47 protein-coding genes, 1 tRNA gene, 1 rRNA gene and 2 other annotated features (1 of these 51 running past the window's edge) are annotated in these 57,671 nt (G+C 47.0%); of the genes, 2 read left to right on the plus strand and 47 right to left on the minus strand.

Going from position 1 to position 57,671, the window contains the following annotated elements:
• The 46 genes from J2Z28_RS23820 to J2Z28_RS24045 all read right to left on the minus strand — a co-directional run.
• A 16S ribosomal RNA gene (locus tag J2Z28_RS23820) occupies positions 1–76 on the minus strand; the annotation flags it as partial.
• A 545-nt stretch (positions 77–621) separates the two neighbouring features.
• Positions 622–2,250 (minus strand): LysM peptidoglycan-binding domain-containing protein, encoded by a 1,629-nt coding sequence (locus tag J2Z28_RS23825; RefSeq protein WP_211084553.1) that lies wholly within the window; start codon positions 2,248–2,250, stop codon positions 622–624.
• A gap of 196 nt (positions 2,251–2,446) precedes the next feature.
• A complete protein-coding gene (ilvE, locus tag J2Z28_RS23830) occupies positions 2,447–3,331 on the minus strand; it encodes a branched-chain-amino-acid transaminase (protein ID WP_017692630.1) in 885 nt (294 codons plus the stop codon).
• Positions 3,332–3,479: 148 nt separating this feature from the next.
• Positions 3,480–4,352 (minus strand): prephenate dehydratase, encoded by an 873-nt coding sequence (gene pheA / locus J2Z28_RS23835; RefSeq protein WP_211084554.1) that lies wholly within the window; start codon positions 4,350–4,352, stop codon positions 3,480–3,482.
• Entirely contained in the window at positions 4,349–5,317 is a 969-nt protein-coding gene (gene thrB / locus J2Z28_RS23840) for a homoserine kinase (RefSeq protein WP_211084555.1), read from the minus strand. The genes pheA and thrB overlap by 4 nt, the downstream gene beginning before the upstream one ends.
• A complete protein-coding gene (gene thrC / locus J2Z28_RS23845) occupies positions 5,314–6,384 on the minus strand; it encodes a threonine synthase (protein ID WP_211084556.1) in 1,071 nt (356 codons plus the stop codon). The genes thrB and thrC overlap by 4 nt, the downstream gene beginning before the upstream one ends.
• A 115-nt stretch (positions 6,385–6,499) precedes the next feature.
• Positions 6,500–7,786: a homoserine dehydrogenase gene (locus tag J2Z28_RS23850; RefSeq protein ID WP_133387123.1), complete on the minus strand. Its 1,287-nt coding sequence runs from the start codon at positions 7,784–7,786 to the stop codon at positions 6,500–6,502.
• Between the two features lie 58 nt (positions 7,787–7,844).
• On the minus strand, positions 7,845–8,282 hold the full coding sequence (locus J2Z28_RS23855; protein WP_211084557.1) for an ACT domain-containing protein: 438 nt from the start codon (positions 8,280–8,282) through the stop codon (positions 7,845–7,847).
• Positions 8,283–8,511: 229 nt separating this feature from the next.
• Positions 8,512–9,822 (minus strand): GTPase ObgE, encoded by a 1,311-nt coding sequence (obgE, locus tag J2Z28_RS23860; protein WP_211084558.1) that lies wholly within the window; start codon positions 9,820–9,822, stop codon positions 8,512–8,514.
• 17 nt (positions 9,823–9,839) lie between these two features.
• Positions 9,840–10,637, minus strand: coding sequence for a Spo0B domain-containing protein (locus J2Z28_RS23865; protein WP_244988493.1), 798 nt, complete (start codon positions 10,635–10,637; stop codon positions 9,840–9,842).
• Between the two features lie 90 nt (positions 10,638–10,727).
• Positions 10,728–11,039: a 50S ribosomal protein L27 gene (rpmA, locus tag J2Z28_RS23870; RefSeq protein ID WP_017692622.1), complete on the minus strand. Its 312-nt coding sequence runs from the start codon at positions 11,037–11,039 to the stop codon at positions 10,728–10,730.
• Between the two features lie 23 nt (positions 11,040–11,062).
• Positions 11,063–11,392 carry a ribosomal-processing cysteine protease Prp gene (locus tag J2Z28_RS23875; RefSeq protein WP_036605912.1) on the minus strand — a complete coding sequence of 110 codons (330 nt, stop codon included), beginning with the start codon at positions 11,390–11,392 and terminating at the stop codon, positions 11,063–11,065.
• A gap of 14 nt (positions 11,393–11,406) precedes the next feature.
• Positions 11,407–11,718: a 50S ribosomal protein L21 gene (gene rplU / locus J2Z28_RS23880; RefSeq protein WP_017692620.1), complete on the minus strand. Its 312-nt coding sequence runs from the start codon at positions 11,716–11,718 to the stop codon at positions 11,407–11,409.
• Between the two features lie 14 nt (positions 11,719–11,732).
• Positions 11,733–11,817 (minus strand) — a sequence feature (ribosomal protein L21 leader region).
• Positions 11,818–11,873: 56 nt separating this feature from the next.
• A complete protein-coding gene (locus J2Z28_RS23885) occupies positions 11,874–13,124 on the minus strand; it encodes an Rne/Rng family ribonuclease (RefSeq protein ID WP_211084559.1) in 1,251 nt (416 codons plus the stop codon).
• A gap of 106 nt (positions 13,125–13,230) precedes the next feature.
• Positions 13,231–14,091: a M50 family metallopeptidase gene (locus J2Z28_RS23890; protein WP_211084560.1), complete on the minus strand. Its 861-nt coding sequence runs from the start codon at positions 14,089–14,091 to the stop codon at positions 13,231–13,233.
• Positions 14,084–14,932 (minus strand): M23 family metallopeptidase, encoded by an 849-nt coding sequence (locus J2Z28_RS23895; RefSeq protein ID WP_211084561.1) that lies wholly within the window; start codon positions 14,930–14,932, stop codon positions 14,084–14,086. Before J2Z28_RS23895 ends, J2Z28_RS23890 begins: the two co-directional genes overlap by 8 nt.
• A gap of 149 nt (positions 14,933–15,081) precedes the next feature.
• Positions 15,082–15,876, minus strand: a complete 795-nt coding sequence (gene minD, locus J2Z28_RS23900; protein ID WP_036605908.1) for a septum site-determining protein MinD — start codon at positions 15,874–15,876, stop codon at positions 15,082–15,084.
• A gap of 3 nt (positions 15,877–15,879) precedes the next feature.
• Positions 15,880–16,542, minus strand: coding sequence for a septum site-determining protein MinC (gene minC, locus J2Z28_RS23905; RefSeq protein ID WP_211084562.1), 663 nt, complete (start codon positions 16,540–16,542; stop codon positions 15,880–15,882).
• A 74-nt stretch (positions 16,543–16,616) separates the two neighbouring features.
• Positions 16,617–17,150, minus strand: a complete 534-nt coding sequence (gene mreD / locus J2Z28_RS23910; RefSeq protein WP_036673543.1) for a rod shape-determining protein MreD — start codon at positions 17,148–17,150, stop codon at positions 16,617–16,619.
• Positions 17,150–18,022 (minus strand): rod shape-determining protein MreC, encoded by an 873-nt coding sequence (gene mreC / locus J2Z28_RS23915; RefSeq protein WP_036673542.1) that lies wholly within the window; start codon positions 18,020–18,022, stop codon positions 17,150–17,152. The genes mreD and mreC overlap by 1 nt, the downstream gene beginning before the upstream one ends.
• Before the next feature lie 185 nt (positions 18,023–18,207).
• Positions 18,208–19,242: a rod shape-determining protein gene (locus J2Z28_RS23920; protein ID WP_017692612.1), complete on the minus strand. Its 1,035-nt coding sequence runs from the start codon at positions 19,240–19,242 to the stop codon at positions 18,208–18,210.
• Positions 19,243–19,425: 183 nt separating this feature from the next.
• Positions 19,426–20,115 (minus strand): RadC family protein, encoded by a 690-nt coding sequence (gene radC, locus J2Z28_RS23925; protein ID WP_017692611.1) that lies wholly within the window; start codon positions 20,113–20,115, stop codon positions 19,426–19,428.
• A 37-nt stretch (positions 20,116–20,152) separates the two neighbouring features.
• Positions 20,153–20,764 carry a Maf family protein gene (locus J2Z28_RS23930; RefSeq protein WP_036673538.1) on the minus strand — a complete coding sequence of 204 codons (612 nt, stop codon included), beginning with the start codon at positions 20,762–20,764 and terminating at the stop codon, positions 20,153–20,155.
• 94 nt (positions 20,765–20,858) lie between these two features.
• Entirely contained in the window at positions 20,859–21,101 is a 243-nt protein-coding gene (locus J2Z28_RS23935; protein ID WP_047841183.1) for a DUF4321 domain-containing protein, read from the minus strand.
• Between the two features lie 145 nt (positions 21,102–21,246).
• Positions 21,247–22,476: an SPOR domain-containing protein gene (locus tag J2Z28_RS31715; protein WP_211084563.1), complete on the minus strand. Its 1,230-nt coding sequence runs from the start codon at positions 22,474–22,476 to the stop codon at positions 21,247–21,249.
• A gap of 117 nt (positions 22,477–22,593) precedes the next feature.
• Positions 22,594–23,913 carry a UDP-N-acetylmuramate--L-alanine ligase gene (murC, locus tag J2Z28_RS23945; protein ID WP_244988502.1) on the minus strand — a complete coding sequence of 440 codons (1,320 nt, stop codon included), beginning with the start codon at positions 23,911–23,913 and terminating at the stop codon, positions 22,594–22,596.
• 56 nt (positions 23,914–23,969) lie between these two features.
• Entirely contained in the window at positions 23,970–25,346 is a 1,377-nt protein-coding gene (locus tag J2Z28_RS23950; protein WP_211084564.1) for a bifunctional folylpolyglutamate synthase/dihydrofolate synthase, read from the minus strand.
• Positions 25,347–25,424: 78 nt separating this feature from the next.
• Entirely contained in the window at positions 25,425–28,091 is a 2,667-nt protein-coding gene (locus J2Z28_RS23955; protein WP_211084565.1) for a valine--tRNA ligase, read from the minus strand.
• A gap of 61 nt (positions 28,092–28,152) precedes the next feature.
• Positions 28,153–28,433: a binding site (T-box leader), on the minus strand.
• 155 nt (positions 28,434–28,588) lie between these two features.
• A complete protein-coding gene (locus J2Z28_RS23960) occupies positions 28,589–30,130 on the minus strand; it encodes a LysM peptidoglycan-binding domain-containing protein (RefSeq protein ID WP_211084566.1) in 1,542 nt (513 codons plus the stop codon).
• 245 nt (positions 30,131–30,375) lie between these two features.
• The gene (locus J2Z28_RS23965; RefSeq protein WP_211084567.1) at positions 30,376–31,281 is read right to left on the minus strand and encodes an RluA family pseudouridine synthase; all 906 of its coding nucleotides are present in this window, start codon (positions 31,279–31,281) and stop codon (positions 30,376–30,378) included.
• Entirely contained in the window at positions 31,278–32,582 is a 1,305-nt protein-coding gene (gene hemL, locus J2Z28_RS23970) for a glutamate-1-semialdehyde 2,1-aminomutase (RefSeq protein ID WP_211084568.1), read from the minus strand. Before hemL ends, J2Z28_RS23965 begins: the two co-directional genes overlap by 4 nt.
• A 26-nt stretch (positions 32,583–32,608) precedes the next feature.
• Positions 32,609–33,610, minus strand: coding sequence for a porphobilinogen synthase (hemB, locus tag J2Z28_RS23975; protein ID WP_211084569.1), 1,002 nt, complete (start codon positions 33,608–33,610; stop codon positions 32,609–32,611).
• Between the two features lie 226 nt (positions 33,611–33,836).
• Positions 33,837–35,399 (minus strand): uroporphyrinogen-III C-methyltransferase, encoded by a 1,563-nt coding sequence (gene cobA, locus J2Z28_RS23980; RefSeq protein WP_017692600.1) that lies wholly within the window; start codon positions 35,397–35,399, stop codon positions 33,837–33,839.
• Between the two features lie 4 nt (positions 35,400–35,403).
• On the minus strand, positions 35,404–36,360 hold the full coding sequence (gene hemC, locus J2Z28_RS23985; RefSeq protein WP_036605896.1) for a hydroxymethylbilane synthase: 957 nt from the start codon (positions 36,358–36,360) through the stop codon (positions 35,404–35,406).
• Positions 36,361–36,362: 2 nt separating this feature from the next.
• On the minus strand, positions 36,363–37,013 hold the full coding sequence (locus tag J2Z28_RS23990; protein ID WP_211084570.1) for a precorrin-2 dehydrogenase/sirohydrochlorin ferrochelatase family protein: 651 nt from the start codon (positions 37,011–37,013) through the stop codon (positions 36,363–36,365).
• A gap of 5 nt (positions 37,014–37,018) precedes the next feature.
• The gene (locus J2Z28_RS23995; protein ID WP_415841522.1) at positions 37,019–37,846 is read right to left on the minus strand and encodes an ABC transporter permease; all 828 of its coding nucleotides are present in this window, start codon (positions 37,844–37,846) and stop codon (positions 37,019–37,021) included.
• Positions 37,847–37,860: 14 nt separating this feature from the next.
• The gene (gene hemA, locus J2Z28_RS24000) at positions 37,861–39,246 is read right to left on the minus strand and encodes a glutamyl-tRNA reductase (protein WP_091011879.1); all 1,386 of its coding nucleotides are present in this window, start codon (positions 39,244–39,246) and stop codon (positions 37,861–37,863) included.
• Between the two features lie 619 nt (positions 39,247–39,865).
• Positions 39,866–40,453 (minus strand): non-ribosomal peptide synthetase module, encoded by a 588-nt coding sequence (locus J2Z28_RS24005; protein WP_211084571.1) that lies wholly within the window; start codon positions 40,451–40,453, stop codon positions 39,866–39,868.
• A 267-nt stretch (positions 40,454–40,720) separates the two neighbouring features.
• Positions 40,721–41,377, minus strand: a complete 657-nt coding sequence (yihA, locus tag J2Z28_RS24010) for a ribosome biogenesis GTP-binding protein YihA/YsxC (RefSeq protein ID WP_211084572.1) — start codon at positions 41,375–41,377, stop codon at positions 40,721–40,723.
• Positions 41,378–41,533: 156 nt separating this feature from the next.
• Positions 41,534–43,873 carry an endopeptidase La gene (lon, locus tag J2Z28_RS24015; RefSeq protein ID WP_211084573.1) on the minus strand — a complete coding sequence of 780 codons (2,340 nt, stop codon included), beginning with the start codon at positions 43,871–43,873 and terminating at the stop codon, positions 41,534–41,536.
• An 86-nt stretch (positions 43,874–43,959) separates the two neighbouring features.
• A complete protein-coding gene (gene lonB, locus J2Z28_RS24020; protein WP_211084574.1) occupies positions 43,960–45,714 on the minus strand; it encodes an ATP-dependent protease LonB in 1,755 nt (584 codons plus the stop codon).
• Positions 45,715–45,881: 167 nt separating this feature from the next.
• On the minus strand, positions 45,882–46,979 hold the full coding sequence (gene ispG, locus J2Z28_RS24025) for a flavodoxin-dependent (E)-4-hydroxy-3-methylbut-2-enyl-diphosphate synthase (protein ID WP_017692591.1): 1,098 nt from the start codon (positions 46,977–46,979) through the stop codon (positions 45,882–45,884).
• A 120-nt stretch (positions 46,980–47,099) separates the two neighbouring features.
• A complete protein-coding gene (gene clpX / locus J2Z28_RS24030; protein WP_036605887.1) occupies positions 47,100–48,353 on the minus strand; it encodes an ATP-dependent protease ATP-binding subunit ClpX in 1,254 nt (417 codons plus the stop codon).
• A 12-nt stretch (positions 48,354–48,365) separates the two neighbouring features.
• Positions 48,366–48,956: an ATP-dependent Clp endopeptidase proteolytic subunit ClpP gene (clpP, locus tag J2Z28_RS24035; RefSeq protein ID WP_211084575.1), complete on the minus strand. Its 591-nt coding sequence runs from the start codon at positions 48,954–48,956 to the stop codon at positions 48,366–48,368.
• A gap of 379 nt (positions 48,957–49,335) precedes the next feature.
• On the minus strand, positions 49,336–50,676 hold the full coding sequence (gene tig / locus J2Z28_RS24040; RefSeq protein WP_211084576.1) for a trigger factor: 1,341 nt from the start codon (positions 50,674–50,676) through the stop codon (positions 49,336–49,338).
• 138 nt (positions 50,677–50,814) lie between these two features.
• A complete protein-coding gene (locus tag J2Z28_RS24045) occupies positions 50,815–51,657 on the minus strand; it encodes a hypothetical protein (RefSeq protein ID WP_047841340.1) in 843 nt (280 codons plus the stop codon).
• Positions 51,658–51,984: 327 nt separating this feature from the next.
• Between J2Z28_RS24045 and J2Z28_RS24050 the strand changes: the two genes are divergently transcribed.
• Both J2Z28_RS24050 and J2Z28_RS24055 read left to right on the plus strand, forming a co-directional pair.
• Positions 51,985–52,058 (plus strand) — tRNA-Arg (locus J2Z28_RS24050).
• Positions 52,059–52,557: 499 nt separating this feature from the next.
• Complete coding sequence (locus J2Z28_RS24055; RefSeq protein ID WP_211084577.1) at positions 52,558–53,787, plus strand: CynX/NimT family MFS transporter; 1,230 nt, start codon at positions 52,558–52,560, stop codon at positions 53,785–53,787.
• A 120-nt stretch (positions 53,788–53,907) separates the two neighbouring features.
• Here the strand turns inward: J2Z28_RS24055 and J2Z28_RS24060 are convergent, their stop codons facing one another.
• Positions 53,908–57,671, minus strand: the 3' portion of a protein-coding gene (locus tag J2Z28_RS24060; protein ID WP_280530854.1) for a S8 family serine peptidase. The gene runs 184 nt beyond the window's last position; the window shows 3,764 of its 3,948 coding nt (coding positions 185–3,948); its start codon lies off the right edge, out of view — the gene reads right to left on this strand; its stop codon occupies positions 53,908–53,910.

Here is a 57,671-nt window from a genome sequence, read left to right on the forward strand (position 1 = left end):
ATCCACTCCGCTCGACTTGCATGTATTAGGCATGCCGCCAGCGTTCGTCCTGAGCCAGGATCAAACTCTCCAATAAAGTATTGAAAAGAGCGATATGCTCATTTTGAATCTGACGAGATTAAAAATCTCATTTGTGCTCCAGTCGATTCAAGCCAAGGCTTATCTCGAACTTTCGCGTTCATTCTGCAAGCAGAATGTTTACTCACTCGTTGTTCAGTTTTCAAAGATCAAACTCATTTCATTATTTCTTGTGTTTCCCGAGTCAGCCGTGTGTTTCAGCGGCGACTTAAATAATATATCATACGGCTGAATGTAATGCAACAGTTTTTTCATTTCTTTTCTTTAGTAGTTTTGCATTAGCTAAAGCTATCATATCCGTACCCTATCTTGTCCTATCATATTAGGTCATGCTAATAGGGTACAAATATTTTAACACATTTATGAAAGGGTTTACAATAACTTCTTAATAAAATGCTTTTTATTATTTCCTGAGCAACTATATCTCGGTTATGTGCAACTCAATGTTTACTCAGGTAAGCGGGAAGCCAGCTCTCTATTACAGAGTTGGCTTCCCGCTTATATAACAGGCACCTCACTTATTTATCAATCGCAATCCCCAAGTTAGTTTTGTATCCATGGATTACGACGCTTTTTATCGGATTTCCGTTGGTTAGAAGTAGCTGCACCCTCTCTGGATGTTTTCCCAGACACGGATACCTTGGATTTATTCTTCAGAGGAGCCTTGCTTGTTCTGCGTTTCCCAGCTGCCGGCTTACTCCCTGCTTGCTTGGACTTCCCTTCCGAATCTGATCCAACCTCTTCAATTGCTACCTGACTTAAGTTAGCGTCCTCACGCCCCCCTTTTTTACCACCCTTGCCTTGCCCTTGAGGAGGATACATTTCACCAAATGCTCCAAGCGGGGACGGCGGAACCATGTTCTGAGTAGGGTACGGATTCTGATAAGCATACTCAATAGGCTGGTTTGGCATCGTTGATGTAGACATTTCAGGCGGCATACCGTACGAAGGACCATACATATTCCAAGCCGGATCCTGATAACCATGAGAAGGATAAGTATACTGAGGCATATGTGTATGTGAGCCACATCCACATGGAGGGTACGGAAGCATTGAGTATGGAGATATGAAAGGCGGCTGATGATTCATATGACTAGGTGCTGCATACGTTGGGAATGGACTATTCACTTCGCCAACTGGCGCAATCGGAAATGAGTTATTTTGCATTTCTGCGGACAGATTCGGCATAACGTTATTGTGGTTATAACCCTGCTCCGCGCTAGTCCACGGACTGTTAGGCAGATCACTGTTATTATAAGGACTAACTTCCGGAATCCCTGGAAACGACGCATTGTTACTCATTCCAGCCGTGTACATGTCTTGCTGAGCACCATACACCTCTTGTACAGGAACCGGGATTTGAACATAAGGGTGCTCGGCTGGTGCATGATGCAACTTGTTACCACAACCACAAGGCTTTTTCGTTGCTGGTGCAACTTCAGTTGGAGACTTTGTATTAGGCATTACAGGCAAAGGCATAATTTCAGGCGAAAGATTCGGCATTGTGTATTTCTTGGATTCTACTACCGGTTTTACATAAACTTCGGGTTTAATCTCTTCCTTTTTGTTCGTTTCCATTTCAGGTTTCACTTCAGGAAGCTCTGGCAACTGCGGCAGTACCTCTAGTTCAGGCTTCACATTAGGCTTTTCCGTATTGGCTGGTGGTGGAGCAGGCACTGGGACCGGAACTGGAACCTCTGCTACCGGAGCAGGAGGAGTTGGTACAACTGGCGCCGATGGTTCCGGTTCTTTGACTCCGGTGTATTCCTTACCTTCAGGCGACAATTTTTCATGCGCAGCAATGTTGCTGGCACCCGAATTAGATGTGCTGTTTCCTTGTGCATGCATAGATGGAATATAAACTGTCTCCCCCACCAGCAGAGCATTCGGATTTTTCAACTGTGGATTGGCATTGATCATATCTTTTAAAGGAACTCCCCAGGCTTGTGCCAACTTCCATAACGAATCTCCTTGCTGCACCTTGTGGCTGTGGAGCACACCCTCCGGCTTCGGTGTTACTGGCTCTGCAGGGATTTTGACCTTCATGCCAATATCCAGCTTGTCGGGATTTGTGATTTGCGGATTAGCCGCGATCAATTTGTCCAGCGCTACATTGTATTTTTGGGACAGCAGATATAATGTGTCGCCTTTTTTCACCATGTGTATTTTCACAGGGAACTAACCTCCTAGACGTCATACTTGGGCAGTACATTCGCCCATACCGTTACTACATCCTATGCAGAAACCGGGCTAATGACATCAACTAAACAAAAAAAATCCTCCCTGCCTCTAAAATTCCCATACATAAGGTATGCAAAATTTTATCGGACAAGGAGGATTCCTGTTCCCTATGTTATGCAATTCTAACTTAAGATTCCCACACTTTATATCCATCTTTGTCAACAATCTGACGGAATGCTTCCAGCAGTCTCAGCGTTACCGGACCTGCTACTCCCGTGCCAATTGTTCTTCCATCGACTTCATATGCAGCGATAACTTCTGCAGCTGTCCCGGTGAAAAAGACTTCGTCTGCGATATACACATCATGCAGGGTGAATGGCACTTCTTTTAATTCAAGCTCCAGTTCGCCACATAGATCGATAATCGCTTGACGTGTAATGCCTTCAAGTGCTCCGAGATAACAAGGCGGCGTGTACACTACACCATTTTTGATGATGAAGATGTTATCACTTGAACCCTCAGTTACGTAACCTTGGGAGTTCAGCATAATTGCTTCACCAGCACCTGAATAGTTAGACTGGATTTTAACCAGGATGTTATTCAGATAGTTTAACGATTTAATTTTCGGATTCAATGCGTCCGGAATGTTCCGGCGTTGGGATACGGACACGGCTTTCAATCCAGTAAGATACGCTTCCTCCGGATAGATCGCTAATTGCTCCACGATGATGATTACTGATGCCTTAGGGCAACGTAACGGGTCCAACCCCAGATTACCAGGGCCACGCGATACAATAAGACGAATATAACCATTACGCATATCATTGCGGCGCACCGTTTCAGCCATGACTTCCAGCATCTCATCAATGGACAGCGGAATGTTCAAACTGATGGATTTCGCCGAATCATACAAACGATCCAAGTGGGCCTTACATCTGAAAATGTTTCCGTTATAGATCCGAATACCTTCGAAAATCCCGTCTCCATACAAAAATCCATGATCATATACCGAAACGGTTGCGTTCTCCTTGGTCACATACTGACCATCCAAATAGATCCATTGTTCTGCCACCGATGACTGCACCTCCATAAAATATCCATTTACTGTACTCCGAAACGTTATTAACCCGTCCATTGTACACCAAAAGACAAGCCATTACTCGCTCATTCTACCCCGACTTATGACAACCTTCTAACATTCCCAAATACCATCAGGTCAATTATCTCGAAGGATATGTATAACAAGGATAGCTACCCAGAACACGCACCTGACAATTCAATGCTTCAATCTCCGCCATGGCCGCGGTAAGCAATACGGAATCGACCGTTTCCACAACATCAATGTAAAAATAGTAACTGCCCAATCGTTTCTTCGTTGGACGAGATTCGAGACGGGTCAAGTTCAGCTTCCGCCATGCAAAAGCCGACAATACCTGATGCAACGCACCCGGTGCATCTTCTGGCAACGTCACCAGCAAGCTTGTTTTCACATGATCCGGTTCACGTGGAATGTTCACAGGTTCATGGCCGATGAGCACAAAACGGGTATAGTTATTGTCATGATCTGTAACCCGTTCAGCCATAATGTCCAGACCATGCTTCTGAGCAGCAAGCTTGGTACCGATTGCTACCCAGCCCTTACCCGGATTTTTTTTCACAATTTCTACAGCTTCGGCTGTACTGTTCACACCTTCAAGCTCCGCCCCAGGCGAATGCAGCCGAATAAAATTCTGACATTGCGGAATAGCCACAGGGTGAGACATGATCTTGGTGATTCTACCAAAGTCATACTCGCCACTCTCTGTCTTAAATTCCGAGCCATGTCCAATCACATTCTGAATGGATGGGTATACCCACTCCGCTTGCATCGGAATGTCCACTTCATTCACAAGCCAGTCCATATGAAGACTAACAGAACCTTCAATGGTATTTTCGATCGGAATGACACTGTATTGTGCATTTCCACTATCCGTTGCTCGAAAAACATCCGAAATGAGCTTGGAGTGAAGCAAATCTAATGGTTCACCGTTAAAAAGGAAATCAATTGCCTCATGAGAGACTGAGCCTTCAGGTAATACTGCAATTCGTTTCATGCATTAACTTCCCCTTTGATTCTGTCCAGAAAAGGACGTTCGTCTTGATCAGGCAGCACGGTTACACCGTCCAAATCCGGATCGAGCCATAGTGCAGAAGCAGATATACCCTCCCGCTCCATCGTGTCCAGCAAATATTGTTCCAATCCCGCTTTCCGGGTGTCATGACGATCTACCAAAGTCAATACAGTCGGTCCAGCTCCGCTCAGGGCAGCTCCCAACGCTCCATGATCGACGGCATGTTCCAATATCTCAGCCATGCCTGGCACCAATGATGCCCGATATGGTTGGTGAATTCGATCTGACATCGCCTTCTGAATCATATCCAGTCGTCCACTCGCCAAAGCGGCAACGAGTAGTGAGGATCTGCTAATATTATGCACCACATCAGACATGCCAAATTGCTCTGGAATTACATTCCTTGCTTTTGAAGTAGACAGCTGGAATTCAGGTACAATAACCAAAGCCTGCAGATCCTGGTGTGGTTCAATACGTATATGATCTACCTGTTGACCATTCCATGCAGCCGTAATAATACCGCCATACAGCGATGCTCCCACATTATCAGGATGCTTCTCGAGGGATGTGGCCATATCCAGAAGCTTGGCATCGGATAAAGGAGCGCCAATTAATGCATTCGCTGCTGCCAATGCACCAACGATGGCTGATGCACTACTCCCAAGTCCCCGCGTAAGCGGGATATCGGAATACATGGAAATCTCCAATTCAGGTATGAACACCCCGGCTTCATCGAATACCATCTGTGCCACTTCGTAAATCAAATTCGATTTGTCTGTAGGCAGGCCTGTCAAATGATTGCCGTGAAGATGAAATGACGTCTGCTCGGCAGGTTTCATTTCCAACCAGGCATACAAAGACAATGCCATGCCCAGGGTATCAAACCCCGGACCGAGATTGGCTGTGCTTGCAGGTATTTTTACGGTTACCTTTTCACGCAAACTCATACAGATTGCTGCTCCAGTTGTGCAATAGCCGCCATTACTGCTTCTTCCGTATCTTCAACAACAAGCGGCTCAGTCGCTACTGTTTTGATCGCAATATTAGGATCTTTCAGGCCATTACCTGTCAGTACACAAACGACAGTCTCTCCGCCTTTAAAGTACCCTTCACTCTTCAGTTTGTATACACCGGCAAGGGAAGCCGCAGAAGCAGGTTCAGCAAAAATTCCTTCCCGAGAAGCAAGTGTACGATACGCCGTCAGGATTTGTTCATCCGTTACATAGTTGATCTGTCCACCAGATTCCTCAGCTGCAGCTACTGCCGTTTTCCAGCTGGCCGGATTACCGATTCGAATTGCTGTTGCTACTGTTTCAGGTTCAAGGATCGGCTCACCTTTGACAATGGCCATCGCACCTTCTGCTTCGAAACCAACCATACGTGGAAGCGTGCTGGATTTGCCTGCCTCTTTATATTCTTTGAAACCTTTCCAATAAGCCGAGATATTCCCCGCATTACCGACTGGAATAGCCAGAACGTCAGGCGCTTCGCCAAGTTGTTCAATTACTTCAAACGCTGCTGTCTTCTGTCCTTCAATCCGGAACGGATTCACAGAGTTTACAAGTGTGATCGGATGTTTGGCTGTGATCTCACGCACAATCTCCAGTGCACGGTCAAAGTTACCATTGATCGCAATCACTTTGGCGCCATAGATCATGGCTTGGGCCAGTTTACCCAGTGCAATGTTGTTATTCGGGATCAGCACGATACAATTGAGACCACCACGTGCGGCATAAGCCGCTGCCGCTGCTGATGTATTACCTGTGGATGCACACATGATCGTGCGACTGCCCTCTTCCAGTGCTTTGGCAACAGCCATAACCATTCCGCGGTCTTTGAAAGAACCCGTAGGATTCAAACCTTCGTATTTGAAATAGAGGTTCAAACCAAGTTCCTCAGACAGATTCTCTGCATGAATCAACGGTGTATTTCCTTCCTGAAGCGTAAGCAGGGGTGTATTTTCATTAACTGGAAGGTGCTCTCTGTACGTTTGCAAAAGTCCTTGATATCTCATTGTGGGTAAACTCCTTTATGTTTTAATAATCTGAAATGATGACCTGTTGAACCAGATATAATTAACTTGTACGTTATAACTTAGATAATTGAGATGTAGTCTGGGATACGGATGATTATCCTTCCACCCGGTAGACACTCTTAATGCGGCGAATGACGCTGAGTGATTCAAAATGTTTTAACACTTTATCCATGCTTGCCTTACTTGCATTATGTGTAACGATAATGATCTCGGCATCCGGGTTGTGCTCATTCGGCTGTTGAACAACCGACGCCAGACTGACATCATATTCTGCGAAAATTTGTGTGATTTGTGCCAATACACCGGCTTTATCGTCTACGTGTAGTAAAATAAAGTTTTTCGACACGATCTGCTCGTCGCTTTGCAGTCGCTTCGTCTTATAAGGCACAATGGCTTTGAGACCGTTCACGCCAAGTTTAAGGTTTTTGGTAACCGCCACAATGTCCGCTACAACCGAAGTTGCCGTTGGGAGTTCTCCCGCACCCGCACCGTAGAACATCGTCTCCCCTACAGCTTCACCGTGTACATATACTGCGTTGAACACACCGTTGACTGAAGCAATCGGGTGATTCTGTCTAACCATTGTCGGCTGAACGCTGATCGTGATCTCATCGCCAATACGGTCCGCAATACCAAGTAACTTCATCTCATAGCCCAATCTTTTGGCATACATAATGTCTTCACGAGTTACGGAGGATATTCCTTTAACGGTGACATCCTTCAACTCCACATTGGTGCGGAAACCGAGTGTACTCAAGATCGCCATTTTGCGAGCTGCGTCAAGTCCCTCCACATCGGAAGTTGGATCGGATTCGGCATATCCCAGAGCCTGTGCTTCAGCCAGTACTTCTTCATAGGATGCACCTTCCTGACTCATTTTGGTCAGAATAAAGTTCGTTGTTCCGTTCACAATCCCCATAATGCGGGTAATCCGATCAGAAGAGAAACCTTCAATCAGCGTACGAATGATCGGAATCCCTCCAGCAACACTCGCCTCATAGAACACGTCACATTGTTTCTCCTGCGCCTTCGCCAAAATCTCTGTACCATGCAGTGCCATGAGATCTTTGTTTGCTGTTACGATATGCTTCCCACGTTCCAATGCTTCAAGAATATACTCCTTCGTCTGATCAATGCCGCCCATGACTTCAACGATGACATCAATATCCGGATGACGAATGACTTCCCAAGGATCTTCCGTAAGCTTGGCACGGTCTACAGCAATAACACGTTCTTTCTCTGTATTTTTCACTGCGATCTTTTCGATGACAATCGGCGATCCAACCTGACTGCTCAGATCCTCCTGATTCCCTTCCACAATGCGAACGACTCCCGTTCCAACAGTTCCCAGACCCAACAATCCGACTTTTACTGGTTTCACTAACGATCTACCCCCTAATGTCTATTCTTGTCTGTCAGTCCTGTATGTTAAAGCCTAATTACCCTTGGCCTACAATACGCGTGCGTCTTACTCCAGGCATATCTTGCATTCGATCCAGCATTTCACCGATTTCGCCATGAAGATGTGTTGTTTCCACCGAAATGACAACATTGGCTCTTCCCTGAAGCGGGATACTCTGATTAATTGTGAGTACATTAGCTCCATAACCAGCTACATGTCCAAGCACACGAGACAAGATACCCGACTGATGTTCCAGATCAATGGAGATCGTTACAATTCTCTCGCGCTCAAGCTGGTTGATCAGATGTATTCCATCCTTGTACTTGTAAAAGGCACTCCGGCTTAATCCGACCTTTTCAACTGCCTCATGCACTGTTTTAACATCACCAGAAGCCAGTAGTTCTTTTACCTGCATGGTCTTCACCACTGCCTCTGGTAAAATATCTTCCCGTACTAAGTAATAGCGTTCGTTCACAGAACGTCCTCTCCTCAAAGACTCATGTATTCATATAGTGGACATTATATAGGATCTATGACAAAAGGGCAATACATGACACGCCTATTTTTTGAAATACGTTCCTCACAGTATACAAGTTTCTCCCTCTCCCATGTCAGGAAAAAACAAAAAAAACGCAGAGTTGCGGGTCAACTTCCCACTTCTCTGCGTTCATATATTGATCTGTCTCTCCATGGAAGACGGCTACTTAGTAGTAACTGCTGCCTTCCACGAATTCGAATTCAAAGTCTCCGATGCGCACGATGGTGCCTTCTACAGCTCCGCGCTTACGCAACTCAGCATCCACACCCATATAACGTAGTGTACGTGCGAGTTTCAGTATAGCCTCGTGTGAGTTCAGTTGCATTCGTTTCATCATGCGGTCAATCTTGGCACTTTCGACAACGAACATTTCATTCTCACGCACAATTTTGAAACCATCGTCTTCTTTTTTGTCCAGGCTATATACTTTACGTTCAGATACATCTGCTACCTCTTCAACCACTCGCTCGTCTGGAACCTGATCCAGCAGATCAGCGGCACGATACAGAAGTTCTTGAATCCCTTTCCGGGTCAAGGATGAAATTGGCAACACTTCAATATCAGGTTGAACTTCACGAACTTGCTGTAAAAATTGCTCCAGGTTCGCTTCAGAGTCTGGCATATCCATCTTGTTAGCTGCTACAACTTGCGTTCTCTCGGCGAGAAGCGGATTGTACAACTTCAATTCGTCATTGATTTTCTGCCAGTCTTCAAAAGGATCGCGTCCTTCCGAACCCGACATATCTACAACGTGAACAATAATGCGAGTACGCTCGACATGACGCAGGAACTCATGTCCCAGTCCGACTCCTTCATGCGCACCTTCAATCAGTCCAGGCAAATCAGCCATGACAAAGCTTCGGCCTTCTCCTACACCGACTACACCCAGATTCGGTGTAATGGTTGTGAAATGGTATGCCCCGATCTTTGGCTTGGCTGACGAAACGACAGAAAGCAATGTGGATTTCCCGACACTCGGGAAACCAACCAGACCAACATCTGCCATAACTTTCAGTTCGAGTACGATGTAACGCTCTTGTCCTTCTTCACCGTTCTCAGCAAGTTCAGGGGCTGGGTTGTTCGGTGTGGCAAATCGGATGTTCCCTCGTCCGCCCCGACCACCACGAGCAATAACAACCTGTTGACCGTGACGTGTCATATCCGCCAGTACTTCTCCACTGTCTTCATCCAAAATGATAGTTCCTGGTGGAATGCGCACAATCATGTTCTCCGCGTTTGCACCATGCTGACTTTTATTACGTCCCTTCTCACCACGTGGGGCCTTGAAGTGACGCTGGTAACGGAAATCCATCAACGTACGCAAACCTTCATCCACACGGAAGATGATGTCAGCTCCTCTGCCTCCATCGCCCCCGGCAGGTCCGCCGTTTGGTACATACTTCTCACGACGGAACGAAATAATTCCGTCCCCTCCGTCTCCGGCTTTTACATAAATCTTCGCTTTATCTACAAACATTGGTTAACCCCTTCTTCCTATATTCCACACGGCATTCTGAATTGTATAAACGTATCCTCAGACGGAATCTGCTCCGTTCTGACTTTTTTTCCTTTGAGTACGGCAGTAAGCTGCCGCAGTGTTTCCGGATCGGGTGTTTGATCCCCATCCAGTCGGACAACCACATCTCCATGATCCTGTCCGAAGTTTAAGGTCAGTTTGCGAACCTCTCCCCAAGAAGACCGGCCGCCGCCATATTGATAGGCCCTGATTGCATCCGCAATCGCCCCGGTAAGTGACTCGCCATCCTCGGGAGAGACCAGAGCACTAAGCTGCAACTCATCTTCTATTTCCACATGCAATTCCAGCGCAATTCCACTGGCGCGAAAAGACTGAAGATAAAACACGAGGGAAGGAATGCCTAATCTGGAGATTCGGCTTTCTTCTGTAACCCGCTCTTTTATTCTTTCCACACATTGCAAGGATTTATCAAGTTTGCCCAGCCGAAGATATCCATATAACACCTGAAGGTCGTTCATCCAGTCGTGTCGATGATGATTTAATGAAGCAATTGCGGTTTTTTCCATGGATTGTATGATGGCTCTGCGTTCCGCCTCCGCCTGTTTCTTCATCGCATTCACAGAAATGAGCAATACTGCGACGGACCACAATGCGCACACGACGCTTGAGATCATCGCCGGATACAACATAACGAAAACCAAAGGAATCAGAAGTGAACATGCCGCAATCCACGGCACTCTTTTCCAAGATTTCATGGCTTCTCCCCGTTCTACAAAACTCGGTTGGTCTACACCCACCGTAACCAAGTATAACATGTCTTTTCTGCCAGTTCATTATCGAATAACCGTTGAATACAAAAAACCTTCGGCAAAAATGCCGAAGGCTCCTTAGGCGGAATGCCGATATTACGCTTCTACTGCTGCTGCTACAGGAGCAACATTAACAGGGTAGATGCTTACTTTTTTGCGATCGCGTCCCCAACGTTCGAATTTTACAACGCCGTCGATTTTCGCGAACAAAGTGTCATCTTTACCGATGCCAACGTTAGTTCCTGGGTGAATTTTCGTTCCGCGTTGGCGAACGAGAATGCTACCACCAGTTACAGTTTGACCATCAGCACGTTTAACACCCAGACGTTGAGCATTACTGTCACGTCCGTTCTTCGTGGAACCTACACCTTTTTTCGATGCGAATAACTGAAGATTTAATTTCAACATGATTGGTTGTCCTCCTTCTTTGCTTATTTGAATTGCTGTATTTTAATATACTTCCCGTATGACTCTGCAATATTAGAGAGCATAACCACCATGGATTCGAGTAACAATTGTACCTGGGACCAGGTTTCCCCTCTCTCTAACAAAGGTAAAGAACCGCTTAAAAAGCCATTCTTCATCTTGGCATCCATTTCGACACCGGTCAATGTTTCAATCGAGTTCACCGTACCCACTGTAACAGCGGATACCCCGGCACATACGATGTCTTCTCCCCGCTTGGCAAAATTAGCATGCCCTTCAATGGAAAAACGTTCGATGTTCCCGTCCTCATCACGAAAGATTTGAACGATAATCACTTATCGCACCTTCTTTACGCTTTGATTGTTTCGATAGTTACTTTAGTGTACGGTTGACGGTGACCTTGCTTCACATGGTAGTTCTTTTTAGGTTTGTATTTGTATACGATAACCTTTTGTCCTTTGCCATGTTTCTCCACTTTAGCCGTTACAGTAGCTCCAGAAATCAATGGTGTACCTGCTGTCAAACCTTGATCGTTAGATACAGCCAGGACACGGTCGAACGTTACGCTTTCGCCATCGTTCGCAGTCAATTTCTCGATGAACAGAACATCGCCCTCTTGGACTTTGTACTGTTTGCCGCCTGTTTCAATAATTGCGTACATTTGCCTTGCACCTCCTCATGTCTCAGACTCGCCCGTTCTCAGGTGACAGTGTCCTTGCGGAACTGTTCTTATACCCGGCCAGTGCGGTTACAGCATGTGCAAGACCATTAGGCTAAACACATACTTGAAGATTATATCACGCAATATATCAAAAATCAATGCAAAGGTGTAATATATCTTTTTCCCGTACCATGACAGGAAGAACACGGCTCCACATAGGGCAACGTACTCTCTTCCCGCACTTTCTTACGGGTAAGTTCAAGCAATCCAAGCTTGGTCCAACCCATTACAAACGCTTTGGTCCGATCCTTCTTGAGCTCGCCCTCCAAAGTCGCCGCCACTTCATGCCGATTTGAAGCTTCCTCCATATCAATGAAGTCGACAATAATCATGCCACCGATATCCCGCAGGCGCATCAGACGAGCAATCTCCACTGCTGCCTGTATGTTGGTCTCTGTCACGGTCTCTTCCAGACTGTCACCGCCAGCTCCCGTATATTTGCCTGTGTTCACATCCACTACAGTCAGAGCTTCAGTATGATCAATAACAATGTATCCGCCACCAGGCAACCACACTTTCCGGGCAAAATCCTTATTCAACTGTTCCTGCACACCATAGGCAGCAAAGATGGATTCTGTTCCCCGATACACCTGTACTTTGGGTTGATGACCAGGACTAATCTCTTCGAGCAATGCTTTTACCTCACGGGCTTGTCCTTCACTATCAGTGATGACTTCGTCACTCCCTGGCGTATACACATCTCTGATGATTCGCTGTACCATGCTATGATCCCGATGCAAGAGGCTTGGTGAAGGCAAACTGTCCGCTTTTTCACGAATCAGATACCACTGCGCGCGTAATGTTTCCAAGTCCGACTTAATGGCTTCATGCTGCTCTTCTCCAGATACGGTTCGAATAATAAGTCCTTCTTCATCCCGCCTCAGTTGCTCCCCAAGTGCCTTAAGACGGGAACGATCCCCTTCACGGGCAATTTTCTTGGATACCGCTACATAGTCAGCAACAGGCATGTAGACAAGCCAACGGCCCGGGAGTGAATAATGAGTCGTCACCCGGGCTCCCTTGCCTCCTACCGGTTCTTTCAGAACCTGAACAATGACTTCCTGACCCGGACGAAGCAACTCCGAGATGGAAGGCTTCACCTTGGGCTGTTTCTCCAGATGGGGATGCAACACATCGTCCACATAGAGGAACGCATTCTTTTTCTGACCAATATCCACAAAAGCAGCTTGCATACCTGGTAACACATTCACGACCCGTCCCTTGAAAAAGGAACCCAGCAGTCCACGATCGCGTGTACGCTCTGCCGTAAATTCCACAGCTTTGCCTTCTTCCAGAAGCGCCATTTGCATGAGGTTATGTTCATTATGTACTATCATTTGTTTCATGGCTTCACCTCTAGAAGACAATTCAAATCATCCACATCCATTTCAGTATCTTTTCAATTCTCATTGTACATACATTAACCCATTTCAGAACAGGTCCACCAGAACACTACAATTTATCACCATTTTGTTGAAAATAGGAACCGATAATCCGTTGCTCAGGCAAGACGGCCATAATTCGACCCTGTCTGTTCATCACGTATACCATATGGTATCTTTCTCTCTTTAATAGACGCAAAATAGTGTCCAAAGGTTTCGCCGGGAATGAGATTATTGGCTGCGCCAAACTGCCAGTAGCCGCGTGACGAGCGAACGCGCCCTCTCGATTCATAAGAAAACGAATAAAGCGATAGGGCACATTTCGGTAATCTGTTACGTTGGAATAGAACAAAAAAAGGCCGATTAACAGAATGTTGAGCGGTAGGCCGTAGTCTCCAGTAAACCATCGGCTGATAGCATATAAAATAACCCCTACGCTACACAGAATGCTAATTCTGTAAGTCCACATTAATGTTGTATAGTAGGGTGCCCACAGACTGACAAGCGCCTGAACAATTTTACCTCCGTCCAGAGGAAGTACAGGCAGCAGATTAAAGAGGGCAATGAGCAGGTTCCCCTGAATGATATAGTTGAGAAAAACCGGGTCACCCAGATTGCCATACTGCAACAGCATAACCACCCCAACCATCAGCATGTTTTGTAATGGACCAGCCAGAGCAATGATGATTTCCCGGTAGGCAGTGATCGTACCTCCATCTTCGATAACCGCTACTCCTCCAAAAGGGAGCATCTGGATCGACAAGACACGATAGCCCAGAAGTGCCGCCGCCGCAGCATGTCCACATTCATGAATGAATACAATGGCAAACAACGTAATAAGCTCAATAAAATGTCCAGTCAGAAGGGAGGCCATCATGATAATTACAAAAAACGGATGAAACGTAATACGGACTCCCCACACCCTAATCAAGGGCAACAACTTCCGCCGGGTCTACGTACTCCTCCCCCTCTTTCACTGCAAAATAGAGCGTGGCCGGTTGTTCACCACCCGTAGCCTTGAGACTCCCCACTGGATTCCCCGCTTCCACCCAATCATTCACGCTCACTTCACTTTCGTTCAGCCGACCGTATATTGCCGTGACATTGCCTGTATGTTGGATGACAACTGTGAACCCACTTGCTACATCGCCGATAACCTCCATGACACGCCCAGCATCCGAACTTGCGACCTGTATAAGTTCTGCACCTGCGGCATCCGGAACGATCTCGATTCCCTTCATGCTCAGCGCAAATGGCTGAACCACTGTGCCTGAGATCGGTTTGCCCAGTAACTGCCTTACTTTTAATCCGTTCACGGCATCCGTCGTATGTCCGAGGACCGGAAGAAACGAAGGCGTTCCTCCAAAATGCCGTTCATACCAAGCCGCTGCTGAGGCAAAATCCATATCCCGATGGAGTGCATCCGCAATTACTGTTTTGGGTGATGTCGTCCACGATGTATCCAACTGAAATAAACCCCATACTCCGCCAAATATCAAAGCGCTAATAACCGTCCGCTTGAGAAGCGACTTGAACAGGTTAAATCTCGAATGCCCCCCTGGAACGAAATGACCATTCTCTTTTTTCCACAACCATTCCGGATCTCTTTCCTGTGCCCCCTCACTAGGCGTAAATGGTTTTGGGTGTATGATCTCATTCTTGTCCAACAGTGAACCTAATTTCTGCTCCTGTAAGACCTCCACAGTGGCACCATCCATCAGTCGCCGAATGCGTTCTTCTCGTCTCTGCTTGATTCTGAGTTTCGTGTTCATGGAATGTCCTCCCGCCGAGGCTTGTTTACTACATCCTATGAAGAGGTGGTTGATAATATGAACAAGCCTGCCCGCAGGTAACAAAAAAAGCCGGGCTATAAGCCACGGCTGTCATGTAATCAGATAATGAATAAGTCCATTTAAATGAGTTAACCCATTCCCAAGAACTTTTTGAAACGTGTAAAAGCGCCCTTTTTCTGCTCCAGCTGCATCAATGGGACCGTATCTCCCAGAATGCGTCGTGCAATGTTGCGATACGCAATCGCCGCAAGTGAATCCGGATTCATGACCGTAGGTTCTCCTGAATTGGCCGCTTTGATGACCAGTTCATCATCAGGCACGATGCCAATCAGGTCAATATTAAGTACTTGTAAAATACCATCGATATCTAACATGTCACCCGATTTAACCATATTATTGCGAATTCGATTCACCACCAGCTTTGGTGATTGAATGTGCGAACTCTCCAGCAGGCCGATGACACGATCCGCATCACGCACTGCAGCATTTTCCGGTGTAGTGACCACGATGGCCTGATCTGCTCCTGCTACCGCATTTTTGAAACCCTGCTCTATGCCGGCTGGGCAATCAATAATGACGTACTCAAAATCTTTTTTCAATTCAAGGATAATATCTCTGACCTGTTCTGGCGACACTGAGTTTTTGTCTCTCGTCTGCGCCGCAGGTAACATGTATAATTCTTCGAAACGCTTGTCTTTGACCAAAGCCTGATTCAGACGGCAGCGGCCGTCCGCAACGTCGCACAGATCGTAAATAATACGGTTTTCGAGTCCCATCACGACATCCAAATTACGAAGGCCGATATCGGTATCTACCAGACAAACCTTTTTGCCGAGCAGCGCCAGCGCTGTCCCGATGTTTGCCGAGGTGGTTGTTTTACCCACGCCGCCTTTACCCGAAGTGATCACGATCGCCTCTCCCATGAGCTACACTCCTTTAAACACATTAAAATCTCGGCGTAACCGAACGATATTGCTCATTTTGTCTATCTGCATCTGATTGTCCTGTAAGTAAGCAAATTCCATTCCGGTCTCTCGGCTCTCCCATTCATCGGGAGGACGACTGATGATATCCGCAATCCGTAGCTGCGTCGGTGCAAATACCGAAGCGGCAATGATCGCTTCCTCGTCCCCGCCAATTCCGGCATGAGCCATACCTCGGAGTGAACCCAACACATATATATCTCCGGTACACGTCACTGTGCCCCCCGGATTGATATCCCCAAGAAACAGGAGATTTCCTTCATGATGAAGCACCTGACCTGAACGCACCATACCACACATGGTTATAATCGGCGGTGGTCCTTTAACCTCCGGTTGGAGTGCAGGTGAGTCGATGGATCGAATAAGCAAATTCCCTTTTTGCTTCAATATATCGAGGATTGCTTCTTTCTGGTCCTCTGTCACTTCGCGGGCACCCAACTTGATATCCACATGAACAATCGGTCCGGTCAAAATATTTTGATGGCTGTGTTCCAGCTTATAGCGGAGCTCATAGAGCAATTCCTCGAATTCACATTGATCGTCCAACAGGAAAACCAGGCCGTCTCGGATGCCTTTAATCGTTACGTGATTCGATTTTACCGTCATAAGCCTGTCCCTCCCATCTCATTACATTTCGTGCCCGGGGCCCCAAGTTCCTGCTTTGCGCTCCATAAATGTATTTAGGAAGCTTCTTCTGTCTTGCTCCGTCTCTTGCCGATCCGCTCCAGTTGTTTCCGAAGGGGGACATAAATGATCAAGGCAAACACAAAATGAATGAACAAATTAGGAATCATGTATTCAATCAACGCCCAGTCAAAGGTCACGTGGTTAAGTTGGAAGAGCTTGTACAGGAAAAATAGCATGGTGTCATTAAGCAGACTTCCCAAAATGACAACCGATACCATAACCGGCAGTGGTGCACGCGGTGCTTGAAAAATGAGTCCCATCATATATGCCGATAATCCCATCGAGAATCCATAAGGTCCAATCATCTCGCCGTAGAATACAACGTCATGCAATAGTCCAAAAAATATACCGAGTACTAGTGCCGTGTGACGATGATGATATACAGCGATAAACAAAATTACGATATAGACCAGATTGGCAGAAATACGCATCTGCCAGCCAGAAGGGATGAGCAGCGGCAAAATTGTGCCTTCCGCAATGAACAAAAGGAATAGTAACAGGAACAAAACTTGCTTACGTGTTACCATTATTCTTTTACCTCAGGCGGGATAATGACAATCAGCTCTTTCCAATCAAGGAAGCTTGCGTATGGTTTGATAATCGCAGTCCGCGTTAAACCGTACTCCCCAACTTCAACCTTTTCCACTTCACCAATCCGCATATACTTGGGAAAGTTATTGATGATCCCCGAAGAGATGATCTCATCACCCTCTTTGATGTTTGAATCCTCTGAGATCTTGGTCATTTTGAGCATGCCCGTCTTCGGATCATAACTCTCAATCATACCAAATACTTTCTCCTTACCTACTGCCGTTGCTGCAATGGCATTGGATGTCGGATCATTGGCGTCCATGGACGTTAACAGATTAACCGTTGATGTATATGAGCTGACATGACTGATCACGCCGACCAGCCCTTCCTGGGAGGTAACGGCCATCCCCGGCTTGATTCCTGCATTTTCACCGATATCAATGTTAATGGTTCTGCTATTTGGATCCGAATTGGCACTGATAACCTGAGCAATTCGCGAACCGTAATTATAGCGATTCTTCTGTTCTTCTGTGAAATTGAGCGCTTTCTGAAGTTGCTCATTCACTTGCTCCATATCATTGTACTTCAGCCGATCTCGGGTATAGTGACCCATCGCGATGCGAAGCTCTTCATTCTCATCATATACCGTACGCATGTTCGCTACATCTTTGAAAAAGCCCGCTACATAGGAAGCGGGCTTGTAAAATACGTATTGTACAAATCCAACTGAATCCTTCAGGAATTTCTCCGGCCAGGATAGAGTGGTTCGCGGACTGAGCGTAAAGCCCATTAACGCGATAAATGTAACAAGGCCCACCAGCAAAACAAAAAGTCTTTTGTTGCCTAGCAGTTTAAACAGTTCGAACACCCTCTAACATCCATATTCTCTTCCGAGCCATGCCCGGCGGGGAGACTGTCAGACCTGTAGTCCCTGCGAGAATATCAGCCGATCCTCCCCTGTTAAGCGGGTAATAGCTCATCCCCGGGGTTAACCGGGTCCTCTATAAAGATATCTTGCCACTTGGTCGCTATGCCAAGTTAGGCAAATACCAATTAACGTTTGGAACGAACTGCCGAACTGCTTCTGCTCTTGAACAAATGAATATTCTCTAGCGCTTTACCTGTTCCGATGGCTACACAATCCAGCGGGTTCTCAGCCACAATGACAGGCATTCCTGTCTCACCAGCGAGAAGCTTGTCCAGGTTGCGAAGCAGCGCCCCACCACCTGTAAGTACAATACCCCGATCCATGATATCGGCAGCAAGTTCAGGCGGGCATTTTTCCAGTGTTACTTTTACCGCTTCAACAATTGCATTCACGGTATCAGCCAGCGCTTCACTGATCTCGTCCGAAGTAATCGTAATTGTCTTCGGCAGACCTGTTACAAGGTCACGTCCACGAATTTCCATCGTTTCTACTTGTTCCAATGGCATAGCTGATCCGATGTCCATCTTCAATTGCTCCGATGTACGCTCACCGATCATCAGATTGTATTGGCGTTTGATGTACTGGATAACGGATTCATCCATCTCGTCACCTGCTACACGAACCGAACGGCTCGTTACAATACCACCAAGAGAGATAACAGCCACTTCCGTTGTACCGCCACCAATATCTACAACCATACTACCCGTTGGTTCCCATACAGGCAGATCTGCACCGATTGCAGCAGCAAAAGGCTCTTCAATTGTGTAGGCTTCACGTGCCCCAGCCTGTTTGGTTGCATCTTCAACCGCGCGTTGTTCTACTGCCGTGATCCCGGATGGTACACATACCATCACGTTTGGATGACGCTGGAACATGGAGCGTTGTTTCTGTGCCTCACGGATGAAATATTTGATCATCGTTGCCGTTGTATCGAAATCGGCAATAACGCCATCTTTCATTGGACGAATGGCACGGATGTTGCCTGGTGTACGACCAATCATTTTTTTGGCGGCTTCACCTACTGCCTCGATGCTATTTGTATCTGTCCGTATAGCGACAACCGAAGGTTCTCGCACCACAATTCCTTTTCCTCGTACATAAACCAACGTATTAGCTGTCCCCAAGTCAATACCCAAATCTTTCGTAAAACCACCAAACATAACATAATCTCCTTTTCTGCCTCATATAGCCGCTCCATTCTGATCCAGAGCGTAATAATTATATTCCCACGCAATACGTGGAGCTAATATTCGCATTTGTTTTTTTGCATTTGTAAAGTGAACCTATCTTTTACGGACAACGCCGTTAACATTCATAGGAAAACATCAACGCCAACCATTATATTATACTAAGCCCTTCTCCTTCAAACTTACGTACGTTCCATCTCCGATAATAATATGATCAAGCACGTCAATGCCAACAATAGCGCCTGCTTCAATCAGTCTCTTGGTTATTTGGATATCCTCCGGACTGGGCGTAGGATCACCACTCGGATGGTTGTGTGCGCACACAATCGATGCGCTGCTGCATTTGATGGCAGCCCGGAACACTTCACGTGGATGTACAATCGAAGCGTTAAGGCTGCCCATGGAGAGTGTTTCCTGGGCAATAATATGATTTTTGCTATTCAGAAAGAGACACACAAAATGTTCTTTTTGCAAGTAACGCAATTGTTCGGTCAGGATATCAGCAGCATCACGCGGTGTACGAATTGAAGTCGACTGTGTGAGTCTGCTCTTGGCAATCCGATGACCCAGCTCAATGCCAGCTTTCAATTGCACAGCCTTGGCATTGCCGATCCCTTTCATCGCGGTCAGTTCTTCCAGACTCAAATCCATCAACGAGCGAATGCCACCCGTTTCAGCCAGAATCCGCTGTGCCATATGCACCGCGGACTCCTGTCTTGTACCTGTTCGAAGTAAAATTGCCAGCAATTCAGCATGGCTTAAGGCGCCCGCCCCGTATTCCATCATGCGTTCTCTCGGGCGTTCTTCCTGGGGGATGTCGCGCATCATGTATTGAGGCGACTCCATATGTTCCCTCTTTTCATTTCACAACATTTGGCTTCATTCATGTTCGTGGCAACACATGTACGCCGAACCCGTCCAACATATCACTTAGCAAGGATAGCGGCAAGCCAACCACATTAAAATAACATCCTTCAATGCGGTCGATCAGTGAAGCACCAATGCCCTGAATGGCATATGATCCTGCCTTGTCTGAAGGCTCGCCTGTCTGCACATAAGCACGGATGGTCGCATCCGAAAGTTCTTTCATCGTTACATCGGTCTGGCGGTAATGAACTAACGACTGTCCATTGCCCGCATCAATACAAGCGACGCCCGTAAACACCCGATGTACGCGGCCCTGCAGCCGGGATAACATACGTTCAGCATCCGCTTCGTCTAAGGGTTTGCCTAGAATCTCACCATCCAGAACAACAACGGTGTCACTACCAACAATAATGGCTTCCTGCTCGCGGCCTTCAAGCCCGCGATACACGGCAAGCGCCTTGCGCAATGCAAGCTCCTGTACCGTCTGTTCAGGTGTCCACTCTGGTGGTGTATCTTCATTGGCATGACTTGGTATTACATCAAACGCTAGGTGGAGTGATGCGATCAGTTCTTTGCGCCGAGGCGATGTGGAGGCCAGAATAATAGGGCGCTGTTGAGTGTTATCCAAAATGAACGGCTCCTTATGCCACGGCAACATCCTGTCCGGATCACGATAATAGATGTCACTGGTTTAATTTTTTTCGTCATAACTCGTCATTCTCCTACAGTCTGCGATACAGCCACACAGCGGCAATCATACCGATCAGACTCAGAAGGCTCATTTGAAATTGAAGTGAAATATCATAACTGATAATATCCAGATCAGCCTGCGGCGACCAACGTATGGTCGTGGCTTTTGTAAGAAAGGCTACTGCCTTAACAGGCTGCAGTGCCTTGGCGATCCACGCTCCGGCCATCCAGCCGAGCAGCAGAAACAGCAATAACATGCCGAAGTTTTTTTTCATCGGTAATCTTCCCTCGCCATTTTTTGACACCCACATTATTATACGGGGTTTTGTACGTCAATACAAACACAAATCCGGCAAGGGGAACTATTTCCAGTTCCTTGCCGGATGGGTATTTCCAAGCGTTGTTATGGGAAAGAGCATGTTACTGCTTAATCGCTTCCAGCCATTTTTTCTGCTGCAGTACATATTCCATCAGATCGGACTGCACGGACCACATGTGCACATCATCCGGGTTTTTGTTGTACTCTGCGATAGCCGTAATTGCACTATTCATTGATTTCTCCATTCCACCAATAATAGGTTGTACATCTGCGGTCAGGCCGGGTGTAAGACTATTCAATCCCGTCATCCATGACTGGTGCTTATTTTGAATCGCGGTCATCGTTTCTGTAGAGACTGCTGCCGGAGCAGACTGTCCCAGCTGCTGAATGGACAAGGTAGATAATTGTTCAACCAGTGCAGAACTGTTCGTGAAGAAAAGCTGCACATCCTCTTGCTTGCCACCGAATATAACCGGATTGATCTCAGGGTTCACGATCTCCCTGACGTACAGTTCAACTCCCTGGGCTTTTAGCCTGGAGCTAAGCAGTTTGGCCTCTTCACGATCAGCCGAAATGCCTGCATATACTCGATTGCCATCTTCAGGATCAGAACCTGCGGCTATACCTGCCTGAGCCAGCTCAAGCTTGGCCTGCTCAGCTCGTTCAGGAGAACTGAACACGCCGTATTGAAGTGCATAATACGTGCTGCCAGTCGCCGCTGTCTGAACCTGCTGTTCTGTACCTGCAGCCCCCTCCTGACCCGTCACAGTTGAAACTGCCTGATTGACGGGAAGAAGATCACCTGGCTTGACGGCTCCTTCTTTATTAAAAAATGAAAGAATAACCATGCCGAAAAGCGCTCCGGTAACAAGTGCCCCAGTGACAGAACCAATCATTTTCCATCCCCTTGGGGGGCGATTGCGCTTATAGGAATAGTTCTCTGAATCTGCAAGCCAATCATGGCCTTGATCATCATGTGTATTGGACAGATCACGACGCTCTTCCTCCGGATTATCGGTGTGATTAACATAACCGTAACCGGAACGGTTCCCAAAATAATGGGCCTCATCCAAGTTCAAGTTCGAATTATGACTCACCCGCTCGTCAGGTTCAGGTACAGTAGAGCTTGTCGGCACCGTCTCTCCCCAGTCTCCGGGGATATCCTCAGGCGTCCATGATGGGGTTGTATCCATCTGCTTAGGCGTTAGCGGTTGATTACGCGGTAATTCTTCACTTAACGTCACCAATGGACTGGACGCGGATATCCTCTTGTTTTCAGGCTTGTCCGACTCATGATCCCCGAAGCGAAACGTCATTCTAGCATTGCTCACCCGTACCCTCTCCTTTGTCCCATTTATATCAGCTATATGCAGAGAAGGCAGAATACATTCCATATAACGCAAAAAAACGCCTGCTTCGTATCGAAGACAGGCGTTTTCTCAATTAATTTATTTCAAACCTTTGGCAAGTGTATCGCCGACTTTCCAAATATCACCTGCACCCATCGTAATCACAAGATCCCCTGGCTGCAAACGATGCTGCAGATCAGCTACAACTTCTTCTTTTGTAGGGAGGTAACGTGCAGAAGCATTACTGTTTTGAACGATCAGTTCAACCAGTCTGGCTGAGGTTACCCCTTCGATCTGTTTTTCGCCCGCAGGAGAATAGATATCCGTAATAAGCACCTCATCCGCTTCCGCAAAAGCACGACTGAACGCATCCAGCAGGAAGAACGTACGCGTATAACGCTGTGGCTGGAATACCGCAATAATACGTTTGCCCGTTGCTTTGGCGGCACTAATAGTAGCTTCAATCTCAGTCGGGTGATGAGCATAATCATCGATGATGAGCATATCATTCGCCTCGCCCAATACCTGGAATCTACGTTTGGCTCCGTGGAACTGGATGATAGCTGCCACAATCTTCTCAAATGGAATGCCTGCTTCCAGACAGGTAATCACAGTAGCCATCGCATTATAAACGTTATGCTTACCCGGCACTGATAATTCCACCGTGCCCATAGCAGCACCCTGATGATTCATCGTAAAGGAGATACGGCGATCGCCCAGTACAATATCCGTTGCCGTATAATCTGCAGCACGATCAATACCATAGGTTGTAATCCGTGACTTGAGTTCTGGCAAAATCGCTTGAACATTCTCGTCGTCAGAACACACAATCGCTGTTCCTTCCGGACGAATCTGGCTCAGGAACTGCACATAAGCCCTTTTGAGCTCCTCAAAATCACTGTTGTAATTCTCCAGATGATCTGCCTCAATATTGGTTACAATACCGAGCCATGGATGGTACTGCAAAAACGAACCATCGCTCTCGTCCGCTTCAGCGACTACCCAGTCGCCCTGGCCTGCCTTGGCGTTGGTGCCCACATTCATGATTTCTCCGCCAATGATATATGTCGGGTCCGTATCACATTTATCCATAACAAGTGCAATCATGGATGAAGTGGTTGTTTTACCGTGAGCTCCAGCAACAGCCACACCTTTACGTTCGTTCAACAAACGTGCAAGCATCTGGGAACGATGCAGAATCGGAATGTTCAGCTCTGCAGCTGCTACCCGTTCCACATTATCAGCAGGCGCTGCCGTAGAGTAGACAACAAGATCTGCTCCAGTGACGTGCTCTGCCGTATGTCCGATATATATTTTCGCTCCCTTGGCTGCCAACTTCTCGGTCAACTCCTGTGAAGCGACATCCGATCCGGTAACGGTGTATCCCATTTCCAACATAACTCTTGCGATGGCACTCATGCCATATCCGCCAATCCCTATAAAATGAACGTGTTCCGATGTATTTAACAAAACTTTCACCAACCTTTTTCAGAATCGGTTTGATGCAAAAGGGCTGCCCGCACATCCGCAATCAGGTACAGTGTGCCGGAGACCACCCCCAGATCTTCCGCTTCCGTCCGTGACTTCAATAGATCAAGTGCCTTTGCCCATTCGGGCTCGACGATGATTTCCAGTTCCTGCTTCGCAATGGCGGGACGTACCCGTTCGACAATCTGCAGCAATTCGGCTGCATCCATTTTGCGTCGGAAATCTGGCTCGGTCAGGATCAGCGTATCCACTAGTGGCAGTATATGCTGCAAATACGCTTCGTGATGCTTATTTGCCAACATACCCATCATCAAAATTAACTTGTTGTGCGGATAGACATCTATAATGCTCTTGGCCAGTGACTCTGCCCCTTCCGGATTATGTGCTCCATCGAGCACAATTCGGGGTTCATCGACGACTTTTTCGAATCTTCCTGCCCAGAAAGCATTCTCCAGTCCAAGTGCAATATCGTTATCATCCAGCATAAATGCCATGTATTGTCTAAGCAACTCTAGCACCATAAGTGCGGCCGCTGCATTGTCACATTGATGTGAGCCCTGCATACGTATGCGAACGTCCAGATCACGGAACGGGCCTGTAAAATGAAAAGATTGTCCGTTCTCATTGCTGTCCAGTCTATGATAAGAGAATTGATCTCCAGCCAAATACACGCTTGATTGAAGCTGCTGTGCTTTCTCCTGAATCACCTTCACAGCTTCGGGTTGAGTCGCGCAAGTCACAACGGGTACTCCCGGCTTGATAATACCTGCCTTTTCTCCAGCAATCTGCTCAATCGTATCTCCAAGCACATCCGTATGATCCATACCAATGTTGGTGATGACGGACACAACAGGTGCGACAATATTCGTTACGTCCATCCTTCCCCCTAGCCCCGTCTCCCATACCACAACGTCAGGGTAACACTCCTCTGCATAGTACAGAAGCGCGAGAGCCGTGGACACCTCAAACATGGTGGGTGATCCAAGCGGAGTGGAGGCCATTTCCCTGACCAGTGGACGTAATCGGTTCGAGAGCTTAAGCAGAATTCCTTCAGGAATATCCTCACCGTTGTATTGAAAACGGTTTGTAAACTTGGTGATATAAGGCGACGTAAAGGTACCCACATCATATCCAGCCTGAAGAAGCACTGACGTCAAAAAAGCGCAAGTCGAACCTTTGCCGTTCGTTCCCGCGACATGAATAAATTTGAGACGTTGGTGTGGATTGCCTAACATGGACATCAGACTCTCGATTCGTTCCAATCCAGGTCGGATGCCAAAAGGAATAAGGCCATTGATCCAGTCCACGGCCTCGTTATACGTAAGTAAAAGAGCTGCTGCATCTGTCCCGTCTAATTCCGTCATCTGATTCACCTTCGGTCCCGAGTTTGAGTGAAAAAAGCGGCCGGATGGCATAATGGCTCTCCATCCGACCCACATATATTAACCTTTAAGTTCCTTGATTCGTGCAATCACTTTATCCCGTTTATCGGAATAATCTGCTTGCTTGGCGCGCTCTTCCTCAATAACTTTGGCAGGAGCTTTGGCAACAAAGCCTTCGTTCGCCAGCTTTTTCTCTACACGGAGAACTTCGCCCTCAAGGTTCTCCAACTCTTTCTCCAAACGAGCCACTTCCTGCTCGATATCAATAAGACCTGCGAGCGGCAAGTATAGTTCTGCCCCCGTAATGATCGCAGTCATTGCCTTATCCGGTGAACTTAGATCCAGCCCACTATCGAACTCGGACGTATTACAGAAACGTTTGATGTAATGGCTGTTACGTTCAATGATGCTGGACGTCTCAGCACTGTTTGCTTTGACCATCAATTCGATCTTTTTACTCATCGGCACGTTCACTTCTGCACGAATGTTCCGAACCGCACGAATGGTATCCATGAGCAGGTTCATCTCGGCAACAGCCTCTGGGTTCTCAAGAGCAGTATCGTATACCGGCCAAGATGCCAACGTAATCGTCTCACCTTCATGTGGCAGATGCTGCCAGATCTCTTCAGAGATGTATGGCATGAACGGATGAATCAGGCGCATCGTCTGATCCAGTACATAAGCCAGCACGGATTGTGTTTTCTTCTTGGCAATCGGATCTTCTCCGTAGAAGGACAGTTTCGCAAACTCAATGTACCAGTCACACAGGTCATCCCAGATAAAGTTATACAGCACACGACCCGTTTCCCCAAATTCATACGCTTCGATTAGACGCGTAATATCGCGGGAAGTTTCGTTCAGACGGTGCAAAATCCAATAATCCGCTGTACCAAGCTCTCCGCTAATGTCACGTTCTTCATAGGTGAATCCTTCCAGATTCATCAATGCAAAGCGCGAAGCATTCCAGATCTTGTTGGCAAAGTTACGAGCCTGCTCCACCCGTTCCCAACGGAAACGCAGATCCTGACCTGGCGTGCTGCTGGTTGAGATCATGTAACGCATCGCATCTGCGCCGTATTTCTCAATCACATCTAACGGATCTACACCGTTGCCTAATGATTTGGACATTTTGCGTCCATCTGCGTCACGAACAAGACCATGCATCAGAACATCCTTGAACGGAATCTCATCGGTGAATTCCAATGCAGTGAAGATCATACGTGCAACCCAGAAATATATGATGTCATACCCTGTCACAAGTACACTTGTCGGATAATAACGTTGCAGATCTTCCGTATCTTCCGGCCAGCCCAGTGTGGAGAACGGCCATAAGCCGGAGCTAAACCAAGTATCGAGTACGTCTTCGTCCTGTCTGAGCTTGCGTCCAGCATTCTCTGGCAGCGTCGTCGGATCTTCAGCAGATACGATGATTTCACCCGTTTCTTCATCATACCAGGCAGGAATACGATGTCCCCACCACAGTTGACGGGAAATACACCAGTCACGAACGTTCTCGATCCAGTTCAGATAGGTTTTCTCAAAACGATCTGGAACGAAATTAACCCCTTCGCCGCTCTGTTGTTTCTTAATCGCTCTCTCTGCAAGTGGCTTCATCTCAACGAACCACTGTGTAGACAGATACGGCTCAACAACAGCTCCGGTACGCTCACTGTGTCCAACCTGATGCGTGTGATCCTCGATATTGATCAATACGCCCTGTTCTTTCATGTCAGCAACAATCTGCTTGCGGCAGTCACTACGATCCAGTCCCTGATACTTGCCAGCCTCAGCATTCATTGTGCCGCTCTCATCCATTACCGTAATTTGAGGCAGATCATGACGAAGACCTACTTCAAAGTCATTTGGATCATGCGCAGGCGTGATTTTAACTGCACCACTTCCGAACTCTTTATCCACATAATCATCAGCAATAATTGGAATTTCGCGTCCGATGATAGGCAGTACAAGTACTTTACCAATCATATCTGCATAACGCTCATCCTTCGGATGAACAGCAACCGCGGTATCACCCAGCATCGTTTCAGGACGCGTTGTTGCCACTGTAACGTAGCCACTTCCGTCTTTGAGCGGGTAACGCAGATGGTACAAGTGACCCTGAACCTCTTTATATTCAACCTCAATGTCGGACAGAGCTGTCCGGTTCACCGGATCCCAGTTAATGATGCGTTTGCCTCGGTAAATAAGGCCTTTTTCATACAGTTGAACAAATACTTTACGAACCGCTTGGGACAGACCTTCATCCAGCGTAAAACGTTCACGTGAGTAATCAAGCGACAATCCCATTTTGCCCCATTGCTGACGAATGGTCGTGGCATATTGATCTTTCCAGTCCCATACTTTCTCCAGAAACTTCTCGCGTCCCAGATCATAACGAGTCAGACCTTCTTCACGCAGCTTCTGCTCCACTTTGGTCTGGGTAGCAATGCCCGCATGGTCGGAACCCGGAAGCCACAGTGCATCATAACCCTGCATCCGTTTCGTACGGATCAGAATATCCTGGAGTGTAAAATCAAGCGCATGCCCAATGTGCAGCATCCCGGTCACATTTGGGGGTGGAATTACAATCGTATACGGCTCGGCATCTTTACGTTGACCGGCTTTGAAATATCCACGCTCCATCCAGGTGGAGTACCATTTGTCCTCTGCCGCCTTAGGATCGTAAGTGGTCGGCATTTCTGTTGCAGCTGATTTTTTTTCCTCAGACATGTGTCATTCCTCCGTTACTTCATCATCTTCGCCAAAAAAAACAAAAAAAACCTTTCATCCATCAAAGGACGAAAGGTTAGCTTTCGCGGTACCACCTTTGTTTCACGCCGACAGCAAGATAGACTTCACCCTCTGTACATGACGTGACACTTCAAGCAGATAACGGCTGCTACCGGCCTATCCTACCTCAGAAATAAATGACGATAATCTCATTCATCCCTTGTATTCAAACAGGCAACTCCCGGGCGACTTCGATCAGTTGGTTCCTGCGGAATCTCACAGCGCTGCAATTCCACTCTCTGAAAGGTCATACTGTCTACTACTCCCGTTCCACGTTGTTCTTCAAAAAACCTACACACATCATACCCTGCTCGTGCGCGATAGTCAACCTGACAACAGCGGAAAAAGAGCGCTGGAATGCAGGTTTAGGGCGAATCATGCAAAAACCCGTAATCCTCAAGGGGATCACGGGCCGTAACGAAGGCTTTAACTACGGATTAAGGGATGTACAATATCTGACCTTCTTCCACAACCTGCTCAGATAATCGGTTATACAACTGAAGTTCCCTCGTGCTCAATTGATATCGATCTGCAATGGCATCCAGTGTATCTTCTCGCTGAACAATGCACAGTTTCACTTTGCGGAATGGGGTCTGATCCACGATCGTTCCCAGGAACAGGTTCTTCCATTCCACATCATCAGCTGGATACGTTTCTTCCTGTGCCACACCCGCAGGAACCTCATCGCCTCGCTCCACTTCAGCATCGCGTGCCGCTCTGCCGGAGGATAGCAAGGAAGAGATACCTACGCCCTCTTCTTGCCGTGGTGCGGATTCTTTTTTGCTGCCAAAAGCAACCTTCAGCTCCGGCTTGTCTTCCGTCTCAGCCACAGGTTCAGGAACAAATGCTTCGTTCTGTACGAACTCGTCTACCCCAGTCGCTTCAAAAGACGGTCGGTCTTCCTCAGCGTTGCCTGGTTCGGACGAAGCAAATACACCTTGCCAGTTCTCCGCCTGTGATTCGCCCGCGACATCGGCAACTGCCTGATTCTCCTGCTGAGGTACAGATCTCGCTGATTCGAAGTGCCATACCTCTGGTGCGTCCGGTACATCTGGTGCTGACACCTGATTAGAGGATTCGGCACTAGGCTCTGAGACTGCTTGATCTGCACTTCTCGAGTTCGCAGGCAATGCATCAACGGAAGGCTCGGACCAACCCGAAGACTCATCTTCCAGAGGCAGCAATGGTTCCGACTCGGGGTAAGAAGCTAACCGATCTGCGGTCTCAGCCATAAATGACGAGATCGGAGAAGGTTCGCTGTAATGCTCATGAGATGCCAATTCATCTCCATTCGCTGTCAGAGATGCGGGATCTTCGTTTGCATCAGGTTGTCTGTTTTCGTTAGCGTACTCCGCACTTAACTCCTCAGATTGAAGTGGCTCGGCCGATGACGAATCCGCATATTCCTGCAGGTCAGCGAATTCCGGAGCACCATATGCAAGTTCTGCTGCATTCGCAAGTCTCTCTTCCTCACTCCGCTGGAGCAGGTACTCTTGTGCAAATATGTTGGGGTCGCTGCCTGTCTGTGCTTCTTCATCGGAACGGTTGGATTGCTGAGCCTCAGGTGAATGAACAACTGTAAACTCATCTGCTGACCACACTTGTGGCTCTTCAACAGGAAAGCCCTCGATGCCTCGCAGCGACAATACGCCTGTAATGTTCAGACTGCGATTGGATAACAGATCCACGTCAAAATTTTCGATCTCGATGGAAATATCCTCAATCGATCTGACCCGGTTCAGCGGCACAGTGATCTCCACGGGAATGAAATGTTTGAGCTCCTCTGAAGCCTCATTTTCTCCTCTGTACGCACCTGTAAGCAAAAGATGTCCTCTTAATGTGGCATGATCATCCTGCCCTATGACTTGAATGCGCGGGTATAGTTCAATCTCCTCCAATTCCTCAATCGCAGGAACTCCCTCAGACAAATGAACGCGCTCATAAATATCGAACCGCAAACCATAAGGTTGATTCAACAAAGGTGGCGTCCTCCTTTCGGCATATGTTCACCATGATCCTTCTCATGGGACTGATCCATGGTCCAAATCCTTCGTTACCCCATCTATATGCCTTGAATGAGGGGAGCATGCCACCTTTTGAAAAACCTTGCTATATAAAGCGAAATAGAGAATGTTGCACCTAGCCACTTCGATGACAGAATAACCTTCCGATCACTGTTATCCTCGTTCTCGTGTAACTATTAAAGTTCGCTTTATATCATTTATTAATACACCCTTTCACGCTCTGCCAATTGTGTGAAGTCGGATGGCCAAGGGTCGTTCACTTCAATCATCGCTGCGGTTAAAGGATGACTAAACTTAAGCATCTCTCCGTGAAGCGCCTGCCTACCAATGGCATCCGCTCTACCTCCATACAACGCATCACCAATAAGCGGATGTCCCGCGTAACTCAGGTGTACACGAATTTGGTGTGTTCGTCCTGTATCCAGCTTTAATCGTACAAGGGTTGCTCGTTCCCACACTTCGACGATCTCCACATGAGTAACAGCTTCCTGTCCACCTTCCGAGACACGTCTGCGCTGCTTGTGATGTCTATCCTTGCCAATTGGAGCATCAATTTTGTGGAGTTCAAGGGGGATTTGTCCACCTGCAATGGCTACATAATGGCGACCAATCTCTTTGCGACGCATCGCTTCATCCAGTTTGGCGAGGGCAAAAGCATTTTTGGCATATAGGACAGGTCCTGTTGTATCCTCATCCAGTCGATGAACATGGCGTACGCTCGCCTGTATTCCGTTCATTTCATAATAAGAGGCAACCACATGATCCAGCGTGATCGCCTGATCAGCACGGCTTCCATCTGGATGCAGTTTCATGCCTGCCGGTTTGTGCATAACCAGACAAAAATCATCCTCATACAATACATCCACATCAGCCCAGCGTGGCTCAACATCGATTGGCTGGGACGCAAAAAGGGCCAGCCGAAGCCGGTCCCCTGCAAGTTGTATTCCTCGGTTTGCTTTCAGCTGACGGAGCAGTTTCTCCGGAAACTGCAGTTCAGACAATAGCCATTGCTCTGCAGCCATCGGTTTGTCCGAACTGCCTGTTACGGCTTTCCCTGGCATCAGCTCAAGCCATTCCCCGCGGCGTTTCCAACTTTTGATGGTCATAGCGATTGAAGAGCTTTACGATTCGCTTCGATCGTATCGTCAATATCCTGCTCCGTGTGCACACCAGAGACAAACATGCCTTCGTATTGCGAAGGCGCAACACTCACACCTTGATCAATCATGGCCGCAAAATAACGACGAAATTGATCCAGATTGCTTGCTTTGGCAAGATCATAGTTGGTTACCGGAACGGCACTGAAGAACGGACAAACCATGGAGCCAACACGGTTAATGGTTACCGCCACACCCGTCTCAGCTGCATTTTTCTCGAATCCGGCTTGCAGACGTGCAGACAATGTCTCCAGACGGTCATAGACCTCTGGTGTTAACAATTTGAGCGTGGTATATCCTGCTGCCATAGCCAGCGGATTGCCGCTCAATGTACCTGCCTGATAGATCGGTCCCGTAGGAGCAATCTGTTCCATCAGATCCCGACGACCGCCATAAGCACCAACGGGGAGTCCGCCACCGATAACTTTACCCAGACAAGTCAGGTCAGGTGTAACCCCATACCGTCCCTGAGCACAGTTCAACCCGACTCGGAAACCGGTCATGACTTCGTCAAAAATAAGCAGGCTGCCATATTGCGTCGTCAAACTGCGCAGGCCTTCAAGGAAACCGGAAGCCGGAGGTACAACCCCCATGTTACCTGCCACAGGTTCCACAATAACAGCGGCCAGTTCTTCACCATAACGTTCAAAAGCAAGTCTCACGGACTCCAGATCGTTATAAGGTACCGTAATTGTATTCACAGCTACACCTTCAGGTACACCTGGACTATCCGGTAGACCCAGTGTTGCAACACCTGAACCCGCCTTGATCAGCAAGCTGTCTGCATGTCCATGATATGATCCTTCAAACTTCAGAATTTTACTGCGTCCGGTTACCCCGCGTGCCAGTCGAATGGCACTCATGGTTGCTTCCGTACCGGAATTAACCATCCGCACGATATCGATAGAAGGTACACGCTCACAGACCAGTTTTGCCATCTCGGTCTCCAGCAAGGTAGGCGCACCAAAGCTTGTTCCTTTGAGGGCTGTCTCACGCAAAGCTTCTACAACGTCAGGGTGTGCATGTCCCATAATGAGGGGGCCCCACGATCCCACATAGTCAATAAAAACATTGCCATCAATATCGTAGATTTTGGACCCTTCGCCGCGTTCTGCATAGATCGGAGTAAGTCCCACCGATTTGAATGCGCGTACAGGGCTGTTCACACCCCCGGGTATGTACTGCTTCGCTTCCTCAAACGCGCTGCGTGAGCGCTCATCATTGCGACGATTACCTTGTTGTGCAGTCATGAATATCCTCCTTAATGTAATTTATTTTATTTCTCAGCCAACCAGCGTGAAGCGTCTTTTCCGTAGTAGGTAATGATCATATCTGCACCTGCGCGTTTCATGCTGAGCAGGATTTCCATGGCAACTTTTTTCTCATCGATCCAGCCTTGAATCGCCGCCGCCTTCACCATGGCATACTCGCCACTTACATTATAGGCAACAAGCGGAAGATCAAATTGATCCTTAATCGTACGCATGACATCAAGATAGGACAGCGAAGGTTTAACCATTAGCATATCTGCTCCTTCGAGCACATCCGTCTCTGCTTCCCGCAAGGCTTCACGCGCGTTCGCCGGGTCCATCTGATACGACTTGCGGTCCCCGAATTGTGGTGTGGAATCCGCAGCTTCACGGAATGGACCATAGAATGCGGATGCATATTTAACAGAGTAAGACATAATCGGAATATGACTGAATCCATTCTCATCCAGCCCCGCGCGGATCGCTTGTACAAATCCATCCATCATGTTGGATGGTGCAATAATGTCCGCTCCTGCTTTGGCTTGAGACACTGCCGTTTGCACGAGTAGATCCAGTGATTCATCATTTAATACATCTCCGCAGATGTGGCCGTCAATCTCCACGGTGTGTACCATACCGCAGTGACCGTGATCCGTGAATTCACACAGACAAGTATCCGCAACAACCAGCAATTCCGGGTACCAGGATTTGATCAATCTCGTCGCTTCTTGCACAATGCCATCTTCAGCAAAACCAGATGAACCCAGACTGTCCTTAGTCTCCGGAATACCGAACAATAACACGGCTGGAATTCCCAGCTCCGCAATTTCCGTTACTTCCTCCTGAAGGCGATCCAGCGAGAACCGGAATACGCCAGGCATGGATTTAATTTCGGATTTTACATTTTCTCCATACGTCACATAGATCGGTTGAATAAAGTCGTCCACGGTTAGATGGGTCTCTCTGACCATATTGCGAATACCTGTGGATTGGCGTAAACGGCGATGCCGTACAATTGGAAAACTCATACGAGTAAAACCTCCTTGAAAAAAGTTAAATAGAGCAAAAAGGGAAGCGCGCTGGTATCCTATCGAATTCAGCACGCTTCATATGTTAACATGATTACATGGATCAATTTCATAACTCGCTAAAAATGGATTTCGTAACTAAATATAGACAAATTGAACCGTTTTGATCTATATCTAGCCTTGATTGAAGCAGCTAAAGGTATTATGAAATTGATTCCCATGTGTATTAATTTCGAAGAGCGCCTTCTTTGGTGCCTGTCCGTTTCCAGTCGCACAGCACTGTGATCAAACTATCCATCGTTGCTTCCTCTGCCATCAGTGTAACCTTTAGTCCAGCGGCTTCTGCCGTCTTCGCTGTAACAGGTCCGATACACGCAACCTCCACATCTTTCAATAAAGGCAGTGGATCTTGCAATCCCATACGTTTCAACATACTCATGAAGTTGGTAACCGTCGAAGAACTTGTAAAGGTCACCGCATGAATACCACCTTCTTCAAGCAGCTTGAGCAGTTCATCATCATCCTCACCAGCGAGGATCGTATCGTAGGTGATGGCTTCGGTGACCTGAATTCCTCGTTCTCTCAACTGATCACGTAACCATGTACGTGCAAGATCACCGTGGGGAAGCAATACTCTCTGACCTTCCTTCAGTTCGCTTTCAAATGCCTCAAGCATGCCTTCGGCCTGAAAAGGACCTTTGACAACTTCAGCTACGATGCCATGTTTGCGCAAAGCGTCTGCTGTGGAAGGTCCTACGGCAGCAATTCTCGCTTGATGAATCGAGCGAATATCCTTGCCTTCCTGTTCCAGATGGCGGAAGAAAAACTCCACGCCGTTCACACTTGTGAAAAACACCCAGTCATAGGTATTTAAAGCACTGAAGGCGTCTTTGACACTTTGCTTGGCAGATTCACTGGACGGCATGACCGTCTCAATGACCGGAAACTCATACGGTTCGCCGCCGAGTTCCTCAATGCGATTCACCAGTTCACTCGCCTGACTGCGAGCACGGGTTACCAGAATTCGTTTGCCAAACAGCGGCAGCGCTTCTGCCCATTTCAATTGTTCCCTTTGATTGACAACATCCCCCACCACAATAACAGCTGGTGGTTGGAAATTGGCTGCGATCACTTTCGCTTCTATATCCTCAAGGGTACCTGTAAGGGTATCCTGTTCCGCTCGTGTTCCCCAACGAATCAGAGCTACCGGTGTTTGCGCTGGACGACCATGACGAATCAATTGTTCGCTGATATATCCAATTTTGGCAACCCCCATCATAAATACAAGTGTGCCCGTTGCGTTCGTCACTTTATCCCAATGGATACTGCGATCAAGCTTGTCCGGACTCTCGTGCCCCGTAATAATAGAGATGGAAGATGCATAGTCACGGTGAGTCACAGGAATTCCGGCATACGCAGGTACACTTATTGCAGCGGTAACCCCAGGTACAATCTCAAAGGGAATTCCGTTTTTGTGCAGCAAACCCGCCTCTTCGCCCACACGTCCAAAGATAGTTGGATCGCCGCCCTTAAGCCGAACCACAACCTTGCCTTCAAGCGCCAGATCAACCAACAGTTGATTGATCTCTTCCTGTTTCATCGTGTGCCGATCCGGGCGCTTGCCCACGTAAATCTTGACTGCGCCGGGTTTCATTTGTTTCAACAATCTCGGACTTGCCAAACGATCATAGACTACAGCATCGGCTTTCCCGATGGATTCCCACCCTTTTACCGTAATCAGCTTTGCATCCCCAGGACCTGCACCTACCAAAAAGACCTTTCCCACCATGTCTTCATCCCCTAACTTCTGCCAGTATCTGCTCTGCTCCCCGTTCGATCAATCTCCAAGCCACTTCTTCTCCCAGACGAACCGGGTCCTTGCCGATCATAGCTTCCTTAAGAATCAGTCCACCATCCGGCGTGCCGACCATACCTGTTAATTGTAACGTGTTTTCACCATTCAGGGAATCTGCATCTTGCTGAGGCACCCACACCGCATGAGCACCGATCGGAACCTGACAGCCCCCATTCAATACACTGAGAAAACGGCGTTCCGCCTGTACAGGAAATGCTGTCTCGGGATCGTTATACAGCTGCAGCAAGTGCAACAGTTCCTCATCGTCTTCACGACATTCGATACCAAGTGCGCCCTGGCCCACAGCAGGAAGGCAAGCTGTTTCCGTCAAGTACTCTGTGATTCGATCTTCCCAGCCCATACGGTACAATCCTGCAGCTGCCAGAATAATCGCATCGAATCCTTCGGTCTCCAGCTTCCGCAGACGGGAATCAATATTGCCGCGAATCGATTCCAATTGCAAATCTGGACGATAGGCCTTTAATTGACTCGACCGGCGCAGACTGCTTGTTCCGACTCTAGCTCCTTCTGGCAGTTGATCCAGAGTAAGTCCACCATTGGAGATCAGCGCATCCCGTGGATCTGCACGACGGGGAATAGCACCATTGATTAATCCTTCGGGTAACTCGGAGGGCATATCCTTCATGCTATGCACAGCCATATCAATCGTACGATCAAGCATCGCCTGTTCAATCTCTTTGACAAACAATCCTTTGCCTCCCACTTTTGACAACGTTACATCCAGAATGAGATCTCCCTTGGTAACAATCTTATGTACTTCAAAGTCAAAAGCTAATCCTTCCCGCTCACAAATATCGCGTAAATCCTGAATGACATGGCCTGTCTGGGTTAGCGCAAGCGCGCTCTGTCTACTTCCAACTTTAATTGTACGCATATCTACACTTCCTCCTGATTACGGGATATCCAATCCCCGATTTCTTCTTCGGTCCACCACCGAAAATGGCCTGTACGAATATCTTCTAATATGTGCATTTCAGTTAATTGCCGAAGCAACGTACTCCTGAGACTTGAAGAAGATACGCGTGACTTCACCTCGGTCCTCATCTGGTGCAAAAACTCAAGGTACATCTCATACTCATCACCGAACTGTCGTTCGAGTGTGGCACGTATCTCCGCAGCTGCTGCTGGTCCCGCTCCTGCTGTGGATATCGCTATGCTTAATCTCCCGCGCCTTACCACGCTTGGCGTAATAAAGCTGCTGTGCTCCGAAGACATTGCGTCATTCACCAGTATGCCCGCAGCCTCAGCATCCCGAACCACAGTTGAATTGACCTCTGAACGGTCAGTCGCTGCATATACGAGAAAGGCCCCCCGCAAATCTCCATTGCGGTAGGACCGGTCTATCCATTGAATTCGGGATTCATGATGCAGTTGTTTTAATACGGGAGTAAGCTCCGGACTAATGACCGTAATCTGTGCCTCAGCATGCAGCAATCCCTTAATTTTACGTTCGGCAACACGTCCACCACCAACCACGCAGCATTTCTTGCCTGAAGTATTCACAAATATCGGCGTGTAACGGTCCATCCCCTTCACTCTCCCGTCCAACGATGAAACGCTGAATACGCATTGGATAAAAAACTTATAATGACAAATCCGTACCCGATCAGTGTCCATCTTGCCATGATAATTGTAGAGAACTGTTTCCTTCTCTTGGATACGAAGTAACCCACATAGATGGCAATGGCAAGACCTGTCGCAATAACTTTGAGATCCAAGAGCAGGACCCAGCGTGTTTCCGCTACGATGGACAATACCGCAAGCATCACAGAAACACCAAGGAGCGGTGTACCTATGAAATTAGCACCATCCATGTATTTGCCGATCACTTCCAGGCTTGGCATCCGTCGCATCGTATCATTCCACTTTTTTTTCTTCAACTTACGGTGCAGGAACAGATATAACATGGCAAACACCGTAGCAACGGTTAACGCCGCAAAACCAAGATTCGCCAAGGTAATATGCATAATGAGTAATCCATGTACCGTTTGCCAGTTATGCAGTGATATCTCTCCGGCCGTAAACCACAGTCGGTTTAATACCGTAACGGAAAAACCTACAACATTCAGCAACAAAATCACAAATTCGGAACGCTGGATGCGAGTCATGACAAGAGACATCAGCACAATACTGAATGAAAATATAAACAAAAAGTCAAAGGTGGTATAGATGGGGAAATGGCCTTCAGTCCACATGCGCAATATGACATGCGTTACCTGCAATCCCCAAACAACGACAAGAAACCCTGTGCCTGTCCGCTTCGCCCCCGCATTGCGTCGAATGCAGTCCGAGAAATAGAACAGTAGGCTCAGGGCATACATATAGATTAGAGCTTCATAAACTTGTTCAGCAAGGGTCAAGCTGCCCACCCGCCTTATACGCCTGCCGGAGCATAAGCCGGCACGGGGTCTTGCCGGTTTTCGTTAAGGTGAGCGGCTGGTTTCGCCAGAGCTGTGGCATCACTCTGACTCACTTTTTCAGCGGCCATCTCTACTGAATCTTCCAGAGCGAAAATCTGAGTAAACATGCGCAGAGCTTCATCACCTTGCTTCGTGCCTGCCATTTCCTTAATCCGATTAATCGGATCTGTCGTCATTTGGTTCACAATGCTCTTGGTCAAACGACGAATGACTTTACGTTGATGTTCATCGAGCTCAGGCAGTTTATTAAACAGGCTATCCATCGTTTCTTCATGAATGGAGACACCTTTTTCCTGCAAAGCGCGAATAACAGGACGAACACCCAACGTTTTGAGCCAATGGTAATAATCTTCCATCTCAAGCTCAATCATTCTCTCAATCTTGGCAGCTTCCACCTTACGCATCTCCAGGTTGCTCTCCACGATTCCTTCCAGATCATCAATGTCATAGAGAAATACGTTGGATAATTCACCAATCGCCGGATCAATATCGCGTGGAACCGCAATATCAATCAGGAACAATGGACGAGATTGACGACGCTTCATGCTCTCCCGTACCACTGCTGCATCCATCACATAACGTTCAGCTCCAGTGGAACTAATCACAATATCAACTTCATTAAGTCGATCTAGTGCCTGTTCCATGGTACAAGGTGTCCCACGGAACTTGGCTGCCAATTCTTCAGCTCTTGCAAGCGTACGATTCGCCACGATGACTTCGGATGCCCCGTTGGCATAGAGATGTTTCACGGTTAGTTCACTCATCTTGCCGGCACCCAGAATGAGCACCTTCTTATCTGTGAACATGCCAAATATCCTCTTACCGAGTTCAACAGCAGCATAACTGACAGATACGGCGCTCTCCCCGATGGAAGTCTCCGAATGTGCCCGTTTGCCCAGCGTAACTGCCTGTTTGAACAGCATGTTAAACCAGGTACCTGTTGATTTCTCTTCCTGCGCTTTAAGAAAAGCCTGTTTCACCTGTCCAAGAATCTGAGTCTCACCGATGACCATGGAATCTAGTCCGCAGATGACGCGGAACAAATGGCGCATGGCTTGATCATCTTCATATATATATAAGTGTTGCGTAAATTCTTCCCGTGGTACGTTAAACCATTGTTCCATGAATGTTCGAATAAAATAACCACACATGTGAAGACGGTCCACCACAACATACAACTCGGTACGGTTACATGTGGCTACGATTACACCTTCCAATACACTCTTGGTCAGCTTGAGCTGCTGCAGCGCTTCAGACAAATCCTTTTCTGCAAATGTGAATCGTTCCCTAACCTCTACAGGCGCCGTGCGATAATTCAAACCAACGACAACGATGTGCATTGCAAGTTCACCTGCCTAATAAATTTCCAATCAAAGTGCTTACTGCATATGTCTATCCATTTATGATTGACAAGGTTAATTATATCACACATCATAGCCGTGACCGGGTCATTTTTATGAAATGTTTATGAAATCACCATGTTCATCATCATATGCACTGTCATTTATTGTAGTGTCTCACCAAAGTTCACCGTTATGCGTTAAAAAGTGTCGATTATGAATATTCATAACGATACGCATATTAAAACAAATAGCCATGGAATTATTCCACGACTATTAGAGTTTGGGAGGTTATGTGTCCATCCCGATATGTGAACATTGTTATGCAATATACTTTTTATATAAACCCGTTCAATCGGGTTGTTCATCTCTGGTGTTTCAAATAATGTCCTGAGTGAATCCTGGTTCCTATATTGTTTTCAACGAGATTAAAAATAACATTGAATCAGAGTGAAATCAACCCTTTTCCAGAAGATTGTAAAATAAATATGTTCAATTCGGAATATTCGATCTCACATCAAAAAATCCCCCTGAACCTCCACATTGGCGAGTGCCAATGCCCGGAAGATACAAGGGAATTCATTACATTCATATACGTTTATAAATATACAATTTTAAGTTAATAAGCTTCAAGCTCAAACAACCGTTTTTGATGACGAGTAAGGGTCTCATCAATCTGATGGAGCTGATCAGCAGTCGCATCTTTTCTAGTATCCAGCAGTAAATCGATCTCGGCATACACACGGTTGATTTCGCGTTCTACATCTCTGGCCTGGAACAGATGTTGCAATTCAAGCAACGTATTTTTGTATTCATAGATCACTCGGGTGTTCTCCCCGGTCTTCTCCACAATTTTGCGGACAGTGCCTTGAGCATACACATACGTCATGGTGAACCCTTTATAGATCCGATGAACGACCCCGTCACCCTTAAAAGTCACAAAGAGCTTCCGGACAACGTTGGTCAGATGCAGATTCACCAGGCGGCAAGATAACTCACAGATATAAAACCCTTCTATGCGGTCAAAAGGGAAATGCACTTCTTCTCCACTTACATCCCCCAGCACAACCTCCTGACAACCATTGTCCAACACCTTAACCCGGTGATGAAGCCTGCCGTCTTCTGTCATGCGCAAAAACTGATGCATCTGGGGTTCTGACAATTTCATAGTGGCCTTCACATACTCTGTGGCTAACCGCTGAGCCATACAAATCCCTCAATTCTTTCCCGATTGTTTTGTCTTCCTGCACATGTAGCAGTCATCTCAAAATTCTTCAGGCCGGCATGGCCGGTAATTTTGGTACTGTTGGCAATATGCACCTATGCTCATTATACACTACCCTAACGTTATTTTTCTCCAGACCCAGATGATGAATTCTCCCGAAATCCCATAAAAAACCGGATTAATCTGGATCTCATCAAAGATTCATTTAGCATGCTCACTTTCCTGCACTAAAACGGTATACTATCTCGGTTATCCGTTAATTTCGTTGGTTTCTTCCTCATCAGAAGCACCCTCTGCATCCAGCACTGGTGCATACTTATCTATGCGGGCATGGCGGGTAATGATGTCCCATAACTCTTCTTTCCCCAATCCCTCTTCGGATGAAAAAGGTACAAACAGATCCCCGGAACGAAGACCCAGTGATTCCTTAATGACTTTGATATATTTGGCTCTGCGGGTTTTTGGAATCTTGTCCATCTTGGTTGCTACGACAACCAAAGGCAGTCCATTATGACGAAGCCATTCGTTCATCATCTTGTCCTCTTTGGACGGTTCATGTCTCATATCCACCATCTGCATGACCAGTTTCAATTCCTCGCGTCCCAACAAATATTTCTCCATCATTTTGCCCCAGGCAAAACGCTGCTCTTTCGAAACTTTGGCATAGCCATACCCTGGGAAATCGACAAAGTAGAGATCCTGATTAATTTTATAGTAGTTCAGTTGCTGTGTCTTACCCGGGGTAGAGCTCGTCCGAGCCAGATTTTTACGATTAATCAAACGGTTGATCAGGGAAGATTTCCCGACATTGGAGCGTCCCGCCAAAGCAATCTCTGGCAGACCGTCCTCGGGGTATTGTTCAGGCCGAACGGCACTGATAATAAATTCAGATTGATTTACTTTCATATTGTATCTTTCCTCTCTTGAACGCCTGTGCTATGCATCACCTGTTGAAGGTATTATGCCATGGATTGTTCTATCATACCAAAAAAACCGTTCCAGCGGACGCCGAAGCCTCCGCAGAACGGTCTACTCTTCATACGAACCTTTCGGATACGTGGATTACAGGTGAATTCCTGTCTGCTCAACAAGTGCATGCTGTAATACCTGATCCATATGGGCTACAGGGACAAACTCCACATCTGCCTTGATGCTGTCTGGAATGTCACGCAGGTCCCGTTCGTTATCCTTAGGCAATAATATTTTTTTATAGCCGGCACGATGGGCTGCCAGTGATTTCTCTTTCAGACCACCAATCGGCAGCACACGTCCACGCAGTGTTATTTCACCAGTCATCGCGATATCTTTGGACACATGTTTGTTCGTCAAGGCTGAGATTAACGCTGTTGCCATCGTAATTCCGGCAGATGGACCATCCTTCGGAATCGCTCCTTCCGGAACGTGGATATGGATATCGTTCTTCTCATGGAAGTCAGGCGAAATTCCAAGCTGTGTAGCTTTGGAACGGGTGTAACTGAATGCGGCTTGTGCAGATTCCTTCATGACATCCCCCAGTTTACCTGTGAGGGTCAATTTACCTGTTCCAGGCACAACAGTCACTTCAATGATAAGGGTATCTCCACCCACTTCAGTCCACGCCAGACCCGTTACGGTACCAATCTGATCTTCCAGTTCGGCCATTCCATAACGGAACTTGCCAGGTCCAAGGTAGTCTTTGATCTCATCGGATGAGATGTTAATCTGACCTTCCACACCCGATACGATGTTCTTGGCAGCTTTCCGGCACAACGAAGCCATCTGCTGTTCCAGATTACGCACACCTGACTCCCGTGTATATTCACGAATTACACGCAACAACGCGTCATCCGGGATTTCCAATTGCTCTTCTTGCAAACCATGGTCCTGCTTCTGTTTGGGCAACAAATAGTTTTTCGCAATTTGTTGCTTCTCCAGCTCCGTATAACCAGGGATGTTGAGCATTTCCATCCGATCCAGCAATGGACGCGGAATATTGTGTACCGTGTTGGCAGTTGTTATAAACATAACGTTGGATAAGTCAAACGGCAATTCTACAAAATGATCACTAAACGTATTATTTTGTTCCGGATCAAGTACCTCAAGTAACGCTGCGGAAGGATCTCCGCGGAAATCTGAAGCCATCTTATCAATCTCGTCCAGCAGGAATACCGGATTAAGTGACCCTGCCGTTTTCATCCCCTGGATGATACGCCCAGGCATAGCCCCTACATAGGTGCGTCGGTGACCACGAATCTCGGCTTCATCACGTACGCCGCCAAGAGATATTCTTACAAACTCCCGACCCAGCGATCTGGCGATCGAACGAGCAAGTGATGTTTTACCGACCCCTGGAGGTCCAACCAGACAGAGAATTGGCCCTTTGAGCTTCTTGACGAGCTTCTGGACAGCCAGATATTCAAGCACACGTTCTTTGGGCTTATCCAGTCCGTAATGATCTGCATTGAGCACATCTTCGGCTTTTTGGATATCCAGATCATCCGCTGTCATCTGACTCCAAGGAAGACCAAGCAGCCAATCCACGTAGTTGCGAATGACTCCGCCCTCGGCTGAACTTGCAGGCATTTTCTCCAGTCGATCAATTTCTTTCTCGACCTTCTCTTTCACCTTGTCCGGCAAGTCGAGTTCTTCCATCTGAGTGCGAAGTTCCTCGACCTCACCCGCACGGCCTTCTTTTTCACCCAGTTCTTTCTGGATCGCTTTCATCTGCTCGCGCAAATAATATTCCTTCTGCGTTTTCTCCATCTGTTTCTTCACACGTTGGCTGATCTTGCGTTCAAGCTCCAGCACTTCGCGCTCATTGTTCAGGATATCCAGCAATTTCTCCAGACGTTCCCGAACGTCGATGGTCTCCAGAATTTCCTGTTTATCCTTGATCTTCAAGGACAGGTGACTCGTGATGACATCGGCCAGACGCCCTGGTTCTTCGATGTCAGACACTGCTGCGAGTGTCTCTGGTGTCACTTTTTTGGACAGATTAATATAATTCTCGAACTGGTTCAGAACGGTACGCATCAAGGCATCCGTCTCCGGATGGGTATTCTCCTCTTCAGGCAGCTCTTTAGCCAGTACTTCATAATATTCCTCGTTGTCCGTATATTCAATAATTTCAGCCCGTTCCAAGCCTTCTACGAGTACACGAATCGTACCGTTCGGAAGCTTCAGCATCTGTCTGACCTTGGCCACGGTTCCGATTCTGAAAATGTCCTCTTGTGTTGGTTCTTCAATATTCACTTCGGCTTGGGAACATAGGAGAATCAAATGTTCTTCTACCATCGCTTTTTCTAAAGCCTTGACCGATTTCTCCCGGCCCACATCGAGATGCAGTACCATACTCGGGTAGACGAGAAGTCCTCTTAAAGGCAGTAAAGGAAAACGACGACCTTTCGCTTTGCTCGGTCCCATCGCTTTCGCACCTCCAATGGCTCTCAGGTTGTAGTCATTCATTATTCTATCAAATGTTCACATAAAAAACCAATGAAGGGAAGCGCTTAGCAGCTTCCCGAATCTGTAACCTGTCCTGGACGAGGCACGTCCGCACGCAAATAGGAAGCGGATGCCGGTGGAAAAATCTCCGGTGCAGGTGCAACGTTCTCCTCTGCAAGCTTCGTTTGTTCCATCTGTTGTGATTCCGGGACCCAGGCGAACACTTCACGGAATACGTCCTGTACCGTATCTACCGGGATAACGCGCAAGCCCTCCAGATTCTCAAAAATGGACTGCCAGTTCTCCGCGGGAATTATAACGGTCTTCGCTCCTGCCTGAAAGGCAGCCTCCACCTTGGCCAGCACGCCACCGATAGGCTTAACCCGACCATGAATACTGATCTCGCCAGTCATCGCTGTCTCATGATCCACAGGACGCCTCTGAATGGCTGATGTAATGGCAGTCGCCATGGCAATCCCGGCGGATGGACCGTCAATAGGCGTCCCACCTGGGAAATTCACGTGTAAATCGTAATCATTCGGACGAATACCCATGGCTTTTAATACGGTTAACACATTTTCAACCGAGCCTTTGGCCATACTTTTTCGCCGGAGTGTACGCGAACCGCCTCCAATCTCTTCTTCATCCACAACGCCTGTAATGTTGATTCGGCCTTGATCTTTAAGAGCCGGAACAGCAGATACTTCGATCTCCAAAATGGTTCCCATATTCGGTCCGTATACCGCCAAGCCGTTAACAAACCCCACCTGCGGCTGTGTAGGGACCTTTCGATCAGGCCGTGGCTGAATCTGGCTGCTACCCGCCACCCACTCCACATCAGACGCCTGAAGCGTCTCACGCTTCTCTGTCAGCGCAAGTCCAGCAGCCAGCTGGATGATATTGACCGCTTCACGTCCATTGGTTGCATATCGCTTGACCACATCAACGGCATCCGGACATGGACTGAACCCTATTTTCTGAACAGCATCCTCTGCAATTCGTCCAATCTCCTCAGGTAATAAAGGACGGAAATAGACTTCCATGCACCGTGAACGCAAAGCTGGTGGCAGCTCATGAGACGAACGGGTCGTCGCTCCGACAAGGCGGAAATCGGCCGGCAGGCCGTTTTGAAAAATATCGTGGATATAAGCAGGAGTATGCGTGTCTTCCGAGTTATAGTACGCACTCTCCAAAAACACCTTGCGATCCTCCAGTACTTTCAACAGCTTATTCATCTGGATCGAATGCAATTCACCAATTTCATCAATAAAAAGCATCCCCCCATGCGCTTTCGTCACAGCGCCCGGTTTGGGTTGGGGAATACCAGCAACGCCCATGGCTCCTGCTCCCTGATATATCGGATCATGAACCGAACCAATTAAGGGGTCTGCAATACCACGCTCATCAAAACGGGCTGTTGTTGCATCCAGCTCCGTGAATTTCGCATCTGGCTTGAAAGGCGATGTTGGATTCTTCTTAGCCTCTTCCAACACGACCCTTGCGGCAGCTGTCTTCCCGACTCCGGGAGGGCCATAAATGATAACATGTTGCGGATTCGCACTGCATAATGCAGCTTTAAGGGCACGTAGCCCGTCTTTTTGCCCAACAATATCGTTAATGGTCGCGGGACGCGTCTTCTCCGACAGCGGCTTGGTGAGTGAGATTGAACGCAGCTTGCGCAGCTTCTCCAGTTCCTTGCGAGATTCACGCTCAACGGCACTGCGGTTCGTTTTCTGGCCACGTAGCAGGTTCCAGAAATACAAACCAATCACCACTCCAAAAAATAACTGAATCAACATGATGACCATACCAAATTCCATGTCTTCACATCCTCCTATTTTGTCGCTATTCTCATATGAGATCATGCTAATACTTGGTAGTATAGCCTTTTCAACGCGACGTAAACGGGCGAGGCGGAATTTGTATGCGAGAAAATAAAAAGCCCGCCATCGCTGGCGAGCTTTTGTTGTAACAAGATATGAATCAATCAGTGCGAACGACCAGGAATAACACCTGTCTCTTCGTAGGCTTCGACGATTTTGTCGATCTCTTTTTTTAATTCCTCAACCATGATTTCTTCAGGCACTTTACGAATCATCTTACCATGGCGGAACAAGAGACCTTCTCCACGAGCACCGGCAATTCCGATATCCGCTTCTTTAGCCTCACCCGGGCCATTAACCGCACAACCCAACACCGATACTTTAATCGGCACCTTCAGTTTGGAGATATACTCTTCCACTTCGTTGGCAATGGAGAACAGGTCGATGTCCAAACGTCCACACGTTGGGCAGGAGATCAATGTGGCTGCATTAGTAATGAGTCCAAATGTTTTGAGCAGATCACGAGCAACCTTGATTTCTTCTACCGGGTCCGCACTCAGTGAGATCCGCATCGTTGAACCAATACCCATGGACAATAGAGCTCCCATACCTGCGGAGCTTTTGATCGTACCGGAGAACAATGTACCCGCTTCGGTAATCCCGAGATGCAACGGATACGGAATAATTTGAGCTGCTTTGGTATACGCCTCAATTGCCATCGGCACATCCGATGCTTTGAGAGACACGATGATATCATGGAAATCAAGCTCTTCCAAAATACCAATGTGATACAATGCACTTTCTACCATAGCATCTGCCGTAGGATACCCATACTTCTCAAGGAGATGGTTTTCCAAAGACCCCGCATTTACTCCAATCCGAATCGGAATGCCGCGGTCTTTACAAGCCTTAACCACTTCTTCCACTTTTGCACGTTTACCGATGTTACCTGGATTAATCCGAACTTTATCAATGCCGTTCTCAATCGCAAGTAAAGCCAGCTTATAGTTGAAATGAATGTCCGCTACGAGCGGTATATTAATGCGTTTTTTGATTTCCTTGATGGCTGCGGCAGCTTCCTCATTATTCACCGTTACACGTACCACTTGACAACCCGCTTCTTCCAGTCGCAGAATCTCTGCAACCGTTGCTTCAACGTCTGCCGTTTTGGTTGTACACATACTTTGGATAATGACTTCGTTACTGCCACCGATCGTTACGTTTCCCACTTTCACGGGACGTGTATCCTGTCTTAAATACATGAGTGATTTCTCTCCCCACAACGTCAAAGCTCCACCCTGACAGAGACATGAATTCGCCTTCTGCCAAAGTGGAGAACTGACAAGTCTATATTTCAGAGTTCAACGGGATTCAGGCCTTTATTAGGCGCTCTCTTCCTGCTTATCGTCCTTCGATTGGCTTAGTTCAGGCACGACTCTTTTCTCAACAACTTCCTCGGTAATGACACAGTTCGTAACATCTTCACGTGAAGGCACTTCATACATGATTTCCAGCATGATACCTTCAATGATGGCACGTAATCCACGTGCACCTGTGTTACGTTTAATTGCTTCTTTTGCAATCGCAAGCAATGCAGCTGGTTCAAAGACCAGATTCACATTATCCAGCTCAAGCAGTTTTTGGTACTGTTTGGTAAGCGCGTTTTTTGGTTCGGAAAGAATCCGTACCAGCGTATCTTCATCCAGTGGCTCCAAAGTGGAGATGACTGGCAGACGGCCTACAAATTCCGGAATCAGACCAAATTTCAGCAAATCTTCCGGCAATACCATACCCAGGTATTCACCTGGTTTCAGATCTTTTTGCTCAGAAACGGTATTAAAGCCAATGACTTTTTTACCGATCCGGCGTTTGATCATTTGCTCCAGACCATCAAAGGCACCGCCGCAAATGAACAGGATGTTTGTTGTATCGATCTGAATGAATTCTTGATGAGGGTGTTTACGACCACCTTGTGGTGGTACAGAAGCCACAGTTCCTTCAAGAATTTTCAAGAGAGCCTGTTGCACACCTTCGCCCGATACATCACGAGTAATGGATGGGTTTTCGGATTTACGCGCTACTTTATCAATCTCATCGATATAAATAATGCCACGCTCTGCTTTTTCCACATCATAATCAGCAGCTTGAATCAGTTTGAGCAGGATGTTCTCTACATCCTCACCCACATAACCCGCTTCTGTTAATGACGTAGCATCCGCAATAGCAAAAGGAACGTTCAGAATTTTTGCCATCGTTTGCGCAAGCAACGTTTTACCAGAACCTGTTGGTCCTAACAGCAAAATGTTACTCTTTGACAATTCAACGTCTTCAATTTTGCTTTGTGTGTTGATCCGTTTATAGTGATTATACACCGCAACAGACAATGATTTTTTCGCTTGTTCCTGTCCAATAACATATTGATCCAGAATATTACGAATTTCTTTTGGTTTCGGAATATCTTTCAGGTCTACTTCTTCATCATGACCAAGTTCTTCCTCAACGATTTCGGTGCAAAGTTCGATACATTCATCACAGATGTACACGCCTGGTCCAGCGACCAACTTGCGTACCTGCTCCTGAGATTTACCGCAAAAAGAGCATTTCAATTGCCCTTTCTCATCGTTAAATTTAAACATGAAACCACCCCTTTAGGAATTGATCGGTCTACTGAGCACCTGGTCAATAATGCCGTACGTCTTAGCTTCTTCAGCGCTCATGAAGAAGTCACGGTCGGTATCCCGCTCAATTTTCTCAAGAGGCTGACCCGTACGATCGACGTATATTTGATTCAGTTTCTGACGTGTTTTAATAATCCATTCTGCGTGTATCTTAATATCCGCAGCCTGTCCTTGAATGCCGCCAAGCGGCTGATGAATCATTACTTCGCTATTTGTCAGCGAATATCTCTTGCCAGGTGCACCGGCTGTCAGCAATAACGAGCCCATGCTTGCTGCCATCCCTACGCAAATGGTAGATACATCCGGCTTGATAAATTGCATCGTATCGTATATACCCATCCCTGCGGTGACAGAACCACCAGGTGAGTTAATGTACAAGCTGATATCCTTCTCAGGATCGTCGGCTGCCAAAAACAAAAGCTGTGCTATGACAAGATTGGCTACATCGTCATCGATCGCACTGGTTAGAAAGATAATGCGATCTTTCAGCAAACGTGAATATATATCGTAAGACCGCTCGCCTCGATTGGTTTGTTCTATAACCATTGGCACCAGACTCATGAGACCAACCTCTTTTCTACATGTAATTAGACATAGGCCACCTGTAAAGCAAACCCAAATTCATTCTAACACTTTCCTGTGACAATGTCATTTTTCACAAGAGGGGTCAGACATCCGTTTGTTTACTTTTTTAGCCTGATCATATTTAACCATGTTTTCTATGTATGTGCAAATTGAAGCCATCCTATGCCGTCTTACCGTTTTTTATTTGCATGAAGTACATAGGTATGTAAAAAGTGTACGCGGATCAATAAAATCAGTGTTCATCCATATAATTACTTCATTTTCTATAAAATGGATGTCATAATTTAAAAATAAGGCACGCAATAATTCACGTGCCTTATCGTTTATTCAACTGACAAGTTGATAACAGCTTGTCTTATTTTTCGTCAGCTTCTGCAACAACTTCTTCAGCTGGAGCTTCAACCGGTTCAACAACTGTGCTGTTCTCAAGGAGAACGTCAATCGTTTTACGCAGTTTCACTTCATCACGAAGGCTGTCCAGGGAACCATTACCCTCGAGGATGCCACGGATCTCATCAGCAGGACGCTTGTAAGATTCAGCCATTTTTTCGAGTTCTTGATTCACTTCTTCATCAGACACTTCAATGTTTTCCGCTTTACCTACAGCTTCAAGCACCAGGTTATTGCGAACACGTTTGGAAGCATCTTCTTGCATTTGTCCTCTCAGGTCAGCTTGTGTCTGGCCAGAGAAGCTCAGGAACATTTCAAGGTTCATCCCTTGGTTGCGAAGACGGTTATCGAAATCACGCATCATGTTTTGTACTTCGCTCTCTACCATTGCAGAAGGAATGTCCACTTCAGCGTTCTCAGCCACTTTTTCTACAACTGCATTTTCTTGAGCAGCTTTGGCTTCGTCAGCTTTACGGGATTCCAATTGTGTTTTCAGATCAGCTTTGTACTCTTCAAGTGTGTCAAATTCGCTAACATCTTTAGCAAACTCATCATCCAATGCAGGAAGTTGTTTGCGTTTGATTTCGTGAATTTTCACTTTGAATACCGCTTGTTTGCCAGCAAGTTCTGCTGCATGGTAGCTCTCTGGGAAAGTCACTTCTACGTCTTTGAAGTCACCTGTGGACAGACCCACAACTTGCTCTTCAAATCCAGGGATGAATGTGTTGGAACCCAGTTCCAGGGAATAACGCTCAGCTTGTCCACCTTCGAAAGGTACACCATCAACGGAACCGTCGAAGTCGATTACTGCAACGTCGCCGTTAGCAGCGGAACCTTCGTCGATTACAACGAGTTCAGCGTGACGTTGTTGAAGACGCTCAAGTTCTTCAGCCACTTCTGCGTCAGTTACTTCACCTTTTGCTACAGCAACTTCGATTCCTTTGTAGTCACCCAGGGTAACTTCTGGTTTCACAGTTACTTTCGCTTTGAACTTGAATGTTTCTCCTTTAGCGAATTGTTCAACATCTACGTCAGGACGATCAACCGGGAAGATATCCGTTTGGTCGATTGCTTCTGTATAGGCTTCAGGAAGCAATATGTCGATTGCTTCTTGATAAAGGCTCTCTACACCAAAACGTGCTTCGAAGATGGAACGTGGTACTTTACCTTTACGGAATCCAGGTACGTTTGCTTGTTTAACCACTTTATTAAAAGCTTTGTCGAGTGCTGCAGTTACACGATCCGCATCCACTTCAACCTCAAGAACCCCAAGGTTCTTCTCTATCTTTTCCCAAGTTGCTTTCATTGTATACTTTCCCCTCCAAAATTCACATGTTCACGTAGGCAATCACGTACAAAATAACCATTTTAGTATAAACAAGATTAGATTCTTTTTCAAGGGGAATCCCTTGATACAGTTTAAGGAAAACGTTTCCGGCCTCGATTAACCGTCCAAACCGGCAGATACAAACTGTTTCATCGAACGATAAGCCTGCTCCAGTCGAAAGCGCATCGCGCCTGTCACAGCATACATTGAGCGGGTATTTTCCTCATCATGCGAGCCACCCAGACTGTCTGCAACGGTCATATGTAGAGCTGCTGCCCATATATCTGTCATGGAATCATTTTCTTCCAGCATCGATACATAATCACGGGTTCCATACACCGCCATGACATATTGTATCCACAGTTCCTGGGCAAAATAAAAGAGCGTAGGTTCATGAACCTCCGTCTGATCTGCCACTCGTTCCAGAATCTGAACGATTTGGAGCGGGAATTCCTCTGGTCTAAGAGGCACGGTGTCGATCTCGACTTCAACCTGCTCTTCGCCTCTCGTAAACAGGATCATACCTTGAACACCTCGTCGACGCAAGGTTTGCAACACCCGAAATTGAAGCAGAGGGTGAAGCGACTTATCTTTTAACCAACTGGTAAGTGCCTCGTCAATCTTCGGTAGATCAAGATAGGCCAGCTGCTCCAAAGCCAGCATCGTCTGTTCAGACAGCGGCTCCTCCATTACGGTGCGAAGCATCTTATCTGCATAACCATCATCCTGTTCAAGCTTCATTCGGGCATGCTGCCGTGCCATGTCTTCCTCACTAATCTCTTCTTCCTCTTCTCGTTCTTCAAGAATGGCAGGCGAGGTTTCTTCATATTGAGGAAACGCAGCCTGAAGCCATTCGAGCAGAGCCCGCCATTCATCATAGTGGCGCTCTTCCTGGCCCTGACATTGCAGCAAAAAGTGAAGCAATTTCATCGCTTCACCATACCGTTCATTTTCAAGCATAACTGTCAATTGAATCTGGTAATAGTCCAGCGTCTTAGGAAACAGCACAATATTGTTGTTATGCTCGTTTTCCGGGGTCGTGGATTCCTTAATGGGAGCACCTCCTCTATATCCTGAATCTCCAGTTGGAATCAACCTAAATAGATGTATATATTAAAACGATTGTTGATCTATTTTCTGAGTTCTCCTGATATTCTAACATAACCTTAAATATAATGAAAAAAACGTTACTGCCGCCAAATATCATATACGAAAAATAGTTTAAAATAAAATGCTTGATATTCCTGTATGCATATGATAAAATCAATTTTGCTTGAAAAAATTCATGTCTCAGTAGCTCAGCTGGATAGAGCAACGCCCTTCTAAGGCGTCGGTCGGGGGTTCGAATCCCTCCTGGGACGTATAAAAAGAAGCTTCCTTCGGGAAGCTTTTTTTGCATTCTAGGGATGAGAACCCCAACAGTTCGTCGGAGCGTTCGCTTCGTTACGTACTTTATGCGCTGCATTGGAGCGTCCGCATTTGATCACTCTATAAGCAACGCGTTGAAAGTATCGATGTTCTAACGAACACAGGACACTTTATTTGCTGCAAATTCAGTATCACGGAATTCTAACGAATCTTATAGAGCTTATCTCACCAATTCTGGGATAGTAATTCACTTATTTGCAATTCATAGCCTGATTAACGTCGCTGAGGTTCGTTAGGATCTGAAAATAGCGGTTTTACCCATTATAAGACCTCGTGGATTCGTTAAAGTTCACAGGCTAGTCAAGGCACCCACGGTCCATTGGGTGTTTTTTCATTTCATTGCTCAATATTGACATAGAATGTTATGCTTACGGAGTGGGTAATGTAACAATCCATACATATTAACTTCTTAGGAAACAGGAGATTTTATCAATGTCATCTTCAATACAGCAACACTCATCTATCCATACCGAGGAAGAACATTCTTCGACATCCAAAAGATTCGGCCTGTTATTAGCAGGCATTATCGTCATAGCAGCTACCATGAGGTCACCGATCACCGCAACGGGTCCCGTCGTGGAGATGATCCGCTCAGATACAGGTATCGGCCATACAATGGTGGGGCTTCTCACCTCACTTCCTTTGCTCGCCTTTGCAGCAGTCTCTCCTTTTGCACCGCGCCTTGCCAAACGTTTAGGACTCGAATCTGCTCTGCTATTGGCTGTTATGATTGTAACCATTGGGGTGGCATTACGCTTGTTGCCTTCCGTTCTCTCCTTATATGCAGGAACCGCAATTTTGGGGTGCGGCATTGCATTAAGTAACGTGCTTTTGCCAAGTTTAATCAAACGTGATTTTCCATTGCGGGTAGGTATCGTCACCGGATTATACTCTGTATCCATGAATATATTTGGCGCCATCGCCTCAGGTGTGAGTGTGCCCGTAGCAGGAGCCACATCTATGGGTTGGCGTGCTTCGTTAGGCATGTGGGCCCTGTTGTCCATATTGGCGCTTCTCTTGTGGCTCCCCCAGATCGCCGCAGGACGTCACCGAATGTTATTCATAGCCACACAGAGTGAAGGGACGTCTGTACGTCTACGGACCTCTTCCCTGGCCTGGTTCATTACTTTATTTATGGGTCTGCAATCTCTAATATTCTATACAACGATTACCTGGCTTCCCGAGATTCTCGCTGAGCAAGGATTCAGCCCCACCTCAGCAGGGTGGATGCTCTCCCTGATGCAGATGGTTAGTGTCCCAGCTACCTTTATCGTTCCGATCCTCGCCGGCCGAATGCGAGATCAGCGTGTTCTAACCGCGATAACGTGCTCTTCTTTAATTGTCGGGTATACTTTATTGTTAAGTGGCATCGCTTCGCTCGTTACCATTGGTGTCACGTTGGCAGGAATAGGCGCTGGAGCTTCGTTTGGAATGGTAACCATGTTCTTCGTCCTTCGCACAAAAGATGCCAGACAAGCTGCCAGCCTGTCCGGTATGGCCCAATCCTTCGGATATATGCTGGCCGCAGTGGGACCTCTACTGTTCGGTATGCTTCATGACTGGACGAAGGGATGGACCTTCCCATTGTTAATACAGGTCATTCTGGCCATCGCTTTGCTAATCGCAGGGATTCAGGCCAGCAAAAATAGAATGATCGGTTAGTCATCTAATTCATTTATAAAAAAAAACAAAACGGCCTCCATCCTGCCAATCAGGATGGAGGCCGTTTATGCATAGAACAATTCCTTCATTAATTTGAATCAATTTTAATGAGGAATGAACTTACTTCACTTTTACCTTAATCGTTTCTGTGCTGGTAACTCCGGCTGCGTTAATTAACTCTGCCCGATACGTATACGTGCCCGATGCTTTCCCGGACAGTGTAGTCACAGCACTTTGCGCATAAGGTGTAGCCGAACGGAGTTCTTGCGTATCGATCAACTTATCATTTTCATAGAGACGATACTCAGAAGCATTCGTCCCCCACCACAGGTTCATGGTCACCTTATAATGGCCGTCGCCATCCCAGTTATCTTGCGAGAGAACCGCTTTGCCTGGCGTTGCGTTGGTAACCTGAACAGTCAACGTCTGACTCCGCGTTGTTCCCTTGTCGTTGGTCAACTCGGCCACATACGTATATGTGCCGTTGGCTTTGCCCGTGATCTTCGTCTGAGCAAACTGCGCCCAAGGCGCGTTGTAAGTCAACTTTTGTGTATCAACCAAAACCCCGTCCTCATATAACTTGTAGCTAGTTGCGTTCTCGCCCCACCAGAGGTTCATTGTAACGATATACGCGCCCTCTGGCAGGCCGTTGCCTACCCAGTTATTGTGAGACAATACAGGCGTACCTGGGGCCTTGGTTGCCGGAGTTTCAGGTTCAGTCTCCACGGCTTCCAATTTCAGTGCCGTATTGGCTGTACCCGAAAGCCCCTGTTGGTCTTTTACTGTAAGTTCAACGGCATATTCCCCTGCTTCGATCCCTTCCAAAGGAAGGCTGAAGCTGCCATCAGGTTGCACTTCAAAGGTTCCCTCTTTATAAACCGACCCATCCTCTTTTTTCACAACATATGTTGCTTCCAGGGAAGCTGCCGGATCAAACGCGATGTTCCATCCGCTGGCAAGCGCAGGAGCTACGCGGAAGTACAAGTCTTCCACGCTACCGTTAAGGACAGCAGACTCATCCTCTTTGAACTCCAACGCTTCTGGTGCAGTTACAGCGGGAGCTGTCTTTTTCACCAAAAATGGCGAAGTGTCTTCCTTATAGGTTTTGCCGTCCGTACCAATAGTAGTGATGTCTACCGTATATAAACCATCCGGAATCTCCGTCACTTCATCGGTTGTGTAGTCTGCATATGAGCCGTCCCAAGCAAGGTTGTATCTTGCATTGGCATTGAAGTTAAAATAGTTACCAAAGATGGAGCCAATATAACCATCTTGATAATATCCACCTTCCGGATTAAGACCATCATAGATTTCAATCAGGGCAAATGTCATCGGGTTATAAAATTCCATCGCTACATTAAGGGTATCCAACGTACCATCAGCCTTCAATGGATAGTGGAATGGATTTTTTTCAGTGCCTTTTACGGTTTCAATATATTTAACCCCACTCAACGTAACGTTGAAATGAGCAACATATGGCACAGTAAAAGTATTGGTTCCATTCGAGAACTCAATGTATCCTTGTGCTTCTGTAGTCGTAGTAACCCCACGCGGAACGGTGATTGTCACTGCAAGTTCTTCCTCACCATTCAATGTAAAGGAATTCTTGTCTACGGCAACGGATACACCAGCGACATTACGAGTTGGATTCACATTTACGGTGTAATCCCCGCCACTACCATTCAGCGCTTCAACTTTAATTGTTTTGGTAATCGTCTTTTCATCTGTGCTCAGGAAATTACCGTAGTTGATACTTCCGGTGATATTCTCCTTTTCAACAACAGAGCCACTTTCTGTGTATTGAGTTACATCAAGCACTTTGACAAAAGCCGCAGGATCAATGGTATTAACAGCCTGAATACGGCCAGCACCTTGATCAAATACATCAAACTTGGTTGTATCCAGCACCTTACTATTGTTCATCAGTGCAACTTTGATATCAAATGGTGTCCATTCCGGATGCTTCTCGATCAGCAACGCAATCAAACCTGCTACATGAGGTGTAGCCATACTTGTACCTGATTTACGATCATAAGCTTGTGCGTAATCTGCGTCTGGCTCATCCTTGCCGTAGGCAGGAATCGTAGACAAAATGCTTGTACCTGGTGCAACAATATCCGGTTTGATGTCCAGCGTTACCTTAGCAGGTCCACGTGAACTGGATGAACTCATTTCATCGCCCGGAGTTTGGGAACGTTCAAAATCACTAAAGCTCACTTCAACGGCTTGGCCTGCGTCCAGCTCAGCCTTGATCACATCTCCATCTTCCTTGGACATGCTCAGTGTTGGAATGAGTTCAAAGTTATCGCCCAGACTTACACCGATTGGACCCGGAATGTTGTTATATACAATAACAGCCACGGCTCCAGCTGCTTTGGCATTGGCGACTTTCTCTACAAATGCGAGTTCACCACGCTGTATTAATGCCACTTTACCTGTAAAATCCTTACCTTCAAAATCAGTCGGCTTACCCAGTGCTGCAAATTCAAGCTCATATTTCCCTGTCAAAACAGTTTCAGGGTCTGCTGACAGGCTCCATCCCATCAGATCCAGACGGTAAACCGACTCTGTAATAGCCAGTGGAGCTTCAGTCGGAGCAATTACAGACTCTTCTTCCACAGGAGCAGCTTCAACCGGTGCAGAAGGTGAAGCAGATGGAGTATTTTCTGCTGTTGTAGCTTCTTCTACATTCGGAACTTCAGCTTCGTTAGAAACTGTGTCCTCCACAGCCGCTGCACTTTTCTCATCAGCAGTTGCGGGTACACCTTGCTCTGAAACTTCTGGTGCTTCTATTCCAGGTGCTGTACCCAGTTCAGGAGATTGTTCAACCTTTGGCACCGGTTGTTGTTCAGGTTGTGCCTCTTCGCCTTGCTCACCAATCCAGAAGTGAGTATCGGCTGTAATCAGCTGGCTAGGTCCTGTAGAGTTACCTACCGTAATGGCCATTGCAGACGCACCCGGAGAACCGAGTGTATAACGGTTAGGTCCACTGTTACCACTTGCTACAACCGCTGTCACACCAGACAACATCGCATTGTTCAGGGCAACCGAAGTAATATAACTCGGGTCGTTGGCGGCGTTACCCAACGAGAGATTAATTACGTCCATGCCATCTTGAACAGAACGATCAATTCCGCCGAGTACCCATGAGGTTTGGCCACTACCATACGGTCCAAGTACACGGTAAGCATAGATGTCTGCTTCAGGAGCAACACCAACAATACCGTAGTCCCCTGCTTCGCGAGCAGCAACGGTACCCGCTACGTGCGTACCGTGAGATGTGTAATAGGCGCTTCCAGTGTCATTGAACTCAGGTTCACCCGAAGCTTTCCATTCCTGATATGTCGCTTCATACGGATCATTGTCGTTTCCAACAAAGTCCCACCCACCTTTGTAAGCTTCCTGCAAATTAGGATGTTCATAGTCAATCCCTGTATCGATGACACCCACTTTGATTCCATTTCCTTTGTAACCCAGATCCCATACTTCAGGTGCACCAATAAAAGGAGCTGTGTCTTTCATGTACGGGTTCACTTCATCTGTCTCTGGCGCTATTGTAACTTCAAGGTCAGGATATACGCTGACCACGCCAGGTATTTGAAGCAATTGTCCCACCTGGTTTCCTTTAAGCTCAATCGCTACACCATTCAAGGCATATGCATATTCTTCCAATACTTCATGTTTGATTTTCTTCTGAGTGAGGCTATGTACAAATGACTGTTGTTGTTGCTCAACTTGAGTCACAGCCTTTGTTTCCATAGAGGAGGTAAAAGATTTTCCAGAGAGGGTTGATTCACCTTGCGCTACTGCAACAGGTTTATTGGAAAGCTCAACGATCACTCGGGTGTTCTCTCCACCCAGACCTTCCAAGCTTTTATCCAAAA

The organism is Paenibacillus xylanexedens, from assembly GCF_017874615.1.
GTDB classification, from domain to species: Bacteria; Bacillota; Bacilli; order Paenibacillales; family Paenibacillaceae; genus Paenibacillus; species Paenibacillus xylanexedens.

Bases quoted from the DNA above. Each gene is read 5' to 3' on its own strand.
- J2Z28_RS23950 (WP_211084564.1), bottom strand. From the start codon at position 25,346: ATGACGGAATTAGACGGGACAGATGCAGCAGCTCTTTTACTTACGTAT.
- cobA (WP_017692600.1), bottom strand. From the start codon at position 35,399: ATGGTGGGAAAGGTCTTTTTGGTAGGTGCAGGTCCTGGGGATGCAAAG.
- J2Z28_RS24045 (WP_047841340.1), bottom strand. From the start codon at position 51,657: ATGCTTGAAAATGAACGGTATGGTGAAGCGATGAAATTGCTTCACTTT.
- minC (WP_211084562.1), bottom strand. From the start codon at position 16,542: ATGACGGTAAAATCGAATCACGTAACGATTAAAGGCATCCGAGACGGC.
- clpP (WP_211084575.1), bottom strand. From the start codon at position 48,956: ATGAGTCTGGTGCCAATGGTTATAGAACAAACCAATCGAGGCGAGCGG.
- J2Z28_RS24005 (WP_211084571.1), bottom strand. From the start codon at position 40,453: ATGGCTCAGCGGTTAGCCACAGAGTATGTGAAGGCCACTATGAAATTG.
- pheA (WP_211084554.1), bottom strand. From the start codon at position 4,352: ATGAAACGAATTGCAGTATTACCTGAAGGCTCAGTCTCTCATGAGGCA.
- tig (WP_211084576.1), bottom strand. From the start codon at position 50,676: ATGAAAGCAACTTGGGAAAAGATAGAGAAGAACCTTGGGGTTCTTGAG.
- hemB (WP_211084569.1), bottom strand. From the start codon at position 33,610: ATGAGTTTTCCAATTGTACGGCATCGCCGTTTACGCCAATCCACAGGT.
- J2Z28_RS24055 (WP_211084577.1), top strand. From the start codon at position 52,558: ATGTCATCTTCAATACAGCAACACTCATCTATCCATACCGAGGAAGAA.
- yihA (WP_211084572.1), bottom strand. From the start codon at position 41,377: ATGAAAGTAAATCAATCTGAATTTATTATCAGTGCCGTTCGGCCTGAA.
- rplU (WP_017692620.1), bottom strand. From the start codon at position 11,718: ATGTACGCAATTATTGAAACAGGCGGCAAACAGTACAAAGTCCAAGAG.
- lon (WP_211084573.1), bottom strand. From the start codon at position 43,873: ATGGGACCGAGCAAAGCGAAAGGTCGTCGTTTTCCTTTACTGCCTTTA.
- obgE (WP_211084558.1), bottom strand. From the start codon at position 9,822: ATGTTTGTAGATAAAGCGAAGATTTATGTAAAAGCCGGAGACGGAGGG.
- murC (WP_244988502.1), bottom strand. From the start codon at position 23,913: ATGAGTGCCATCGCAAGAGTTATGTTGGAAATGGGATACACCGTTACC.
- J2Z28_RS23935 (WP_047841183.1), bottom strand. From the start codon at position 21,101: ATGAAAAAAAACTTCGGCATGTTATTGCTGTTTCTGCTGCTCGGCTGG.
- ispG (WP_017692591.1), bottom strand. From the start codon at position 46,979: ATGTATTTAAGACAGGATACACGTCCCGTGAAAGTGGGAAACGTAACG.
- clpX (WP_036605887.1), bottom strand. From the start codon at position 48,353: ATGTTTAAATTTAACGATGAGAAAGGGCAATTGAAATGCTCTTTTTGC.
- hemL (WP_211084568.1), bottom strand. From the start codon at position 32,582: ATGACTGCACAACAAGGTAATCGTCGCAATGATGAGCGCTCACGCAGC.
- lonB (WP_211084574.1), bottom strand. From the start codon at position 45,714: ATGGAATTTGGTATGGTCATCATGTTGATTCAGTTATTTTTTGGAGTG.
- J2Z28_RS23955 (WP_211084565.1), bottom strand. From the start codon at position 28,091: ATGTCTGAGGAAAAAAAATCAGCTGCAACAGAAATGCCGACCACTTAC.
- J2Z28_RS23885 (WP_211084559.1), bottom strand. From the start codon at position 13,124: ATGAAACAAATGATAGTACATAATGAACATAACCTCATGCAAATGGCG.
- mreD (WP_036673543.1), bottom strand. From the start codon at position 17,150: ATGGTAACACGTAAGCAAGTTTTGTTCCTGTTACTATTCCTTTTGTTC.
- hemA (WP_091011879.1), bottom strand. From the start codon at position 39,246: ATGCACATCGTTGTCGTTGGTTTGAATTATCGCACGGCGCCTGTAGAG.
- rpmA (WP_017692622.1), bottom strand. From the start codon at position 11,039: ATGTTGAAATTAAATCTTCAGTTATTCGCATCGAAAAAAGGTGTAGGT.
- radC (WP_017692611.1), bottom strand. From the start codon at position 20,115: ATGGAGTCGCCTCAATACATGATGCGCGACATCCCCCAGGAAGAACGC.
- J2Z28_RS23990 (WP_211084570.1), bottom strand. From the start codon at position 37,013: ATGGACCGTTACACGCCGATATTTGTGAATACTTCAGGCAAGAAATGC.
- thrB (WP_211084555.1), bottom strand. From the start codon at position 5,317: ATGAGTTTGCGTGAAAAGGTAACCGTAAAAATACCTGCAAGCACAGCC.
- J2Z28_RS23895 (WP_211084561.1), bottom strand. From the start codon at position 14,932: ATGAACACGAAACTCAGAATCAAGCAGAGACGAGAAGAACGCATTCGG.
- J2Z28_RS23920 (WP_017692612.1), bottom strand. From the start codon at position 19,242: ATGTTTGGTGGTTTTACGAAAGATTTGGGTATTGACTTGGGGACAGCT.
- thrC (WP_211084556.1), bottom strand. From the start codon at position 6,384: ATGAGATATCAAGGACTTTTGCAAACGTACAGAGAGCACCTTCCAGTT.
- minD (WP_036605908.1), bottom strand. From the start codon at position 15,876: ATGGGAGAGGCGATCGTGATCACTTCGGGTAAAGGCGGCGTGGGTAAA.
- J2Z28_RS23965 (WP_211084567.1), bottom strand. From the start codon at position 31,281: ATGACCATCAAAAGTTGGAAACGCCGCGGGGAATGGCTTGAGCTGATG.
- J2Z28_RS23865 (WP_244988493.1), bottom strand. From the start codon at position 10,637: ATGTTATACTTGGTTACGGTGGGTGTAGACCAACCGAGTTTTGTAGAA.
- hemC (WP_036605896.1), bottom strand. From the start codon at position 36,360: ATGCGTACAATTAAAGTTGGAAGTAGACAGAGCGCGCTTGCGCTAACC.